Origin of the sequence: Methanosphaera cuniculi (genome assembly GCF_003149675.1) — an archaeon.
GTDB classification, from domain to species: domain Archaea; phylum Methanobacteriota; class Methanobacteria; order Methanobacteriales; family Methanobacteriaceae; genus Methanosphaera; species Methanosphaera cuniculi.
The window spans coordinates 57,672-115,342 of sequence record NZ_LWMS01000042.1 but is presented as its reverse complement, the minus strand read 5'-3'; the positions used below and the strand labels follow the sequence as shown (position 1 = coordinate 115,342).

General features: G+C 28.9%; 55 protein-coding genes (2 of these 55 cut by a window edge). 28 read left to right on the top strand and 27 right to left on the bottom strand.

All coding sequences use genetic code 11. From position 1 onward, the window contains the following. Positions 1–870, bottom strand: partial view of an NAD-dependent epimerase/dehydratase family protein gene (locus MSCUN_RS06105; RefSeq protein ID WP_095608764.1) — the 5' portion only. Its footprint begins 75 nt before the window's first position; the window shows 870 of its 945 coding nt (coding positions 1–870); the start codon lies at positions 868–870; the stop codon falls past the left edge of the window. A gap of 85 nt (positions 871–955) precedes the next feature. Next, complete coding sequence (locus MSCUN_RS06100) at positions 956–1,384, bottom strand: DUF1616 domain-containing protein (RefSeq protein WP_095608763.1); 429 nt, start codon at positions 1,382–1,384, stop codon at positions 956–958. Between the two features lie 269 nt (positions 1,385–1,653). On the opposite strand from MSCUN_RS06100, the gene MSCUN_RS06095 reads away from it, so the two are divergent. The 6 genes from MSCUN_RS06095 (at position 1,654) to MSCUN_RS06070 (ending at position 8,022) form a co-directional block, all read left to right on the top strand. Beyond that, the gene (locus MSCUN_RS06095) at positions 1,654–2,670 is read left to right on the top strand and encodes a hypothetical protein (protein ID WP_095608762.1); all 1,017 of its coding nucleotides are present in this window, start codon (positions 1,654–1,656) and stop codon (positions 2,668–2,670) included. Between the two features lie 70 nt (positions 2,671–2,740). Further along, on the top strand, positions 2,741–3,631 hold the full coding sequence (locus tag MSCUN_RS06090; protein ID WP_095608761.1) for a formylmethanofuran--tetrahydromethanopterin N-formyltransferase: 891 nt from the start codon (positions 2,741–2,743) through the stop codon (positions 3,629–3,631). 138 nt (positions 3,632–3,769) lie between these two features. Continuing rightward, the gene (locus tag MSCUN_RS06085) at positions 3,770–4,702 is read left to right on the top strand and encodes a carbohydrate kinase family protein (RefSeq protein ID WP_095608760.1); all 933 of its coding nucleotides are present in this window, start codon (positions 3,770–3,772) and stop codon (positions 4,700–4,702) included. Positions 4,703–4,812: 110 nt separating this feature from the next. Then, the gene (gene pdxS / locus MSCUN_RS06080) at positions 4,813–5,700 is read left to right on the top strand and encodes a pyridoxal 5'-phosphate synthase lyase subunit PdxS (protein WP_095608759.1); all 888 of its coding nucleotides are present in this window, start codon (positions 4,813–4,815) and stop codon (positions 5,698–5,700) included. A gap of 265 nt (positions 5,701–5,965) precedes the next feature. Beyond that, the gene (locus MSCUN_RS06075; protein ID WP_095608758.1) at positions 5,966–6,601 is read left to right on the top strand and encodes an exopolysaccharide biosynthesis protein; all 636 of its coding nucleotides are present in this window, start codon (positions 5,966–5,968) and stop codon (positions 6,599–6,601) included. Positions 6,602–6,789: 188 nt separating this feature from the next. After that, on the top strand, positions 6,790–8,022 hold the full coding sequence (locus MSCUN_RS06070) for an NUDIX domain-containing protein (RefSeq protein ID WP_095608757.1): 1,233 nt from the start codon (positions 6,790–6,792) through the stop codon (positions 8,020–8,022). Between the two features lie 199 nt (positions 8,023–8,221). Here the strand turns inward: MSCUN_RS06070 and MSCUN_RS06065 are convergent, their stop codons facing one another. Beyond that, positions 8,222–8,854: a hypothetical protein gene (locus tag MSCUN_RS06065; RefSeq protein WP_095608756.1), complete on the bottom strand. Its 633-nt coding sequence runs from the start codon at positions 8,852–8,854 to the stop codon at positions 8,222–8,224. Positions 8,855–9,211: 357 nt separating this feature from the next. Here MSCUN_RS06065 and MSCUN_RS06060 point away from each other — a divergent pair, with 357 nt between their 5' ends. Beyond that, positions 9,212–10,444 carry an MnmC family methyltransferase gene (locus MSCUN_RS06060; RefSeq protein WP_095608755.1) on the top strand — a complete coding sequence of 411 codons (1,233 nt, stop codon included), beginning with the start codon at positions 9,212–9,214 and terminating at the stop codon, positions 10,442–10,444. A 354-nt stretch (positions 10,445–10,798) separates the two neighbouring features. Here MSCUN_RS06060 and MSCUN_RS06055 read toward each other — a convergent pair whose 3' ends face one another. Then, positions 10,799–11,335 carry a hypothetical protein gene (locus MSCUN_RS06055; RefSeq protein WP_095608754.1) on the bottom strand — a complete coding sequence of 179 codons (537 nt, stop codon included), beginning with the start codon at positions 11,333–11,335 and terminating at the stop codon, positions 10,799–10,801. A 111-nt stretch (positions 11,336–11,446) separates the two neighbouring features. Here MSCUN_RS06055 and MSCUN_RS06050 point away from each other — a divergent pair, with 111 nt between their 5' ends. Both MSCUN_RS06050 and MSCUN_RS06045 read left to right on the top strand, forming a co-directional pair. After that, positions 11,447–11,857 (top strand): hypothetical protein, encoded by a 411-nt coding sequence (locus MSCUN_RS06050; protein WP_095608753.1) that lies wholly within the window; start codon positions 11,447–11,449, stop codon positions 11,855–11,857. A gap of 44 nt (positions 11,858–11,901) precedes the next feature. Beyond that, positions 11,902–12,372 (top strand): hypothetical protein, encoded by a 471-nt coding sequence (locus MSCUN_RS06045; protein WP_095608752.1) that lies wholly within the window; start codon positions 11,902–11,904, stop codon positions 12,370–12,372. Between the two features lie 90 nt (positions 12,373–12,462). Here the strand turns inward: MSCUN_RS06045 and MSCUN_RS06040 are convergent, their stop codons facing one another. From MSCUN_RS06040 to metG, 4 genes are all read right to left on the bottom strand, one after another. Further along, a complete protein-coding gene (locus tag MSCUN_RS06040) occupies positions 12,463–13,419 on the bottom strand; it encodes an MraY family glycosyltransferase (RefSeq protein WP_394338956.1) in 957 nt (318 codons plus the stop codon). After that, positions 13,419–13,913: a resolvase gene (locus tag MSCUN_RS06035; RefSeq protein ID WP_095608750.1), complete on the bottom strand. Its 495-nt coding sequence runs from the start codon at positions 13,911–13,913 to the stop codon at positions 13,419–13,421. Before MSCUN_RS06035 ends, MSCUN_RS06040 begins: the two co-directional genes overlap by 1 nt. Positions 13,914–13,975: 62 nt before the next feature. Further along, complete coding sequence (locus MSCUN_RS06030; protein WP_095608749.1) at positions 13,976–15,592, bottom strand: DUF530 domain-containing protein; 1,617 nt, start codon at positions 15,590–15,592, stop codon at positions 13,976–13,978. Further along, complete coding sequence (gene metG, locus MSCUN_RS06025) at positions 15,589–17,625, bottom strand: methionine--tRNA ligase (RefSeq protein WP_095608748.1); 2,037 nt, start codon at positions 17,623–17,625, stop codon at positions 15,589–15,591. Before metG ends, MSCUN_RS06030 begins: the two co-directional genes overlap by 4 nt. A gap of 336 nt (positions 17,626–17,961) precedes the next feature. Here metG and MSCUN_RS06020 point away from each other — a divergent pair, with 336 nt between their 5' ends. Continuing rightward, on the top strand, positions 17,962–19,272 hold the full coding sequence (locus MSCUN_RS06020; RefSeq protein ID WP_095608747.1) for a DNA primase: 1,311 nt from the start codon (positions 17,962–17,964) through the stop codon (positions 19,270–19,272). Between the two features lie 5 nt (positions 19,273–19,277). Continuing rightward, positions 19,278–20,249 (top strand): DNA primase catalytic subunit PriS, encoded by a 972-nt coding sequence (priS, locus tag MSCUN_RS06015; protein WP_095608746.1) that lies wholly within the window; start codon positions 19,278–19,280, stop codon positions 20,247–20,249. A 38-nt stretch (positions 20,250–20,287) separates the two neighbouring features. Here the strand turns inward: priS and cca are convergent, their stop codons facing one another. From cca to pgsA, 11 genes are all read right to left on the bottom strand, one after another. Next, positions 20,288–21,646, bottom strand: coding sequence for a CCA tRNA nucleotidyltransferase (cca, locus tag MSCUN_RS06010; RefSeq protein ID WP_275542265.1), 1,359 nt, complete (start codon positions 21,644–21,646; stop codon positions 20,288–20,290). Positions 21,647–21,773: 127 nt separating this feature from the next. After that, positions 21,774–22,349 (bottom strand): precorrin-6Y C5,15-methyltransferase (decarboxylating) subunit CbiT, encoded by a 576-nt coding sequence (cbiT, locus tag MSCUN_RS06005; protein ID WP_095608744.1) that lies wholly within the window; start codon positions 22,347–22,349, stop codon positions 21,774–21,776. Positions 22,350–22,395: 46 nt separating this feature from the next. Continuing rightward, positions 22,396–22,950 carry a UbiX family flavin prenyltransferase gene (locus tag MSCUN_RS06000; RefSeq protein WP_095608743.1) on the bottom strand — a complete coding sequence of 185 codons (555 nt, stop codon included), beginning with the start codon at positions 22,948–22,950 and terminating at the stop codon, positions 22,396–22,398. A gap of 30 nt (positions 22,951–22,980) precedes the next feature. Next, positions 22,981–23,535: an RNA 2',3'-cyclic phosphodiesterase gene (thpR, locus tag MSCUN_RS05995; RefSeq protein ID WP_095608742.1), complete on the bottom strand. Its 555-nt coding sequence runs from the start codon at positions 23,533–23,535 to the stop codon at positions 22,981–22,983. Positions 23,536–24,445: 910 nt separating this feature from the next. Then, positions 24,446–25,525: a 3-dehydroquinate synthase II gene (locus MSCUN_RS05990; protein WP_095608741.1), complete on the bottom strand. Its 1,080-nt coding sequence runs from the start codon at positions 25,523–25,525 to the stop codon at positions 24,446–24,448. 62 nt (positions 25,526–25,587) lie between these two features. Continuing rightward, positions 25,588–26,379 (bottom strand): 2-amino-3,7-dideoxy-D-threo-hept-6-ulosonate synthase, encoded by a 792-nt coding sequence (locus tag MSCUN_RS05985; RefSeq protein ID WP_095608740.1) that lies wholly within the window; start codon positions 26,377–26,379, stop codon positions 25,588–25,590. 229 nt (positions 26,380–26,608) lie between these two features. Beyond that, entirely contained in the window at positions 26,609–26,764 is a 156-nt protein-coding gene (locus tag MSCUN_RS08415) for a hypothetical protein (protein ID WP_245837648.1), read from the bottom strand. Next, the gene (locus MSCUN_RS08410; protein ID WP_245837647.1) at positions 26,746–27,108 is read right to left on the bottom strand and encodes a class I SAM-dependent methyltransferase; all 363 of its coding nucleotides are present in this window, start codon (positions 27,106–27,108) and stop codon (positions 26,746–26,748) included. Before MSCUN_RS08410 ends, MSCUN_RS08415 begins: the two co-directional genes overlap by 19 nt. 4 nt (positions 27,109–27,112) lie before the next feature. Next, positions 27,113–28,354, bottom strand: coding sequence for a BaiN/RdsA family NAD(P)/FAD-dependent oxidoreductase (locus tag MSCUN_RS05975; protein WP_170104094.1), 1,242 nt, complete (start codon positions 28,352–28,354; stop codon positions 27,113–27,115). Positions 28,355–28,418: 64 nt separating this feature from the next. Next, positions 28,419–28,658 (bottom strand): DUF357 domain-containing protein, encoded by a 240-nt coding sequence (locus tag MSCUN_RS05970; protein WP_095608738.1) that lies wholly within the window; start codon positions 28,656–28,658, stop codon positions 28,419–28,421. 278 nt (positions 28,659–28,936) lie between these two features. Then, positions 28,937–29,512, bottom strand: a complete 576-nt coding sequence (pgsA, locus tag MSCUN_RS05965; protein ID WP_095608737.1) for an archaetidylinositol phosphate synthase — start codon at positions 29,510–29,512, stop codon at positions 28,937–28,939. Between the two features lie 215 nt (positions 29,513–29,727). Here pgsA and MSCUN_RS05960 point away from each other — a divergent pair, with 215 nt between their 5' ends. Next, entirely contained in the window at positions 29,728–30,348 is a 621-nt protein-coding gene (locus MSCUN_RS05960) for an L-threonylcarbamoyladenylate synthase (protein ID WP_095608736.1), read from the top strand. An 87-nt stretch (positions 30,349–30,435) separates the two neighbouring features. Beyond that, positions 30,436–30,744 (top strand): DUF2098 domain-containing protein, encoded by a 309-nt coding sequence (locus MSCUN_RS05955; RefSeq protein WP_095608735.1) that lies wholly within the window; start codon positions 30,436–30,438, stop codon positions 30,742–30,744. Between the two features lie 145 nt (positions 30,745–30,889). Here MSCUN_RS05955 and MSCUN_RS05950 read toward each other — a convergent pair whose 3' ends face one another. The 6 genes from MSCUN_RS05950 to MSCUN_RS05925 all read right to left on the bottom strand — a co-directional run bounded on the left by MSCUN_RS05950 (position 30,890) and on the right by MSCUN_RS05925 (position 37,305). Continuing rightward, entirely contained in the window at positions 30,890–31,228 is a 339-nt protein-coding gene (locus MSCUN_RS05950; RefSeq protein ID WP_095608734.1) for a hypothetical protein, read from the bottom strand. A 161-nt stretch (positions 31,229–31,389) separates the two neighbouring features. Beyond that, entirely contained in the window at positions 31,390–31,872 is a 483-nt protein-coding gene (locus tag MSCUN_RS05945) for a DUF2115 family protein (protein ID WP_170104092.1), read from the bottom strand. 168 nt (positions 31,873–32,040) lie between these two features. Then, positions 32,041–34,083 carry a DEAD/DEAH box helicase gene (locus MSCUN_RS05940; RefSeq protein ID WP_095608771.1) on the bottom strand — a complete coding sequence of 681 codons (2,043 nt, stop codon included), beginning with the start codon at positions 34,081–34,083 and terminating at the stop codon, positions 32,041–32,043. A gap of 110 nt (positions 34,084–34,193) precedes the next feature. Further along, positions 34,194–35,273, bottom strand: coding sequence for a glycosyltransferase family 4 protein (locus MSCUN_RS05935; RefSeq protein ID WP_095608732.1), 1,080 nt, complete (start codon positions 35,271–35,273; stop codon positions 34,194–34,196). A gap of 64 nt (positions 35,274–35,337) precedes the next feature. After that, positions 35,338–36,444: a cobalt-precorrin-5B (C(1))-methyltransferase CbiD gene (gene cbiD, locus MSCUN_RS05930; protein WP_095608731.1), complete on the bottom strand. Its 1,107-nt coding sequence runs from the start codon at positions 36,442–36,444 to the stop codon at positions 35,338–35,340. Between the two features lie 603 nt (positions 36,445–37,047). Then, the gene (locus MSCUN_RS05925; protein WP_095608730.1) at positions 37,048–37,305 is read right to left on the bottom strand and encodes a thioredoxin family protein; all 258 of its coding nucleotides are present in this window, start codon (positions 37,303–37,305) and stop codon (positions 37,048–37,050) included. Between the two features lie 310 nt (positions 37,306–37,615). On the opposite strand from MSCUN_RS05925, the gene MSCUN_RS05920 reads away from it, so the two are divergent. The 11 genes from MSCUN_RS05920 to MSCUN_RS05870 all read left to right on the top strand — a co-directional run bounded on the left by MSCUN_RS05920 (position 37,616) and on the right by MSCUN_RS05870 (position 50,857). Further along, a complete protein-coding gene (locus tag MSCUN_RS05920) occupies positions 37,616–38,548 on the top strand; it encodes a shikimate kinase (RefSeq protein ID WP_245837646.1) in 933 nt (310 codons plus the stop codon). Continuing rightward, positions 38,541–38,828, top strand: a complete 288-nt coding sequence (locus tag MSCUN_RS05915) for a chorismate mutase (RefSeq protein WP_170104090.1) — start codon at positions 38,541–38,543, stop codon at positions 38,826–38,828. The genes MSCUN_RS05920 and MSCUN_RS05915 overlap by 8 nt, the downstream gene beginning before the upstream one ends. Before the next feature lie 188 nt (positions 38,829–39,016). Beyond that, positions 39,017–39,199, top strand: a complete 183-nt coding sequence (locus MSCUN_RS05910) for a 30S ribosomal protein S17e (protein ID WP_095608727.1) — start codon at positions 39,017–39,019, stop codon at positions 39,197–39,199. A 479-nt stretch (positions 39,200–39,678) separates the two neighbouring features. Then, positions 39,679–40,905, top strand: coding sequence for an aspartate kinase (locus MSCUN_RS05905; RefSeq protein WP_095608726.1), 1,227 nt, complete (start codon positions 39,679–39,681; stop codon positions 40,903–40,905). Next, positions 40,905–41,798 carry a 4-hydroxy-tetrahydrodipicolinate synthase gene (gene dapA, locus MSCUN_RS05900; protein WP_095608770.1) on the top strand — a complete coding sequence of 298 codons (894 nt, stop codon included), beginning with the start codon at positions 40,905–40,907 and terminating at the stop codon, positions 41,796–41,798. The genes MSCUN_RS05905 and dapA overlap by 1 nt, the downstream gene beginning before the upstream one ends. A 110-nt stretch (positions 41,799–41,908) precedes the next feature. Beyond that, positions 41,909–42,733, top strand: coding sequence for a 4-hydroxy-tetrahydrodipicolinate reductase (dapB, locus tag MSCUN_RS05895; RefSeq protein WP_095608725.1), 825 nt, complete (start codon positions 41,909–41,911; stop codon positions 42,731–42,733). Positions 42,734–42,779: 46 nt separating this feature from the next. Then, positions 42,780–43,832 (top strand): aspartate-semialdehyde dehydrogenase, encoded by a 1,053-nt coding sequence (asd, locus tag MSCUN_RS05890; protein WP_095608724.1) that lies wholly within the window; start codon positions 42,780–42,782, stop codon positions 43,830–43,832. 261 nt (positions 43,833–44,093) lie between these two features. Next, complete coding sequence (locus MSCUN_RS05885) at positions 44,094–44,555, top strand: phosphatase PAP2 family protein (RefSeq protein WP_095608723.1); 462 nt, start codon at positions 44,094–44,096, stop codon at positions 44,553–44,555. Positions 44,556–44,722: 167 nt separating this feature from the next. Then, the gene (locus MSCUN_RS05880) at positions 44,723–47,986 is read left to right on the top strand and encodes a coiled-coil domain-containing protein (protein WP_109583007.1); all 3,264 of its coding nucleotides are present in this window, start codon (positions 44,723–44,725) and stop codon (positions 47,984–47,986) included. A gap of 388 nt (positions 47,987–48,374) precedes the next feature. Further along, positions 48,375–49,991: a thermosome subunit alpha gene (gene thsA, locus MSCUN_RS05875; RefSeq protein ID WP_095608721.1), complete on the top strand. Its 1,617-nt coding sequence runs from the start codon at positions 48,375–48,377 to the stop codon at positions 49,989–49,991. Between the two features lie 311 nt (positions 49,992–50,302). Then, positions 50,303–50,857 carry a hypothetical protein gene (locus MSCUN_RS05870; protein WP_095608720.1) on the top strand — a complete coding sequence of 185 codons (555 nt, stop codon included), beginning with the start codon at positions 50,303–50,305 and terminating at the stop codon, positions 50,855–50,857. Positions 50,858–51,291: 434 nt separating this feature from the next. Here MSCUN_RS05870 and MSCUN_RS05865 read toward each other — a convergent pair whose 3' ends face one another. Both MSCUN_RS05865 and MSCUN_RS05855 read right to left on the bottom strand, forming a co-directional pair. Next, the gene (locus tag MSCUN_RS05865; RefSeq protein WP_095608719.1) at positions 51,292–52,452 is read right to left on the bottom strand and encodes a thiolase domain-containing protein; all 1,161 of its coding nucleotides are present in this window, start codon (positions 52,450–52,452) and stop codon (positions 51,292–51,294) included. A 101-nt stretch (positions 52,453–52,553) separates the two neighbouring features. Further along, positions 52,554–53,594: a hydroxymethylglutaryl-CoA synthase gene (locus tag MSCUN_RS05855; RefSeq protein ID WP_095608718.1), complete on the bottom strand. Its 1,041-nt coding sequence runs from the start codon at positions 53,592–53,594 to the stop codon at positions 52,554–52,556. A gap of 424 nt (positions 53,595–54,018) precedes the next feature. On the opposite strand from MSCUN_RS05855, the gene MSCUN_RS05850 reads away from it, so the two are divergent. The 4 genes from MSCUN_RS05850 to MSCUN_RS05835 all read left to right on the top strand — a co-directional run. Further along, complete coding sequence (locus MSCUN_RS05850; protein ID WP_095608717.1) at positions 54,019–54,690, top strand: DUF5612 domain-containing protein; 672 nt, start codon at positions 54,019–54,021, stop codon at positions 54,688–54,690. Positions 54,691–54,697: 7 nt separating this feature from the next. Beyond that, complete coding sequence (locus MSCUN_RS05845; RefSeq protein WP_095608716.1) at positions 54,698–55,642, top strand: hypothetical protein; 945 nt, start codon at positions 54,698–54,700, stop codon at positions 55,640–55,642. 221 nt (positions 55,643–55,863) lie between these two features. Then, the gene (locus MSCUN_RS05840; protein WP_095608715.1) at positions 55,864–56,235 is read left to right on the top strand and encodes an ArsR/SmtB family transcription factor; all 372 of its coding nucleotides are present in this window, start codon (positions 55,864–55,866) and stop codon (positions 56,233–56,235) included. Positions 56,236–56,295: 60 nt separating this feature from the next. Continuing rightward, positions 56,296–57,671, top strand: the 5' portion of a protein-coding gene (locus tag MSCUN_RS05835) for a heavy metal translocating P-type ATPase (RefSeq protein WP_170104088.1). 1,036 nt of this gene lie beyond the right edge of the window; only the first 1,376 of its 2,412 coding nucleotides appear in the window; the start codon lies at positions 56,296–56,298; the stop codon falls past the right edge of the window.

The window sequence follows — 57,671 nt, the reverse complement described above, 5'->3', positions numbered from 1 at the left end:
TCCAAATTCTTCTTCTGCTTTGCTTATGTCTGCTACTGAGTTTATAATGTCTCCATCTTGTCGTGGCATGTATTTTGGGTTGAAGTCATATCCCATTATTTCACATATGTATTCAAGTAGTTGGTTTATTGATGTTGTTTTTCCGTGTGCTATGTTAAATATTCCTGTTGCATCGTTGTTTATCATTTCATAGTTTGCTTTTGCTATGTTTTTTACGTATATGAAGTCTCTGGTTTGTTCTCCATCTCCGTATATTATTGGTTGTTTGTCGTTTATGAGTGCTGATATGAATTTTGGTATTACTCCACTGTATGCTGATTCACTGTTTTGTCGTGGTCCAAATACATTAAAATATCTTAGACATGCTGTTGGGAGGTTGTATGTGTTTGTAAATGTGTATGAGTATAATTCTAGCATTGATTTTGATACTGCATATGGTGAGAGTGGTTTTAGTGGTAGTGTTTCTGTGTTTGGTAATATGTCTGTCTCTCCATAGACCGCTGCAGAGGATGCTGAAATTACCTTTTTGATTCCTGATTCACATGCTGCTTTAAGTACTCTATATGAACCATTTATATTTACTTCATTTGTTTTTGTTGGATGTTTTATACTTTCAGGTACACTTATTAGTGCTGCTTCGTGAAATACATAGTCATGTCCTAAAAATATACTTTTTAAATCAGTAGTTGTAATATCTGCACATTCTAATTGTATCTTATCGTGATCTAAGTCTTTTAAATTTTCTATATTGCCTGTTGTCATATTGTCGATGATTGTTACTTGTGATACTCCATTGTCAATTAGTGTTTCAGTGATATGTGATCCTATGAATCCTGCACCACCTGTAACAACACATTTTATGTCGTTCATAATTAGCCCTCGTGTCATCTTATTTAATTCTTTATTCTTCTTATATTATTCTTTTAATTGTTAATTATTAAAATAAATTATGCTTCTAAACTACGTTATATTTAAGTTTTAGTGTTCTATAAACACTTGTAGTATTACCTTTATAAAGCTCTATTTTAAGGTCTTGATTATCACCAATGTTTGATGTTGATGTAAGATAGTATGGTGTTATTTCTTCTTGGTCATTTTGCAGTGTTTTATTATACATAGCTTGAATATATCCATCTTTTTTTATTACTATTGTATAATTCATCTTCGCATTTTCTTTGTTTTTTATTCCAATATTTATTTTTTCAATTGAATACTGGGATACATTGGTAGGATAGTCTGTTGTATTATTGTTATGATCAAGAATATAAAATTCTGTATATCCTTCACCCTGATTTGGGTTAACTACCATGTAACATACACAAACAATAGCTAATATAAGTATTATGATGAGTGCTGCTTTTATAATCTTATTAACTATTTTCATAAATATCAAAAATTTCCTGTTTTTTGTGTATTTTTTTTATAATTTCAAACTTATTTTTTTCTTAATTAATTTGAGTGTTGAAATATTTTATTATAAATTAATATCTATCTTTTAATATAGATAAGTATATAATATAAAAAAATTTTTTTTATTTTTTATAAAAAGAAAGAATTATAGATTCACATCTTCTTTTATTTTTATTTATAAAAAAAAAGATTTAAAAAAAAATTGACCTAAAAATAAATAATCTAGGGGAGTTCTAATATATTATGGACAAATTTTATGTAACTGATTGTGAAGGACCTTTATCAATAAATGATAATGCTTATGAAATAGCAGACTTCTTCTTACCTGATGGTGGAGAATTTTTCAGCATACTAAGTAATTATGATGATATACTTGTTGAAAAACAAATACCAAACTACATGGCAGGAAGTACACTACGCTTAATACTACCATTTTTCAAGGCTTATGCACTTACAGAGCGTGACTTGATTGAATTTTCAGAAGATCATATTCACATGATTGATGGTGCATATACAACAATTAAATATGTACAACAACTAATGCCATCATACATTGTAAGTACAAGCTATAATCAGTATATTGAAGCTTTATGCACAAAGACAGGTTTTAACTATAATAATACATATTCAACAATACTAAATCTTGATGAGTATGAATTAGATATGAATGATCAGGATAAACTACTTGACATTTATCAAAACATATTACTTGATTCAAGCTTTGAAAACCTAAATCATATATTTGATGATATAATATCTAAAATGCCAATTAATAAGTTAATTGAATCTGTTAAGCCTGTAGGTGGAATAGGAAAACGTGATGCAATAGAAGATATTATCAAGAAAAATAATTATAAACCAGAAAATCTGATGTATAGTGGAGATAGTATAACAGATGTTGAAGCATTAGAATATGCAAATGAAAATGATGGTATTGCAATATCATTTAATGGAAACATACACTCAATAAGTGCTGCTAACATATCAATTGCATCAGATAATAACCTGATACTTGCAGTAATTGCAAATATCTTCAAAGATAATGGTACAACAGGTGTGTATGAATTTATCTATGAATATAATAATGACCCACTAGGTGCGATATTATCTAATATGGATGATAATTATATAACACAACAATTACTACTTTCAAAACCATCAATAAAATTAGTAGATGAAAATAAGATAAATGATCTGGTAGATGAAAGTAAACAAACACGAAATAAGGTTCGTGGAGTAAATATATCAAATCTAGGATAAAAAAAATAGAATAATTTTAATCAGATAAAAAAATAAGTAATAAATAATAAATGTGGAGGATTTAAAGCATATGAATTTTAAAATAGATGATACATACTGTGAAGCATTCACAGGAACATGTATAAGAATGATAGTAACAGCAGAAGATCAAAGAACAATTGATAAAATAGCAGCAGATGCAACAGCAACACCAGGAACTGTAATAGGAAGAACAGAATCAGGAGTTGAAAGATTCCTATCAAAAGATGAAACACCTGATAACAGACCAGGTGTAATCATACAATTTTGGTATAATACAAAAGACTTAGATAAATTTGATAAAGAACTATCATTTAGAATAAGACAAGATATACTTGTAAAACCATTTGTTAAAATATTTGATGCATCAATTGATCCATTTGACTATATTGATACAACAGAACATGTTGGACATTGTGGAGATGGATATGAATGGACAGAAACAATAGATGAAAGAACAATGATACGTGTACCAATTTGTGTACCAGACTTCTATATTGAACAAAAACTTGGATGTATGGAAGGTATTATGGGTGTTAACTTCTGGTATTGTTGTTCATCAAAAGAAGCTGTACTTAAAGGTGGATATAAAGCACTTGATGCAATAGCAACAGTTGATGGAGTATGTACACCATTTGACATATGCTCAGCAGGATCTAAAGTTGAAACAAATTACCCTGAAATTGGTCCTACAACAAATCATCCATACTGTCCATCACTAAAAGAAGTACTAGGTGATGAATCTAAAGTAAAAGATGGAATAGAATATATACCAGAAATAGTAATAAATGCATTAACAGTAAAAGATGCTAAAGAAGCACTTAAACGAGGAATTGAAGCACTTGATGATGTAAATGGTATAATTGAAGTATCAGCAGGAAATTATGGTGGAAGTCTTGGAAAATTCAAATTCTACCTAAAAGAAGTACTAGGTGATGACTAATTACCATTAATTTGATCTCCCAGAAAAAAAGTATGAAATAACTTAAAAATCCCCTTTTTTTTCTTTTTTTTATCTATTAATATATAAAAAAATATAGGAAATTAATAAAAAAAAAATAATGTGGAGGACTTATAGATAATGAAATTTGACATAATAGGATGGGGAGCATTAAATATCGATAGACTTTGTAATGTAGATGATTATGCTCCAAATGATGGTGAAACATTTATTAACTATGAAACTAAGTCATGTGGGGGTTCAGCAGCAAATACTATAATAGGAATTGCAAAACTAGGACTAAACACAGGATATATTGGAAAAGTGGGAAATGATTCAAATGCTACTATGATGCAAAAATACTTAGAAGATAATAATGTGGATACACAACATTTACTTGTTGATAGTGATGGTGAAACAGGTGAAGTAATAGGATTTGTAACAAAAACTGGTGATCGTAAATTATATGTAACACCAAAGAGTAATGATGATATTACATATGATGAAATAGATCTTAATTACCTTGAAAATACAAAAATATTACATCTTACATCATTTGTAGGACATAATACTACTCATTCAATAGATACACAACTTGAAGTACTAAAAAAACTACCAAGTAATGTGAAAGTATCATTTGATCCAGGAATGATTTATATTCAAAGAGGACCACTATTTATGAATCAATTCCTAGAACATACAGATATCTTACTTATTAATGAAACAGAACTTTTAATGCTTACTAAAAGAGATACATTAGAGGATGCTGTTAATATGATAAGTGACATGGTTGAAATTCTTGTTGTTAAAAGATCAACAGATGGTTCATACATTAAAAAAGGTGATGAAGAATATAATATTAATATTTTCCCTGTTGATGCTATTGATACAACAGGAGCAGGTGATGCATATAATGCAGGATTCCTATATGGACTATTAAATGATTATACACTTCGTGAATCTGGTATTATTGGAAGTTTTATTGCAGCAAAATCAACCACAAAATCAGGAGCAACTGAGGCAATACCAACAATTGATAGTATTGATATTGGTGAGATAATTAAAAAATATTAAATTCTAAAAATAACAAAATTAACATTATATAATTAGATTTAAAAAAATAGTATTATTTTAAAGAATAAACAATACAACTAAATAAAATATACAAGGAGAATATGAATAACATGATACATGGAACAAAAGTACTAAAAGAAGGATTTGCAAAAATGACCAAAGGTGGAGTAATCATGGATGTTGTAAATGCAGAACAAGCAGCAATTGCTGAAGATGCAGGAGCAGTATCTGTAATGGCACTAGAACGTGTACCATCTGATATAAGAAAAGCTGGTGGAGTAGCAAGAATGGCAGATCCATCAAAAGTAATAGAAATAATGGATGCTGTAGATATACCTGTAATGGCAAAAGTAAGAATTGGTCACTTTGTAGAAGCACAAGTACTTGAATCCCTTGGTGTTGACATGATTGATGAAAGTGAAGTACTAACACAAGCAGATGAAGACTTCCACATAGATAAATCACAATTTACAATACCATTTGTATGTGGAGCACGTAACCTTGGTGAAGCACTAAGACGTGTAGATGAAGGAGCTGCAATGATAAGAACCAAAGGTGAAGCAGGAACAGGAAATGTAGTAGAAGCTGTAAGACATATGAGAGCAATACAAGGTGCAATACGTGAAATTGAAAATAAAACAGAAGAAGAACTCTGGCAAGTAGCACGTGAAATTAATGCACCACGTGATCTTGTAAAACTCACAGCAGAAGAAGGAAGAATTCCAGTTGTAAACTTCTCAGCAGGAGGAATAGCAACACCAGCAGATGCAGCACTTATGATGCAATTAGGAGCAGATGGAGTATTTGTAGGATCAGGAATTTTCAAATCAGAAAATCCAGAACTTGTAGCAAAAGCAGTAGTTGAAGCAACAGCACACTATGATGATGCAGATCTTATAGCTGAAGTATCAACAGATCTTGGAGAGGCAATGCCAGGTATTGATATAAACGACTTATCTGAAGAAGAAAGACTACAAAACCGTGGAAACTACATATAGAAAAATAGTATTTGTTTCACAAATAATCTCTCCTCCCCTTTTTTTTTATTTTCAACTTTTTTTATATAATTTAAAACAACAATTTTTTTTAGTATTAATATATAATGAAAAAGAACTTATAATTATTATAATAAATAAAAATACTAGACTATATATAAAATAAATAAAAAAATCATTTAAACTAATTTGATTTTATAATTTATACCACCCAAAAAAAAAATGGACTATATAGACCTAATAATTTTTTTGAGAGGATTAAGTTTTTATGAATGAACTTCAAGTTATTAAGTATGAAAATACATCAGATAAAATTAAACAATTAAAAAGTCAACTTCCAGAAGGAAAAATGACATTAAAACAATTATTTAATTTCTATGATGCAAGAGAACTTATAATGATACTTCTTATTGCTCCATTTCTTATTCCATTTTCAATTCCTGGAAGCAGTACACCATTTGGTATACTTATAATACTTCTTGCTTTGTGTGAAATTTTCAACAAACATTTTTATCTTCCAAATTTTGTTGGAAATTATGAACTTAGTCATGAGACTGTTGAGAAATTATTTGATATTATAATAAAAGCACTAGGATATATTGAAAAAATAGTGAAACCTCGTGGTAAGATGGTTAAATATCCAAAAGTTCAGAAGATTAATCTTTTCATGTGTATAATACTTTCAATACTATTATTTTTACCACTTCCAATTCCTTTCACAGATTTCTTTCCTGCGGTTTCAATATTACTGCTTTTAGTATCAAATATAGAAAATGATTCATATCTTATGATTTTAGGTTATGTGATGAGTGTTGTTACATTCTTTTACTTCTATTCTATGGGAAGTCTTGGTATTGAAATTATAATACGGGTAATTAACTATGCACTTTCTTATTTACACTAAAAAAAACACTTTTTTTTTTAATTTTCACATTCTTTTTCTTTTTTTTTATTTAAACAACTTAATTTCACCCTTTTATAGAAAATTTTTTTATTTTCATATATAAAATAATAATAATATCATAAAACAAAACTATTATACATATAAAATAAATTATTTTAACACAATAAATATAGGGATGTTTAAAAACTATGTCAAAATTTAACATGTATGTTAAGACAATTATACGAAATAATGAAGATAAAATACTTTTAATTCGTGAAAATCGTACAGATAATAAGGATCGATGGGATCTTCCAGGAGCACCACTTACAGATGATGAAAGCTTTGATGAAGCATTAATTGAAAATGTACAAAAACAGATTGGATACTATATTTATCCAAAAGAAATTATTGGAATAACAAACTACACACAATATAATAGTAAAAATCTAACTGTAATAATGGAATCTGTTTTCATCAATGGTGATTTAATACTTTCACATAACTACAGTGACTATAAATGGATAAATATAGAAGATATTAATAAATATCCACTTAGTCTCTGGCTTAATAATTATATTAAAACAAATAAAAATCCATTCCATGATGTTGAAGAGATAATTGATGAGCTTGATGATAAAATAGATGTACGTGATGCAATAATAGAAGAGAATATTGCAACAGAAAATCCAAACACATTTGAAGAACCACAGAAAAAAGTAGGACGTAGTCTTAAAAGCTCATTTGGACTATTTAAAGATGCTATTAAAAGAACATTCCACCCAAAACGTGCAAAAGTAGAACATACAGAGCCTAAAGAAAATCTCTATATAGACTATGAAAATACAGAAGATGAAATAGAATATGAAGGAGAATTCTCACAACAAGCACAACAATTCATTAACCAAAGTAGACATGAGGATGAGGTCATACTAACAGACAATAATATATCAGATGATGATATAATACTAACAGATAATATACCATCAGCTGATGAAATATTTCATAGTAGTGGTGATGAAATAATAGTAGAACATGACATAGAAACCATTATACAGCCAGATAGTAATGATGTGGTAGATGATACAGGAGTCATAAATCTTGATATGCCAAGTAGTGATGATGAAATTATTGTTGATAAAACACAAGAACTTCAAGATGAACTTGTAGATACAAAACCTGTAGATGAAATAAAAACAGATGATGATAATAAAAATAATGTAGAGGCTGTTAAATCATCAATAAAAGATCATGAATTTAAGATCATATCAGAAAATCAGGCAGTACCATATATTAGAAAAGAAAAAGAATCAGAAGAAAAAGTTAGCTTTAACTCAGAAGGTATAAATCGTCATAACTGGAAAGATAAACTAGATAAATTTAACAGAACTAAAGCTAATGATAAGAAAAAACAAGTACCACATCCTAAAGGAAAAAGATAATAAAACATGTATAATCCCTATTTAACCTCCCTTTTCTACTTTTAAATTTTTTCTCATTTTTTATTAAATTGATATAATGTTTATAGTATTATTCGAGAATATTAGAATATTTAAAAATAATAAAAAAAAGTAGTATGAGTAATATTATTTAAAAAAAATTAGTAAAAAGAGGATTATTTTTAAAGGATTTTATCCTCTCTTATTGTGTTGAGTTTTCTGTTGTCATATTTTGTGTTGTGTTGGTTATATTTTGTGCTGCTGGTTGTCCGTAGAATGCTGGTGCTAGGTTTAGGTCATGTAGTTTTTTATCTAAATCTGGGTTTTCTTTTAGTAAGTTTTGTATATCTGTGTATACTTGGTTTAGTTCGTTATTATTGTTTGTCATATCTGTTTGTACTTTATTTAGTGTGTTTTGTGCATCTTCTCCATTTTTTTCACCGCGTACATATTGTGCTATTGCATTTAGTGATGTTACGGTAAGATTTAATGATTGTGATTCTAGTGTTACTCGTTTTAGTTGTAAGTCTATGTATTTATGTTCTGTTTCATTGCTTGTACACATGGCTGATTCATTTAGTCTAAGTTGTTCTTCTGAGTATTCAGGAGTTAGTTGATTGTTTATTGTTGTCATTAGTGTATCTGCATCTGTTGAGTTTTTAGTATTAAAATCATTTATTGTTGATGTTATTCCTTCTTGTATGGAGCTTGCATTTTTCATTGTTTCATTGAAGTGCTCAGATAATAGGTTGTCCTGGTATGATTGATAGTATGGGACTCCAACTATGAGCAGTGCTGCTATTATTATTAGTACTCCAAGTAGTTTTTTATTCATATGTTTTTCACCTTAAAATATAGTGTTAATTATATTGATGTATTACTTTTATTATTAATAACACTTTACTTTAATAATATTCATATTATGATAAAAAAATGTGTATGATTAAAAAAACTAACTATTAATAATGATTGATGATAATATATAATACTATAAGAATTTAATTTAAGGGTATAAAATTTTTTTTTATAATTAATTTATTTTTTTTTAAACTTTTATAAAATAGGAATCTTACAAAATAAAAAAAAGAACTGGAAAAAGATAATTTCCTATAATAACAATTTAAAAAAAAATTTTGTTAGGAAGTTATGATGAATTAAGGATTTTTTTAATAAAAATTAAGGTGAATATATAATGGTCGATGATCAACAGGATTCAAGGTTGGAAATTTTGGATCGTATAAGAACTACAGTACAGGAAATCTTTGAATTAGAATCAGATGGACATAAAGATGCACGTGATTTATATTCTGATGAAATGGCTGGATTTTTCATAAAAACAGAGGATGGATCATACACACTACTATCAGAACAAAGAGAAAACCAATCAGAAACACTACATAGTATACATGGTGCAAGAACAGAAGCATTTGAAAAGTTTGTAATACCATCAAAATTAAAAGAACTAGCAGATGAAGGTGCAGAAGTAATAAAAGTACTAGATATTTGTAGTGGAATAGGATATAATGCATCAGCAGTACTTGACTATCTGAAAGATAGTAATGTAAGAATTGAAATTGACATGGTTGAATCATCAATAGAAACACTAGCAGCAACACTATTTGTACCTAACATATGTGAATCACACAGTTATATTAAAAAAGTAATAGAAAACTACCTAATAGAACATGAATATCTACAATTTAACAAAGTACTAAGTAGTCTTCCACAAAATATAACAATTAATATCCATGTATGTGATGCCCGAGAATATCTTAAAAATGCACCAGAAAAAGAATATGATGCAGTATTTCTTGACCCATTTAGTCCATCAAAATCACCAGAGTTATACTCAATTGACTTTTTTAAAAAACTTAAAGAATTCCTAACACCAACAGCACTAATACTAACATACACAGCAGCAAGTCCAGTACGTAGTGCAATAGTAGGGGCAGGATTATATATTGGTGAAGGTCCACAAGTTAAAAGAAGTGGGGGAACAATAGCATCAAGATTCCCAGATAATATAGATACACCACTATCATTTTCAGATGAAAAAGTAATATCACTAAGTGATGTAGGAGTACCATTCATGGATTCAGACTTATCTGATGACTTCTATACAATAATTGACAGACGACAAAATATCCGTGATCGTATACGTGGTGTAACAGTTTTTCCATCATCAAATAAACTACCAAGATACCTGGGCTTAGATCCTGAAAAAATAGAAGATAAAAAGCTACGTAATAAACTTAATAATTATGTGAAAGAAATGGGTTTTTCTGCTATTAATGATCCTAGAATTCTTAAAATATTACAAGTTGATCAAAATCTTCCAAGTCGAAGTCAAATTATAATGCTTGAGGAGAATCTTCACAACGTACTTGATGAAATGAAAAATGAAAATAGTAACAATGATGAATAAAAAAAAGAGAAGTAGTATAAAAAAAATCTTTTTTCTTCATTATCATTTTTTCACATAAAAAGAGTGAGAAAAATAATTTTATCATGTAATATACTTACCTTAATTTCTTTTTTTTTCCAATGTTTTTATAATATCGATAAAAATTCTTTAATGAATAATACTTTTTTTTGTAATTGATTTTTATAACTCCAAATTTAGGTAAAAAAAAGAGTCCTGCACATATGATATCTTTATCTACAGGACTTTAAATCTAGTATTTTATTTTTATTTCCCTTGTTTTAATTTGTTCTATTGCTGGTGTTGTTTTTATACTATTTTTAGAAATAAGTTGAAATTTTCAATTTTTTTAGAGTTTTATGTGAATGTGTATTGGCTAAACTTATTTCTATTTTTATTTGAACGTTTTATACTAATAGCACATAATTCTCCTATTAGATGTATGTTAATATCCCATGTTGGATCATTACTAGATTCGCTAATATAGAGAATGTTACAAATTGCATTTGTTATTTCTGTATGTGTATTTATTATGTTTTCATATGGGATGTATGAATCTTTGTGTATATTTATTTTAAATGTGTCTGTTGGTGTTATTTTGTATCTGATTTTTTCAATTATTGTGTATGATATATGATTAAGATTATTTATTGTACAGGTTACTTCTTTTATATCTTCTATTTTTAGATTTTCTGTATTTGTTATTTTAATTAGTTCATTAGGCTTTGGATATTCAATAAAGTATATGAATGGATTTTCTGTTTCTTTTAGGAAGTATTCATATTTAAGTTCATCAAGATGTTTTTCAAAATTATAAAGCATATTATCAAGTTGTCTTGGATTTTCTGTTTCTATAAATTTTATTAGTACTTCGTGTTGTATTTGTTTTTTCATAAATTAAATTAAAATTATTAACAATGTTTATTTATTTTCATATATTATATATAAAACATGTAATATTTAATATTTATCTTAAACATAAATAATAAATAAGAAAAATATATTATGAAAAACCAGAAAGGATTTATAAACATAGAACTAATAATTACACTCATCTTAATACTCATATTTTTAACTACAATAATAAACTTAAATTATCAACAATATGAAATAATAGATGAAACACAAAACAGAAAACAAGCACGCCTATTAGTAGATGACATAACACAAATTATAAACACACAAAACACACGCCCTGAAGGATATATAACCACATACACAATGCCTGATAAAATCAACAATGAAACCTACATACTAATTATAAATGAAACACACATATCAATTAACAGCCACTACCAAATCGCCTCAAGTAAACTACAAAAAACAAATATAAAACCCAAAAAACACATACTAACACCTGGAAATACATATCAATTTAAAACAAAAAACAAAACAATATACATACTTGATGAATAAAAATAAAACCTCATAAAAAATAACATAATAAAAATTAAAACACCATGAATAATAAAGGACAAATAACACTAGAATACATGCTAACCATCATCATAATAATCACCATCACAACCATAACCACCACCACAATAATAGATCAAAACGAACAAAACACAATACAAAACGCAGCACAAATAGGAGCACAAAATGGAGCTGATAAAAATGCATACGCAATATACTACAACGACACATACAACACATACTACAACGAAAACCTAAAACTACTAACATCAAATGAAATAAAAATAATACAAATAACAACAACAAAAACAAAAAACAACACAATTAAAATACATACAAAAGCACACACAACAACACTAAATACAAATGAAAAACAAAAAGCATCAGCACGAATAAACTACTATATACGAAAAAACATAATGCAAACATTCAATAAAAAAACAAGCAATATATACTATGAACCTGCATACTCAAATAACTACCAAATAAAAACCGAAGAAATACAATGGGTATAATATTATTAGTATTTATACATTTATTATCTTAAAAAATAAAGAAAAAAATAGTTAAAAAAAGGGGGGGGTGTTTAGTTCATAAAAGTATGATTAAATTAGCATTCCTTTACTTAGATATGCAATTATAATTCCTAAAAGTCCGAATAGTAGTCCTATTAACCATATTATGTGAACTACTTGTTTTTCTCGCATTGGCTTTTTAAGTACAGATCTAATTAAGGAGTTAAATCCTCCACTTGGTGCTATGAGTATCCCATCTTCTTTTACTATTGTTGGTTTATGGTTTTGACGTTCCATTACACCTGCACTTTTAAGTTTTAATATTCCATCTATAATATTTGGAATTAGAACTATGAATGCTATTATTTTAACACGTCCAATAAATGCTATTATTGCAATAGATGCACCTATTATAAGTGTTCCAACATCTCCTGGAAATACATTAGCAGGATATCTGTTATAAAATAGGAATGCTACAAGTGCTCCGAGCATAGAAAAAGATATGATTGCAACATCATACTTATTCATTATTATACATGAAAGTGTAAGACTTGTAAGTGCTATTACACCTAGTCCTGTTTCTATACCATTAAGTCCTGCAAGCATATTTGTAAGATTTGATGCTATACTTACAGCTATAGGAATACTTATCATGTAAAGAATTCCAACATTTGGTGGTGTAACCCACATAATAGGAAGACCTGCAATCCAGAGAAGTAATAATTTCTCTTTTGATGTAAGCATTATTAGATCATCAACCATTCCAATAATACCAGTTAGTAGTATTACAATAAGAGATATTGTAAGTTGACTCTGCCATGCAGGGTATAGATATACTCCCACCATTATTGCTATTGCAAAACCAAATAGTATTCCTATACCACCCATTTCTGCAACTTCAGGCTTTGTGAATTTATGTATATCATGTCCTACTATGTTTGCCTGTTTAAGTCTTCGTATTAGTGGTGGCATCACTGTAAATGTCATGATAAATGCTATTAGTCCACATAATCCAGAGGTTAGGAGAAGTTGTGATATTTGCATGATTAGTTTTCTCCTTCTATATTGGGATTATTTTTCTTATCATTTTTTAGAATATAATAGATGGTACGTACTGGTATATCAAGAAGTGATGATATGGTTTTTACTGATACATCATTTTCTCGTAGTTCAAAGATTTCACGTTTGGTTTCATCTGAATACTTAGATTTTAGACCTTGTTTTAGTTTCTTATTTTTCAGATAGTATACTGTTTTTACATCTATATGTAATCTTTTAGCTATTGCTTTAGGATTTAGTCCTTCATCAATCATGCTATTTATTTGTGATTTTAGATTTTCATCGTATTTTTTTGGACGTCCTCGTTGTTCTATTACTGAAATTTTTATACCTAGTTCTCCTAGTGCATCTAGATATGTTTCTGATGTTCTTTCATATAGACTTTGTGGACATTCAATTTCTTCAAGATCAGGATTATTATCGAGTATCTCAATAATAAGTCGTGATGTTAAGGTTTTATTAACATGTATTTTTGAACTCATTAGAGTCCCTCATTTTATTAATTATATTATTTTTTTTTAGTTGTGTTTCTATGTTTTTTTTCTTATTTGTTAATTATTTCTAAGAACTTTTTAGCCTTATTTGTTGATGGCTTTTCAATTTTCTGTAAAGAAGCCTTTTCTTTTGCAGCTTCTTCAGGATCTACATAGAGTAGTTCTGCTGCATGGTTAAGTGACATGTTTGTCTTATTATTAAGAGCTATTGCTCCATATACTTGTTGTGGTGCTTTAAGATGTAAGTTTTTACTCTTATTTTCAAGTTCTCGTTTATACTGCATTGTTTCTTTCATATTATTTATTACATCAATGTTTTCATCATTATCTTTTAGAAGATCAACAACATCTTTTGCAAATACATTATCAAATACCTTAAGCTGGTTTGAATCTAGTGTTGCACGAAGGTTTGGGAATGGTCCTGCATAGTTGTTTCGACGTGTTTCTGATGTACTAAGATAATACTTGAAGATATCCCATAATATTAGGATATTTGGTGTTTCAATGTAGTAATGTTTTTTTATTTCGGCTTGTTTTTTAAGATCTTCTTGTAAGTTACGATCAAGTACATGATCTTTATTCATAAGATTTACTTTTTTAAGTTTAACATACTGAAGTTCTTCTTCAAGTTCTATACGTTCTTCAGCCTCACGTGCAAGACGACCTGCATCTTTACGAGCTTCCTCAGTAAGTTGGTTGTATGTATGGATACGTTGCATATTTGAAATACTACGTGGTATTATATTGTTAATTTCTTTATTTACAATATTTTCTGAATATTGCAAGTATGCTATTGCAAGTGCGTTTTGTACGTATTTATCATTGATTAATGATGGCTTTTTATGATGGAATTGTAGAAGTTCAATACGGACATTTGGACCATATCTTTTACGTAGTTCTAGTTCATAGTTGGATTCATCTGCATAGTCAATATTTACCTTCTTAGATTGCCATTTACCTGTTTTTTCATCCTTAATTTTTGCAATTACTGTTACACTTTTTACACGTCCTCTTTTTTCTTGACGCATAATTTTTATGATTTTACGGTAAGCTTCAAGGCTGTAGTTGGTAAGTTGGGAACGTTTAAGAAGATATTCACCACCTAATGGAAGATACTTTATAAGTTCAAGTCGGTATATTCCATTAGGGTTGTGTGATAGCTCAAATTCGGATGATCCACAATTGCTACATTCATGGTTAATTACTTCTAGTTCATCTTCATCATATTTTAAGATATCTTCAATTGTATTTTTCTTATATTTTTGTCCACATTTTTTACATGTGATTTGAGCATATTCTTCTAAGTGACCTATTGCTATTTTATGTGATGCAATAGCAGATTTTACCTGATCTAGAATGTTTTTCTTATTTGATGCTTTTGTGTGGAAATATTGTGCATGACGTGACTGGTCATATACATCATCTGGAATTATATCTCCATTATTTGAACTATTTCCTTTTCCGTAACGTTTAAGGGCACTGTATGGGGATGTGAATCCTCGTATTTCCATTTTGTTACGTGTTATTTGTAGTTTTTTTAGATTTGATTTTAGATAGCTGTAGTTTTCAAAGAAACCTTCAAAGTCTTCGATACTTTCTGCAATTACTGGTTTTTTTTGTATTTGTTTAAGAAATTTTTCACTCTGTGTCACTAAGAATTCGCTCATTTTATATGTTCACCTACTTTTCCTTCTGTTGTTAGAAGTTCCATACTATCTGTTGCAAGTAACATTCCATTTGATTCTACACCAAAGAGTTTTGCAGGTTCAAGGTTTGCAACTACTATTACTTTACGATCTACTAATTCTTCTGGATCATATTTTTGTGCTAGTCCTGCTACTACTTGACGTATTTCATCTCCTAGATCTACTTGTACTTTTAATAGATTTTTTGATCCATCTATACGTTCTGCTTCTTTAATTTGTCCTACTACTAATTCTACATTTCCAAATTCATCTATTGTTATAAGTTCACTCATTTTTTCATCTCCTTTTTCATCTTCTTGTGTTACTTCTTCTTCTAGTTTTGCTAGTTTTTCTAGTTGTTTTTCTATAACTTCATCTTCAATTTTCTTAAATAATGGTTTTGCTTTTCCTATTTCATATCCTGATGGTAGGAAGTTTGTTGCTTCATCCCATAGTACATCTGGTGTTCTTTCATCATACTTCATAAATCCTGGTGTGTAGTCTTCTGGCATATTTAGTACTTTTCTGATTTTTGCTACAGTTTCAGGTAAGTATGGTCTTAGTACAATACTTAGTGTGTGTACTAGTTGATTGGATAGATATAGACATGCTTGTGCTGATTGTATGTCTTCTTTTACCATTTTCCATGGTTTTTTATCATTGAAGTATTTATTTGCATTTTTAGTTGTGTTCATAATTTCAAGTAAACCATCACGGAATTCAAAGTTTTCTATTGCATCTGATACTCGTTTTGGTAGTGACTTGATTTCTTCTTCAAATGCTTTATCTTCATCTGACATAGTTGTGATTTCTGGTATTTTATTATCAAAGAATTTCTTTGTAAATGTAAATGTTCTGTGTATGAAGTTTCCAAGGTTATCTGTTAGTTCATTGTTTATTCTTCTTTGGAAGTCTTCCCATGAGAAGTCTGTATCTTTATTTAATGGTGCATTAATTGTAAGATAATATCTTAGCATGTCACTATCAAAGTTTTCTAGGAAGTCTTTTACCCATACAACCCATCCACGACTTGTGGACATTTTTTGACCTTCAAGAGATAGGTATCCTCCACCTATTACTGAGTATGGTAGTTTCATTTGGTGTCCCATTAGCATACTTGGCCAGAATATTGTATGATGGTAGATTATATCTTTTCCAATGAAATGTACTGCTTTATCATCCCAGTATTCATGCCAGTCTTTATCATGTTCATCTGCCCATATTGCAGCTGATGATAGATATCCTTCAAATGCTTCAGCCCAAACATATAGTACTTTGTCTTCTTCTCCTTCTATTGGTACTGGTATTCCCCATTTCATATCACGAGTCATTACCCAGTCTTTTAGTCCATCTTTTATCCATTCACGTGCAAAGTTTTTAACGTATGGTTGTAAGTGGTTGTTTCCATTTATCCATTCATTTAATGGTTCTTGGAATTCTTCAAGTTTAAAGTAGTATTGTTTTGATGCTTGTATATGTGGTGTTGAGCCACATATTAGACAACGTGGTTCTTCAAGTTCTACTGGATCAAGGTGTCTTCCACATCCTTCACATTGATCTCCACGAGCTTCAGATCCACAGTATGGACATATTCCTTCAACATATCTATCAGGAAGACTTCGTTTACAACTATCACAGTATAGCTGATCTATTATTTTTTCATAGATGTATTCATCAGCATATAAGTGTGTGAAGAATTCTTGTGCTATTTCATAGTGTTTTGGGTTGGTTGTTCTTTGAAAACTATCAAGTGATATGTCAGCAGCTTTTAAGTCATCACCTATTAGTTTATGGTAGTAGTCTGCTATTTCTTTTGGATCTCTACCTTCTTGTTCTGCACGTACTGCTATTGGTGTTCCATGTTCATCTGTTGAACATACCATTATGGTGTCAACATCATTCATACGATTATATCTTGCATAGATATCAGCCGGTATGTATGTTGAACGCAGATGTCCAAGGTGACATGCACCATTAGCATAAGGTAGAGCACATGATATGAATAATTTACTCATTATTTTAATTTCTCCTCATTTTTTTTTATAAGTAATTTAGTAATTATGTTTATAAAATTATTTTTTTTCATAATATATCTAAAGTTTAAAAGATATCTTTTCCCCTTTTTTTTAGTATATATATTGTTTTGTTATAAAATTTTATTAAATAATAAATATATTATAGAATTAATTGCATATTAAATTAACTAGAATTTATTACAATATATATTTACAATCGTACTTTTTATTCTATATTTGAAATATATGGTATAACCTAATTTAATTAAAAGAAAATATTCTAATTTTTTGAATAAATTAACCTTTATAGTATAAAAAATATATACTATAACTATCATGACAGAAACATCATACATAAATCCATTTAGTAGTGAAGCTAAGAAAATTGTAAGTAAACTAGGAAATATAAACAATCTCAATAAACCTGATACTACATTAAAAAGTATTATTGAAATGACTAGAAATCAAGAACTTAAAAAAGAATTACCTGAAACAATTAAACAACTAGCACTAAAGAAGTATGAATGGGCATTAAATCGTAAATTAAAGGATTATGATCATAGAAAGTATCAGTACCTTTTTAATCCAGAATTATATGAATATGATGTTGTATCATTTTATTTATTATGTCAAATCATAGCAATGGAATATGGGTCAGATTCATATGAGGCTAATGAAGTACTACAGATGCAACATGATCTGATAACTCAACGTCTTGAAAAGATAGCTGTAGATACACCAGAACTACTTAGTGTAATACTTAATGAACTAACAGATACATCTAATCTCTACTGGTATGATATAAAAGAAATTCTACAAATAGGTAATATTGAATTTAATAAACTATTACTTGTTAATGGTCGTATTATCATAGAATATGATGACTTCTATGAACAATTTGCAGATAAAATAGAAGGACGAAGACCACATGATATCTACCAGATTGTAGCTGGAAACTTCATAAAAATAAGACTCATAACAAGCTATATAACATACTACATGAAAGAATATATGAAAAATGTAGATGAAATGTCAAAAAAACAAGTTGAACCAAATCCACTAATGAAACAGGCAGCTGAAGAAATACGCAAAATACAAGTTAAAACTGATGAAATAAAATATAAAAATCAACCTAAAGGATCATTTAGTGATGATAAACCAACACCATATAACCCTGAAGCATTCCCACCATGTGTAAAAGAATGTATTAAAGGAATTAAAAGTGGTGGACGAAACGATGCAATAGTACTATTTCTAACACCATTTGCATCATATGCCAGATTATATCCAGGAATATTTTCACAAAAAAAACAAGTAAAAATAACAGATGTAGATCCATCACTTAACATAACACATGATCAGGTAATACCACTCATATATGATGCAGCACAATCATGCAGACCACCACTATTTAAAGATCAACCACAAGAGAAGATAAACATCAATGCAAAATTAGGCTTTGGAATGCATGATGAACTTAAACGTGAATATGAAGGAGAAACACACTGGTATACACCAATGAGTTGTGATAAAATAAAACTACACATGCCACACATATGTAAACCTAATAAAGATTGCGTGAAAATAGGAAATCCACTAACATACTACAATAGAATGCGAAAAATAAAACAAAAGGGAGGACAATAAATAAAATGGAAATAGAACTAAAACCTGCAACATACAGAGAACGAACATTATACTACAAAGAAGAATGGGATGTAAATGATATACCAGATTTTATACTAAATTCTTTATACTCACGTGAATTTGGATTTGATCACATAGGACAAGGACCAAATGATCGATATAAAACATTCACAGATCCACTACGACTTAAAAGATTTATGAAAGCAAAAAAGCCATTTGCAGCCTACACATCAGTAGCATACTATGATAAACCAGAAAAAAGACATGGATGGGAAAAAGCAGAATTTGTATTTGATGTAGATGCAAAAGATATACCAATTAGAACATGTGAATGTAAACCAGGAGAAGTATGTGATAAATGCTTAAAACAGGCAAAAGAAATAGTACTAAACATAGGTGATATACTAAAATCAGATATAGGATTTAAAAATCTAAACTATGTATACTCAGGACGAGGATATCATCTAAGAGTACTTGATGAGCATGCAATGGATATGAATAGTGAAATGCGAGGAGAAATAATACAATATGTTCTAGGTGGAAAAGTACCAGACATGGAAGATGCCAAAAAATTAAGATATAACAAGTTTAATTCATATACACTTTCATTTGCTTATTATCAAAACTTTAAAAACTGGATGAATTATACAATACAACACCTAAAGAAGGATACACCAGTAGATATAGATGAAAAACTCCTAAAAGATACAATAAAATATAAAGATGAACTACCAGATCACTGGGGATTTTTCACTCAAGATATAGGACCAATCAGATATAAAAAACTTCAAGAACAAATAGCACGAACAAATCTGGCAATAGCAGATACAAAAGTATCAATTGATCTTAAACGTATATTACGACTTCCATCAACACTTCATTCAAAAGTTAGTATGAAGTCAATGTTAATAAAAAATATTGAAACATTTGACCCATTTGATAAAGCTGTGCCAAAATTTGTTTATGAAAGAAAATAATAAAAAAAAGGGTGTGTGGGGGAGTAGAAGTTTTAAAACTATCGTTCTATATTATAATTAGGATGTAAGTATAAAAATATTTCATCTATATCCTCACATTTAGCATCATTATCAATAAATTCATCAACACCAGATAAATTATAGCCTGTATTTATTATTTCTTCTTTTATATTTTTTCCAAGCTTTAAAATACTCATATTTTCAGGTTTAAGTACTTCATTTATCATTTCATTTACTGTTTTATATTTACGTGGTGATATGTTAACATATTTATCATTCATGATAAATGCATCAGGATATTTATTTTTGAAATTTTGTGAATTTATTTTATCTGCAATTCGTGGACCATTATGTATTTTTACATCAGGTAATATATCATATTCATATTCAAGAATAATATAAGCCTTATTATCATGCAGGTAGTATGATGTGTTAAGAAGACTAAAATCATACATTTCACTTACACGTTTAAGTGAGTTCATTGTCTTATTTACCTGTGGATATATTACATCTGTAGGTAGATCTGGTACACTTATTGATAGAATGTAGCATTTTGTTTTTCGTTTTTTAAATACTTCTTTAAGTTCACATGTTGTTGTGTTTATTTCATGTTTCTGGAAGAATTTAAGCTTATCTTTATCCTCTAGAAAGTTTCGTGCTGCTATTATAAATTCATTAAATTTTTGTATACTTAGTGCTGCTGCTACATTTCGATTTTTATCAACTGGATCAATAACTATTAGTGGATCTTTAAAATTACCGGAAGTACCATATTCTTCAAGATCAATTCTAGTCATATTATGCCAATTATTTGCAGCATTATATAATACGTTTTCAAATGTTTTATATTCAAGTATTAACAGTTCACATAGATATCCTGAAAATCCACTTACCTTATAGTTTGCACCATATGTATTTACACAGCTCATAAATTTCTTAAGTAGTAGTACTTCATCTGCTTGTTCATCTGTAAGGTGTGATTGTATATAATCTGTGTGTAGTATTGTACGATCTACTGCTGATTTAAGTTCAGATGAATCTTTTATACGATAGCATGGTACAAAGTCTATTTCATATCCATCAATAAATCCTGTAATATATGGATGTGATGCAAAGCGTAGTTCTGATTTTCCATTTAATGTTTCAATACAATGTTTTCCAAATTCAAGACCATATTTTTTAAGTTCTTCTTCATTAAAGCTAAGATCAAATGTCATAAACATATCAATGTCTGCTTTGTTTATGAGTGATGTTTTTTTAGCCATTGAACCTACAAGACGACAGTTTATATCTATATTTTTATCTTTTGCATAATCTAGTATTATGTTAGATAATGTTTGGCTAAATTCTTCAATTTTACGTCTTTGTTCATCTGATGGTTTTATTGTTTTTAGAATTTCATTATATATTATGATCCACTCCCAAAAGTTTTTTTTTAGTGTAAATTCTTTTTAGAAAAAATGTAGTTTTTTTTATATAAAAAAAGTAAAAAAAAGGTGGGGAATTAGTTAATGTTCATTTTTTTCATTGTTTTCGTGCTGTTATGATTGTTATTGGATTTAATGCTTTCATCATTACTCCACGTTCTAGCATTACTCCTTTTGATACACAGAGATTTACAACTTCAGGTTCAGCTCCCAGATCTTTAAGCATTCGTACACTATCTGTTGCAGTTTCAAGTACTATTGATGTTATTACAATTTGACCTCCTACAGGTAGTCTTATGTATGCTTCTTCAATTATATTATCAAGATTTCCATTACTTCCACCAATCATAATTCGGGTAAAGTCATCTATCTGATCTAATGCTTGGAATCCTTCTTCTTGGATGAGTTCTACTTTGTTTTCTAGTCCTAGTTTTTCAAGATTCGTACGTGTTGTTTTTATTGCATCAGGATTAATATCTACACTAAATACATTTTTTGCACGTTTTGCAAATTCAACTGTAAGTCCTCCTGTTCCACAGCCAATATCTACTACTATATCTTTATCACTGAGTCTCATTTTACTTATTACAAGTGCTCTGATTTCTTCTTTGGTTGGTCCTGGTACTTTTTCTGTTTTGGTAAATTCTGCATCTGGTGTTATATCAAAATACATTTTTTATTCTACTCCTTTAAAGTTATTTTTTTTAGTTATTATTTGTTTATTGTTTCCATTTAGTAAAAAGGTTGTTATTAATATCTAGTATGTCAAGTATTTTTCCAATAATAAAATCTACTTGTTCTTCAATACTTTCTGGTTTATGGTAGAATCCTGGCATTGCTGGTAGTATTATTGCACCTTCCCGGCTTAGATTTGTCATATTTTCAAGATGTATTGTTCTTAGTGGAGTTTCACGTGGTGATATTATGAGTGTACGTCTTTCTTTTAATGTTACATCACATGCTCTGGTTATTGCATTATCACCATAACCATTAGCAATAGCAGATAATGTTTTCATACTACATGGTATTATTACTGTTGCATCAACTTTAAATGATCCACTATTTATTATTGCAAATAAGTCATTTTCATTATATGTATAACTTGAAATTTCTTTAATATAATCTATTGTATAGCTAGTTTCATATTCTATAATATCACATGCTACATCTGATATTATCACATGAGTTTCTATATTATTTTTATTTAACTCTTCAATTAAACGAATACCATAAATTACACCACTGGCTCCTGTAATTCCAACAATAACACGCATAATACTAAAACCTCCTCCATTTTTTTTGTTTTATAGTTTAAATTCTTCTACTGTTTCATAAATAGGTCCTGATGGTGTAAGAGTACTTGATTTAAGAACAAGCTTATTTACATCTACTTTACCATAATATTCACGTTTTACACTCTCAAGTGCTTCATATAACATTTTCTTATCTTTAATATTTTTAACACGACCAAGTGTTATGTGAGGTTTATAACTTTTTTCTTTTTTAAAGCCCAGATTTGAAAATTCCATATCAAAATTCTTAAGAAGTTTAGTTGTCATATCTTCTTTATCTTTAAGAGTTGTCCATATAACACGTGGATTATGAAAATTAGCAAAAGCACCAATACCTACAACTTTACCAGTGTAAGGTTTAAAATCATCTTTAGTATCATTAATACAATGTGTAATCTGATTTAACTTTGTATTATCTATATCACCAAAGAATTTAACAGTTAAATGCATATTTTGTTTTTCAACCATCTTAATTTTACCAAAATCAGGATTATCAAGTTTTTGTTGTGTTTTAACTAATTTATCTACAACATAATCATTAAGTTCTATTGCTAGAAATGCTCGCATAAAATATCAGCCCAACTTATCATTTTTTTTTCATTAATATAAATTAAATAATACTATGTTGTTTTTCATAACATAATAAGATATACATATAAATTTTTTCAAACTAAAAAAAAGAGGGCTAATAAAAAAAATAGTTAAAAAACTTAAAATAAAATATATTTTTACAGATAACTTATTATTTAGTTAAAATAATCTTAAGATGTGTTTCATCGAAAAAATAAGACAAATTTATATAGAAATGAGAATATAACTATTTATAATAGGAGAATATTATAAATATCCTTTTTTTTACTTGAAAATTTCAAAAATCTTTATTCATATCATTCTAATTATAGCTTCTATTATTAAATAAATAATTGGAAATAGGTGGAGGTTTCTCTAAAAAAAGAATTAATTTAAAATGAATAAAGGTTATGAATAATTTTCATAGTCTTCTAAAATTTATTTTAGGGGGTTAATAATTGAAATTTTTTTAAAAAATATTTTACTTTTTTAAAAAAGTAAAAAAAAGGGGGTGATCGTATGGATTTTGAAATCCTTATGGGATTACTCATAAGTTTTTTATCATTCATGCTTTCAATATATAGGATGATAAAACAATAAATTAATTGAGAAATCTCCATCTACCAATTATTAATAGATTATTTCTATCTACTTGAAAAGTTAATAACTTATATTATTTATAGTTTATTATAATTTGTAGATAATTTAGTACTAGTTTTAAATTCATTAATTATGATATGAATTATTTTTGTATAAAAATATTATTAATTGAAAGAATTTCTTATTTTTTAATAATATTTTCTTTTAAAAAAAGAGATTTGAAAGTTTTATAAAAAAAATGATTAAAGAATAGTTCTAAAAAAAGGATAAAAAAAGGGGGAATTTTTAAAGTTTTTATTCCCATATCTTATTTTTCTATTATCTGCTCTTCGATTGCCATTCCGAAGTGTCTTGCTCCTTCACTAAAATATGCTAGTACTTTGTCTCCTACTTTAAGTTTGGATACTGATATTGGTTCTTTTTTATCTGTTACAAGACGTATTGTTTCAGCATTTTGTACTAGTGTTCTTATTTTCATACCTTCATATTCTGCTTCTATCATGAGAAGTGGACGTTTTTCAATTTTAGAACGACCAACAATAGCAGTTGAAGCTACACCATCAGCATTTACTGTTAGTACTTCATCTCCTGCTTCTAGTTCTGATAGGTAGCGTGTTTTGTTTCCTGGTGTCATTACATATGCATGTACAGCTCCAGCATTTACTCTAAATGGTCTTGATGCTACATATTCATTTTCTAGACTTTCACTGTGTATTAAAAATAGTCCTGATGCAAATGATCCTACTAGTATTCCTTCACCTACATTCATCATTGTACATGTATCTACACATACACGATCTCCTATTCCTACAGATTCAATTTTTGTTACTGTTGCACTTTTAAGATCATATGTTTCTTGTGCTGTTTTTTCGATAAGTTCTCCTAGTTTTCGTATTTCATTTCCATCATTTGATGATAGAAGTACTCCATCTGATCCATGTTCCATGGTTTCAAGTGCAAGTTTTGCTTCTTCATAGTTTGCTACATCTACCATGATTTTTGAGTTACGATTTTGAAGACTTGCAATGATGTTTTCAAGTGGAATTACTTTCCAGTTTTTTCCTTTTAGGATGATATAGTCAGCTACAGTTCCAAGTTTTGATACGAGTTTTTCATCTTCTTTGTTGTTAATTTCAACATATGCTGCTACTTTTTTATCTTTTAGTTTTTCACGATTTACATCTTCAATTGATATTTTTTTATCTAGTCCTATAAGTGTTATGTCTGCATCTTCTTTATCTGAGATGATTTTAACATTTCCTAGTTCTTTGATTGTTTCAGCATTGTCAAAGTCTACTATTTCATCAAATCCTGCTTCTAGTGCAGCGGTTATTGAATCTTTACGGTCTTTCCATGTACCATTTGGTCTTATCCATGCAAATTTCATAATATTTTAACCTCTCCATCTTTTTTTTATATAAAAAGTTTTTATTTTTTAGGATAATAGATCTATTTTAGCATTTCTAGTGCTTCATCTGGTGTTGCTTTGTTATGTACTACTTCTACTAGTGCTCTTGTTATTTTTGATGGATCTTTTGCTTGGAATATGTTACGTCCAAATGCTACTCCTGCTCCACCTACACTTATTGCATCATGTACCATTTCAAAGAGTTGTCTTTCTGTTTCTATTTTTGGTCCACCTGCTATTATTACTGGTACTGGGCATCCATCTACTACTTCTTTGAATGTGTCTGGATCTCCTGTGTAGTTTGTTTTTACAATATCTGCACCTAGTTCTGCTCCTACACGTGCTGAGAGTTTTACAACATCTGGGTCGTGTTCGTTTTCTATTTTTGGTCCTCGTGGGTACATCATTGCAAGTAGTGGCATTCCCCAGTCGTCACATTCTTCTGCTATTCTTCCGGTTGTTTCTAGCATTTCTGGTTCTTTTTCAGATCCTATGTTTACATGTACACTTACAGCGTCAGCTCCTAGTTGTATTGCTTTTTCCACACTTGTTACTTGTACTTTGTGGTATGGGTCTACACTAAGATCTGTACTTGCTGAGAGGTGTACGATTAATCCTATGTCTGATCCGTATCCTCTGTGTCCGTTTTGTACCATTCCTTTATGCATTAATACAGCGTTTGCTCCACCTTCTGCTATTGAGTTGATTGTTTTTGGCATGTTTATTATTCCAGGTAATGGTCCACCGGATATTCCATGATCTAGTGGTGCTATAACACATTTTCCTGTTTTACGGTCTATTATACGTTCTATTCTAATTTGTTTTCCTATCATTGTTAAATTCCCCATTTTTTATATTTAATCTTATATTGTTCTTTTTTTTTATTATAGTGAAAAAAAATTAAAAAATGTATCTTGTTTTGTAAATTTTACATTTTTTTTATTATTTTTTAATAAAAATTTATTTTTTTATTAAATAGACTAGATTATATTTATTATTTATTTTTTTGTTAATATTTTAATTTTATTACTCTATTAAAAAAATAATCATAATATTATTTTTTTATCTAAATTGTTTTGGTGTAATTGCATGTGCTGATGATGTAAGATATCCTTCATCTGATGTTATATTATCATCTGTGGTTGATGAGTTAACAAAATCCATTAATCCTCTATTTCGTATTAGACTAAGGCGTGGTTTTAGTATTGATGACCACATGAAAATACCTTAAATACAGTATCAGGATGATATCCTCCTCCAAGATCTACACATAATACATCTATTTTATCATCTTTTGATGCTTGATCATATATTACTTGTTTATCACGTACATCTGCTTTTTTAAATATGATATTTTTATATTCTATATTAAGTTTATTCATAGCTTGTATACTTTCAGGACTATTATCATATGCATACACACTACCATCTTGTGCAAGATTTGATATTATCTTAGTTGATGTTCCTATATGACATCCTAGCTCTACTACGTTATCTAGTAGTTTTATATTATCTATCATATCTTGTTGATAGTCAGATCTTTCATAGCTTATTTTTATCAATTACTTAATACTCCTGTTGTTTTTTTATTGATTCTGCTGCTAGTACTCCTGTTGAGTATGCTTTTTGTAGATTAAAGCCTCCACACATTCCACTTCCTTCAATTAGTTCTCCTACTATGTAGAGGTTTTTAACTATTTTTGATTCACAAGTGTTTGGATCTATTTCTTTTTGTTTTATTCCACTATTTCGTACTAAGGCAAGGTTTTCTGGTATTTCTTTTACTGTTAATTGGTTATTTTTAAGCTCCTCACATAGTTTATTTCTTTGTTTTCGTGTTATTTGATTTAGTATTGTGGTTTCATCTATTTGCATATGTTCTAAAAATACTGATGTCATTTTTCCTGGTAAAAATTCATGAATATATCGTTTTATTCCCCAGTTTGGATGTTCATCAAAGTCTTTTTGCATTTTAGATAGTAGTTCATCATATGATATGTCTGGTATAAAATCAACATGTGCTATTATTGTTTTTCCATTTTTTAGTTGTATGTCAACATAGCTACTTGCATCATATATTTCATTACCTGATAGTCCATTGTGTGTGAAGAGTATTGAACCTTCTATTTTTATGAGGCTTTTTTTTCCTACTTTAAAGTCTATTTTTGCATCTAATGATATTCCAGCTAGTTTGTTTATCCATGTTTCTTTGAAATTTATGGGAGCAAGACCTGCAAGTTTTATTTCAGGTTTGCTATGTCCTAGTTTTATTGCAAAACGTAGTCCATCTCCATTTGATCCGGTTTGTGGGTATGCATCTGATCCTGTTGCTAAAATAACATTATGTGCTTTTATTTTCTTGTTGTTATTGATTGTTATTGTAAATGTTTTATCATGATTTTGTATAATATCTGTTACATTTGCATTAAGTAATTGTGGTGTTTTAGTTTCTAGTATTTTATCTAGTGTGTCATGTACTGTTTTTGCTTTATCTGTTGTTGGGAAGATTTTTACTTTATCTTCAATTTTGGTTGTACATCCATTATCATTTAATAGTTGTATTATATCTTCATAGAAGAATGTTTTAAATGCACTTCGATAGAAGTTTCCTGTGTATTGATATTTTTTGATATATTCTTGAAGTGGTGAGGTATTAGTTATATTACATCGTCCTCCACCTGTTATTAGAATTTTTTTACCAATTGTTGTGTTTTTTTCAATAAGTATGCTTTCAGGATCATTAAGATATATTGCTGAGAGTATTCCACTTGCTCCTGCTCCTATGATTGCTGTGTTATATGTTTTCATCAAAAATTTATCTCCTATGCTATTTTTTTTTAAGTAAAAATAAAGTGTAAAATTATCTTTTTTTTTATTCTTCATTTAGGTTATACATTATTCTTATTGAATCAAGTAATCCATGTGCATATGCTATACATGCAAAAGATGTGAGTGAATCACCAATTTTCAGGTAATACTTTGTATCTTCATAGTAGCGTTTTGCCATATCTTTTACAAGTACTTCTTTATCTGTTAAGTTAAGTTCATCAACAGGTTGTATGTTTTCTTCAAATATTCTTAGATCTTTATCTATACGTTCTTCAGGTTTCATATAAAAATAAAATCCCCTTTTGTTATAATTTTATATAATATGATTATAGTTTATTTTTTTTATTATTTGTAAATTTATAATATAATAGTAAAATAAGAAATTTAAAAAAAATATGGTTTGATTATTAAATTTATGCTGTTAAAAAAAAGGAATAATTAAAATTTTTTTAATAAAAAAAAAGTTAAAGAGTGTTAATTTATACTAAAAATAGTATAAAAAAAAGGTGGTAGGTAGATGAAAAAAAAAAATAATTTCCACTACATATATCATCTTTTTTTCTAGTATAAATTAATCCAGGTATGATATACTCTCTGAAGTACTGTTATATAGCTTAGTACTGTGAGGATTGCTATTGCTGCAAACATAATATTATGTGATCCTCCCATGAGTGATGCGAGTGTTGCACCAATAACGATGATAAGAAGACGTTCTGCACGTTCTGCAATACCAACACTACATCTTATTTTCTCATTTTCAGCACGTGCTCTAACATAACTTACAGTCATTGATGAATGTATTGCAAGAGCTCCAAGTATTGCATCAATATAACCACTATAAATTAATCCTATAAGAATAGCAGCATCTGCAAATCGGTCACATACTGAGTCTAAAAATCCGCCAAAGCGTGTTTTACGATTATGAGTACGAGCTATAGATCCATCTATTACATCACATGCTCCACTTATTAGGATAAAAATAACACCAGCAATAAGATTACCTGATGCAAAAAATACACCAGCAAGAATACTAATAAATAATCCAAGAAGTGTTATAATATCAGGATTAATATTAAGTTTAGAACCAATTATTGCTGTGATTTCATTAGCTTGTGGTCTGAGTTTATCATTTATCATATTTTATATATTTATACATATTGATTATATAATAATTATTAGAAAAAAAGATAAAAAAAACATAGAATAAATTCTATTAAATATTTTTTAGTTATAAAAAAATAGAATCTTATAAATACAAATATATATTTTTCAGAGGGATATTAGAAACTCACATTTTTTTTTATTTATTCTATAAAAAAAATAATAATTAAAGGAAGTTAAAGGAGAATTTTATGGCAGAAATAATAGAAAATCCAACAGATGCACAGATAGATGAAATTATCACACAAATGCATGATGGTAAAATAATTGTATATCCAACAGATACAATCTATGGAATAGGTGCAAATATCTTTAATGCTCAGGCAATACGAAAAACATTCTATGTAAAACAAAGATCAGTAAATAAACCACTATCAATAATAGTACATAACAGACGACAAATAGATGAAATAGCATACACAAATCCAAAGATAAATAAAATACTAAAAAAACTATTACCAGGATCTTACACCATATTACTTAATAAAAAACCAATAATAAATGATATGATAACAGCACACATGACAACTGTTGGAATAAGAATACCAGATAATCAAATAACATATAAACTAACACGAGATTTTCCAATAACCACAACAAGTGCAAATATAACACATAAGCCAACACCAGATAATATAATAGATATACAAAGACAACTCAAAGATAAAATAACAACATACATAGATACAGGAGTAATGGCTGATAATACACCATCAACAATAATAGATCTAACACAACAATATCCTAAAATAATAAGAGAAGCAAAAACAGATAATAATATAGAAAAGATTCTAGAAATAAAATTATACTAAAAAATAAAATAATATTTTTAATTTTATATCAATACACTACATAAAAAAATATATGTAAATAAATGTGCTAGGAGGAATGAAGTTATAATGGTAGTTAAAGATAAACAGGGACGCGAAATAAAAGTAGGAACATATGTAATATATCCAACCACAGGAACAATAGGTGAAGTTCTAGATATGGAAGAAAAAGATGGAGAAACATGGGTATTATTACAATATGATGAACTAACACGTCTATGGTATAATACAGATTATCTTCAAGTAACAGATAAAAAGTATAAGAAAATTGAAGAAGAACGTGATGAATCAGAAATTGATACAGAAGAAAGACTTAAAGATCAACTAGATAAAGCAATGCCTAGTGAATTAAGTGATGATGCTGTAGGAGGAGGATAAGACTATTAATTTTTAGTCTTATAATTTCCCACCTTAAAATTCTACTTTTTTTTTAAAATTAGATTAGAAAAAATTTTTAATATTATTTTTTTTTCATCTAAAAAAAAGATATAAAAAAAAGATGGAAGGTTAAGTATATTTTTTTTTAGTATTTTAGTCTTTCTTTAATTTGTTCTTCTTTTTGACTTATTTTATAGTCAACTAGACTAGTTTTGTTTTCTATTTTTTTATTAAGTTTATATAGTAATGTATCTATGTCATTTGTGGTACGATTAATATCACTTTGCATTTTTGCATCCATACGGTCTTTTTTATTAAAAAGATCATGATATACTTCACCCAGTGGTGAGCTTGCTACTAGTACTTCTGTTGAGTATTTTTTACTTTTAGCTAATTGTTCGATTTTTCTTTTTTCATCTTTAGCTTTTTGTTCTTTTTGACGTTTTCTTTGTTTTAGATCTAATATTATGTTATTTTTTGGCATCAGTGAATTCCCCACTATATTTTCCTTTTTTTTTAGATTGAGTTCTTATTTGATTTTTTTTTATGAATAAAAAAAATATGGAATTTTTTTTTACTCTTCCTTTTTTTTTGACTGTTTTATTAGTTGTAAGTTAATTTAATATAAACTTTATTACAATTTTTCTAGTCTGTTGTTTTTGAGATACAATAACGACATATTGCATTAGGATTATCAACATGGAACTTTTTAACAGGACAGTAGTAGTCCTTACCATCAGAATAAATTGTAACTAGACCAGGAAATACCGTACCAGGAAGATGTATTGGTCGTTTACGTAGGTATGTTGTATATATAGCTATTATGTTTAAGATGTATTCTATTCGATCATTTGATTTTTCAAGTAGTTCATTTATATTTTCTGCATCTTTTTCAGATAATTTTCCTTCATATTTTACTCTACTACTTTTTAATGTTGCAAATCTGCTTACTATTACTTTAATAACTGATTCTGTGTAGTCTTTTTTATATTCTCGTGGAAGATATTTTGTTTCTTCATTAAAATGTACTGATAAATCATGAAGCTCATCAAGAGATATATCTTTAACTTCTTCTTTTAATAATTCATTTAATGTGTTAAGAGGCATTTTATTGTAAACTTTCTGCATAATTATTTCACCTATCATAAAAATAAAAAAAAATTTTATAAAATTTTTTCTTTCTTCTTTTTTTTTAATATAAATAAACTTAAAACAAAAATAAAAGGAGAGTAGTAGTTATCTTTTAATGTTGTTTGTTTTATAACACACACCCTCCTCCTTTTTTATTATATTGTCTTATTGTTTGTAGAATTCAACAATTTTTGTTGCTATTTTATCACCAATTCCATCTACCTTTGTAAGTTCATCATGACTTACATGTGATAGATCATCACCAAATACATCAACAAGACTTCTTGCACGTTGTCGTCCTAGACGTTTAACACCCATTACAAGTGGTATTAATTCTTTTTTAACACCATAATAAAGTCGTGCTGAAAGAATGTCAAGATCATTTGTATAAGTATAAAATCCTAGTACATCACAAATATCACGCATGAACTTCACAAGATTTGATGCTTCATAGCTTGAGCGTCTTGTACTTGCTGCATATACTTTAAGATAGTTTTCAATTTCATTTTCGCGTCTTTCATTTATCCATTCAATTAGACTTGCAGCTGTTGCTTCATTATTTGATACTTGAGCTATGAATACATTATTTCGTCCTAGTACTTCTCGGATATTATCCTTGTTTGCACGATATTTTGTGTTAATTTTAGGTACTGCTTTAGTTGAGGATATTTCATATATTACACTACCAGCATTAAATTCATCGCCCATATGTTTTATGTAATCTTTTAGTCTTATTGCTATTTTTACTGAGTAATTATTACGTGAAATAAGTATTCCAAATGGTGTTGTTTGAAATCCTGATGGTGTAAGACGTATTATTCCATTTTCAATTAGGTATTCTATTGCTGTTGATATCTCATATTTAATTGTTTCATCATTAAAGTTAAATCCCATGTCATTATAGGAATTTTGAATCTGGTATGCATAAAATGTCTTATTAAAAAATCCTATTAAATCCTCAAGATTATTTGCAAATCCACTTGATACTTGAGTTATGATCTGTTTTAGTACTGCATCATTGTTATCTATTAGTTTTGATGTAGTTTGTTCTATATCACCATGTAGGTAGAATTCATCAAGATTATATGCTTCATCAAGACTTTTTGCAATAAGATATGCATTTCCTTCTGTATCATATCCTGGTCTTCCTGCACGTCCTGCCATTTGTTCAAAGTCAAATACTGGTATTGGCATTTGTCCCTGATCAGTCCAGCGGTTATAATCACGTATTACAACATTTTTAGATGGAAGATTTACTCCATACATTAAACTTGGTGTTGCTGTAATCATTAGAAGATTTCCATTTTTAAATTCATCTTCTATTATTTCTTTTTGTCTATCAAATAGTCCTGCATGGTGGAATGCTACACCATTTCGTACACAGTCTGCTAGCATGTAACATACCTCTGTTGGTTGGTTGTTACGTTTTCTTTGTACATCAAGAATCTTCTCAGCTATTATGTTAAATGTTTCTTTTTTATCATCTGGTAATTTTTTTGAGATTTTATCTGCCATCTTCTTAGCTAGTGATTCTGTGAAGCGTCTAGTTGATACAAATGTTAGCATTTGACTTGAATCATTTAGGGAGTCATTTAGTATTTTAAATACTATGTTGTTTTTATCTTTTGTTTGAAATTCTTCTGTACATAGTACTTCCTTATTTAGTGGTACAGGTCTAAAGTCATGTGTAACTACTGTTGCATCAAGCCAGTTTGCAAGTTCATCCATATTTTTTAGTGTTGCACTTAGAGCTATTAGTCGTGTTGATGGGTTGTTTTCACGCATTCTGGTTATTGCACATTCAATTGTAGGACCACGTGAATAATCTCCAATCATGTGAAATTCATCTATTATTACAAGATCCACATCATTTATTATGTTAGCTTGGCGTGTTGCTATGTCAAATGATTCAAATACCATTACTGCTATATCTGAGTTTCGTGGTGTTTTTCCAACTTTATATCCGAATTGTTCAAATACTTTAAATTCCTTGTATTTTTCATTTTGTAGTGATATTAGTGGTACTGCATATATTATTTTTCCACCTTGCTGTAGTACTTTTAGTGCTGCTAGTACTCCTAGTACTGTTTTTCCGGATGCTGTTGGTATTGATATTATGTAGTTTTCATCACATTCTAGGTATCCTGAGTTTATCACTGCTTGTTGTGCAGGGTTGTACTCTTTGATGAAAGGATATGCTTTTTTCATTATCTCCTCAGTTTTTGTATCAATTTGTGCCAAAACTAGTTCAACTCCTCACTATTAATTTTTTCTTAGTATATAATCTGTATTAGTTATTTATTTTTTCTATGTTTATTCTAATTTATTCCATTTTCCAGGTATGGTATTTGCATTTTTGAGTATTTTTCTTTAACTTTTAAGCGTGCATTTTCTCCCATCTTTTGTCTTTTATTTTTATCTGTAATTAGTATGTCTATTGATTCTGCTAGTTTTTGTGGATTTTTTGGTGGTATTATTATTCCATCATGATTGTTTTTTATCACATTTTTTATGTTTCCTGTATCTGTTGATATTAATGGTTTTGCACATGCCATTGATTCGAGTGCTACAATGCTTGCTCCTTCTGATATTGATGAAAGTACCATGATGTCAGATTCTGGTATTATATGTTCAGGTGTAGTGGTTTTTCCCATAAGATGTACATCTTGTATTTTTTCATGTTTAATTTTGTTTTGTAGTTCATCTTTTAGTGGTCCATCTCCATATATTAGGAGTGTGTAGTGTGTTTTTGATAGTTTTTTAGCTTCAAGTAGAAAGTTTAGTCCTTTTTGTTTTACTAGATTTCCTATAAACATGACAATTGGACTTTTATAATGGTTTTTTAGAGTTTTATTATTTTCATCTATTGGCTTAAATTTGTCTATGTTTACTGTGTTTTCAATTACATGTGATTTTGTATTAAGATCTTTAATATCTAATGTTAATGCTTGTTGTTTTAGTTTTTCGCTTACAAAATATACTTCATCTGAATGTTTTAGTGCATATTTTATCAGTGGTCGTGTTAACTTGTTTTTAGATAGTATATTTATGTCAGATCCATGAGCTGTTTGTATGATTTTAACGTTACTTTTATGTTTTAATGCAGCAATTATTCCTGGTGGCATAAGGTAGTTTGCATGGATAATATCAATGTCATATTTATCAATGATTTTATTTAACATAAAATATCCCTTAATAATAAAGCTAAAACCACGTATTAGAGGTATGTTAATATTATCAACATAGAAGATATTATCATCAGATGTAGTATTATCTTGTTTATATGTTAGGATATATACGTTATGTCCCTGTTTTTTTAGTGTGTCATGTAGATTTTTTGTATATGTTGCAACTCCTCCAAGAGTTGGTGGATATTGTCCAATAATACATATATTCATAATACTCAAATCACACTCCTAATAACTTCTTATTAATAATAAAATAAAATATGTCTTATTTTTTTTAGTTTTCTTTCCATGTAAATGGTATTAAATGTGCATGTTTTGGTGTTAGTATATCACCATTCATTTTTACAATTGTTACATAGAATTTCATATCATATTTAAGTTCACAAAGATTTACTATTTCATCTGCTATCATTTCAAATACTTTATCTGTGAGATTATTTTTATCTAGTATTTTAATTACATCTTCAGTTGTTATACATTCAAAGATTTCATGTATTGTACTTTGATTTGCACCACATAAAGCTGCATAACATGTCATAATTTCACGTCTAGCATCTGTTTCTGATTGTTTTGTGTTAAATATTCCTGCTGCAATTTTTATTAGTTTTCCTGCATGTCCAAAGAGTGTTATTGATTTTATTTCTTTAAGTTTTTCAGCTTCATCTAGCATGTATCCTACATAATTACTCATTTCTATTATCTGGTCTGGGTCTATGATGAGTTTTTCTTGTGCAATACGTGTTCCTATATTTCCTGGTACAAAAAGTAGGTCATGATATCCATTTGAAACTGCAACATCAAGTTGTACTCGTAGTGAATCTTTATATGCTTTTAGTGACATTGGACGTGCTATTCCTGTGGTTCCTAGTACTGATATTCCTTCAACTATTCCAAGGCGTGGATTCATGGTTTTTGGTGCTAGTTTTTCACCTTCTGGTATTATGATTGTAACTGTAGCTCCACATCCTTTTGGTAAGTATCTTTTAAGGTTAGTTTTTATCATATCACGTGGTACTGGATTTATTGCATGTTCTCCTACTGGTATTTGAAGTCCTGGTTTTGTGATGAGTCCTACACCTTTTCCTCCTTTAATTGTCACAATACCATCTTCATCATTTAGTGTTACTTGTGATATTATTTCAATTCCTCGAGTTATATCTGGATCATCATAGTTTGGTTTTTCTACTGTTGCTTTTGCTGTTTTTGTGTCTATTTTTTGGGTTTTTTCTATTTTAACCTTTACTTTGGTTGTTGGTGTTTGTATTTCCACATATTCTGGGTTATTATCTTCTATTGTTAGTAGTGCTGCGAGACTTGCTGCTGTTGCTACACTTCCTGTGGTTATTCCTGATTTATCTTTTGAGTTTTTATGAGCTTCCATTTTTAATCTATCCTTCCAGAATCTATCTTATTTTTTTTCATCATTTTTTTTAGAATTATTATATTATTAATATATGTTGATTTTATTAAATTATTTAACTTCTATTTTTTTTATAAAATGGTATGTGAAATATTAAAAGAGAGAAAAATAGTAAAATTCTTATTATTTTATAAATAGTATAAATCTTTTTAACAGATTTTTATAAAAATAACTAAATTTAGGATGAAAAAATTATAATATAAATTAAATTCACAATGATTTTATAGTAATTTTAAATAAAATTTATGGAATTTTTTTTTAAAAAATAAGTAATGGTTTTTTTAATTAAAAAGAAATAGATTTTTTTCTTGGAAAAAAAGAGAAGTAATGTTAATAATCGAATAAATTTGAAAGTTAAAAGGTAATAGAATTTTTTTTTGTATGTGGTCTAATAAAATTCTATTTTAAACTTCATAGATTATCCTATAATGTGTTTTTTTTCCTCAGTTTTTTTCCAAAAAAAAATATTTAGAAAATATTTAATTTTCTTTATTGTAGAATAGATAAAAAAAATATAATAATCTAATCTCTTTTTTTTTATTTGATTTCAACTAAAAAAAATGTTTAGTTAATTTTTTGTTCTAGTTTTGAAATTAGTTCTTGTGCTGATGGTGCTCCTACAAATGCTACTTCTCCATCTATGATGATGGTTGGTACTGACATTATTTGGTATTTTTGTACTAAATCCATGTGTTCTGCTACATCATAGTGTTCAAAGTCTATTTTGTCACCTAATTGTTTTTTAGCTTCTTCTGCTACTTCTACTGCCATAGGACAGTATGGGCATGTTTGTGATGTGAATACTTCTAATTTTACTGTCATTGTAATCATTTCTCCTTTGTATATTTTTAGTAAATTAATGTTGGCTCTATATTTTTTTTAGAATCTTTAACTTTTATTTACTTATTTACATAATTGTTTGTATGTTGTTTATATATACTTTGAATAATTTAATGTTTTTAGTTTATGTTAGTAGTTTTATTTTTTAGTTTTTTTTACATTTTTTTAAATTATCTTTGATTTTATTTTGTGTTATTTGTGTTTTAGTTAAGTTATATTAATAGGTTTTTAACATAATTTAAAATAATATTAATAATTGAATTAAAATAAATTTGAAAGGAAATATAAGATAATGGTAAAGGTACGATCTCCAGCATCTGCTACTGTGATTAATGCTATTAGTATTGGTCGAGGGTCAGCATATGGTATTAAGTTATATGTTACAGCAGATGTTAATATAATAAATCGTAATTCTGATTATGATATTGAATGTATATGTATGAGTCTTGATGATCCTGATATGGATGTATCATTAATTGATGAATGTGTAAAACTTGTATATGAACGATTATGTGAATGTAAAGATTTTAATCTTAAAAATATAACATTAAAAGTTGAAACTAAATCTGATATTCCACCAGGTTCAGGCTTATCAAGTAGTAGTGCTGCTTCAAATTCTGTTGTATATGCAACTTTACTAACACTTCTAGATGAAGCTGGTTTAACAGTTGATGATGTTGGTATATCAGATGAGGATATTATTAATATTGGTATTGAAGCATCTCTTAATGTTGGTGTTTCTATTACTGGTGCATATGATGATGCTTCTGCTTCATTTTATGGTGGTTGGAAGATTACAGATAATATGAAACGTGAAATTATTGCAGATTATCCTCATAAATATTCGAAAGTTTTAATATATATACCAGACAAATCTTCATATACTGCACAGTGTGATGTTGAAAATATGAAAATTTTAGCACCACTTGTGGAAATCGCATTTTCGCATGCATTAGATAAAAATATTGAAAAAGCTCTAACATTAAATGGCTTACTTTATTCTACTGCATTAAATTTAGATACTCAAGTTGCATTAGATGCTCTTAAAGCAGGGGCTAAAGCTGCAGGATTATCAGGAACTGGGTCAGCTTATTCTATATTAGTAGATAATCAAAAAGATATTGTAGAAATTAAAAGTGCACTTTCTAAATATCCAGGACGATTAATTGAAACAGAACTTGATAATGAGGGATCTGTGGTAATAGGTGAGGATAATTTTGAATAAACAACAAGCAGAACAATTATTAAAAGATTCTCGAGACAAAATAGATATACTCGATAAACAAATACTAGATTTAATAGTTGAAAGAACATCACTAGCTCAAGATATAATAACATCAAAAAAAGCCCTGGGAATGGACTTATTTGATGCACAAAGAGAAGAAGCTATACATAAGAAGCTTAAAAGTATGCTTGATGAAATAAATATTGATGAAAACTTAGTTCTTGAAATATTTGATTTACTTGCAACAATAAGCAAAAATGAGCAGAAAAAATATTTATAAAAAAATAAAAGAAATTAACGTTAATTATTTTTTTTTAGAAGAAATCCCAAACTTCTACCTTTTTTTTTTATAAAAACTAAAAAATAAAAGGTTTTAAATATAAAAAAAATATTTTTTTTTTGGGAAGAATTATTAATAATAAAAATAAAACATTTAAAAAAAAATTACTATACATTGGAGGAATGATTATGGGAAATATAAGAACCACATTTGTAAAAAGAACAGCAAAAGAATTATTAGAAGAACACGGAGATAAATTCAACAACGACTTTGAAAACAACAAACAAGTTGTAGCTGAATACTCAACCGTATCAACAAAACACTTAAGAAACCAAATTGCAGGATATGCAACCCACTTAATGGATCAATAAGCATATTTCTTTTTTGATAACTTTTTTAAAAATATATAAGTGAATTAATAAACACTTATTATTATTTTTTTAATTTACCTTTTTTTTAATATAAAATTTTAAATAATAATAAACAACTTTTTTTTTACAATTACTTATATGATAATTTTCTAAATACATAATTACATTATAAAACAATTTTTAGTAAAATTACCTTTTATATTAGAGATAACTACTTCTTTTTTCATTATCATTAAGTTTAGTTTTATAAAATTTTAATAAATATACAATTCAAATATATATTATAATAGAATATTTTTTTTTATATTTTTTTTTAATAATCCAAAAAAATAAATTAAACTAAAAAAAAACACAGTAACTTTAAAAATAATAAATTGTATCAAAAAAACAAAAAAATAAATGAATTAAAATTTGTAAAAAAAAATACAATTAAAAAAAAAGTAATATAAATTTTTATTAAAAAAAATAAGGGTGACTCTATGGCGATAGTTGTGGCAAAATTTGGAGGAACTTCGGTTGGAACCGGAGAGAGAATACAAAAAGCAGCAAAATCAGTAGTAAATGAATACATGCAGGGAAACAAGGTAATAGTTGTAGTATCTGCAATAAACAAGACAACAGATGAATCAATAAAGCTTGTACAAGACTCAATGGGAAAACTTGTAACAGAAAAGCAACTTGCAGGAATTCTTTCAATGGGAGAGATGCAAAGTGTAAGAATAATGGCAGCAACCATTGAATCTTTAGGTGTAAAAGCCGAATACATAGATCCATTCTCCGAGAAATGGCCAGTAATTACAGATAGCAACTACCTAGAAGCCAAGATTGACAAAGAAAAAACAGAAGAAAAAGTACTAACATACATAGAAAAACTACTAGATCAAGGAATAATACCAGTAGTCTGTGGATTCTTAGGTCGTGATCTTGATGGAAATGTTACAACACTAGGACGTGGAGGAAGTGATGTATCAGCATTCCTTCTTGGTCAATGTATAGGAGCAGATGAAGTTGTAATAGTTACAGATGTAAAAGGTGTAATGTCAACAGATCCACGAAAACTAAACACAGCACGAAAACTTGATAAAATTACAGTAGAAGAAATGATAGATCTTGCAAACTATGGAGCACAAGTACTACACCCAAATGCACTACGATACAAAGATCCATCAATAAAAGCAAAAATAATAAGCTTCGAATACGGAGACTTAAGAGTACAGGGGACTGATATTATAGGCCCAGCATACCCAGAAGAAGATGTAATAACAATAACAAAACTCGATGAACAACTAGCAGTACTTGCTGTAGTAGGCGAAGATCTGATGAACAAGCCAGGAATACTATCAAGTATCACAGAACGTGTAAATGAACATAACCTAACAATATATGGCATATCAACAGGTGAAAGTTCAATAACACTATTTTTCAAGTATGATGATGCTCTTAAAGCACATGAAATACTACATGATCTTGTAATAAATGGAGATATGTTAAGTTCAATATCTCTAGGACAAAAAATAGCCATGGTATCACTAGTAAGTCATGAGTTTATAGATACACCAGGCATTATATCAAACATAACCAAACCATTACATGAAGAAAATATAAATATAGTCGAATTATCATCCAGTCAAACATCAGTTGTAATATTTGTAGACTGGGAAGATGGAGAACGAGCATATAACTTAGTTAAGGAGACATTAGAATGATAAGTTTAGATGGAACACACGTTGCAATGATCACACCATTTGATCAAGATAATAACATAGATGAAGAAAAATATAGAAACTTTATAGACTTTCTAATAGATCATGGAGTAGATGGAATTGTAGCAGCAGGAACTACAGGTGAATCTGCAACAATGAGCCATGATGAACACCAAAAAGTAATAGACATAATGGTAGATCAAGCAAATGGACGTGTAACAACAATAGCAGGTGCAGGAAGTAATGCAACATCAGAAGCACTTGGTCTTGTAAAATATGTGGAAGATGCAGGAGCTGATGCAGCTTTAGTAATCACACCATACTATAATAAACCACAACAAAGTGGATTATATGATCATTACAAACTACTTGATGATGCAACTAATGTACCAATAATAGCATACAATGTACCATCAAGAACTGGAGTAGATCTATCTGTTGATACAATCATAAAACTAGCTCAGCTTGATGATATAATAGCAATTAAAGAAGCAAATCCAGACTTAAATAAGTTAGCTAATGTATTTAATTGCCTCAAAAAAGAGGAAATAACTGACTTCACAGTACTATCTGGAAATGATTCACTCACCCTACCAATGATTGCACAAGGAGCACGAGGAGTAATAAGTGTAGCAGCAAATGTAATGCCAACTGAAATGTCAGACATGGTAAACTCAGCATTAGATGCAGATTATGTTCGTTCACAGGAATTATCAAACTACTTATTTGATCTTATGGATGTACTATTCATTGAAGCAAGCCCAGCACCAACAAAAAGAGCATTAAATCTCATGGGAATGGATGTGGGTGGACTACGTATGCCAATAAATCCAATAAGTGAAGCAAATGACGTGATATTACAAGAAGTACTAAAAGAATACAACCTAATTGAATAAAAAAAAGGATAAAATAGTACTTCTTTTTTTTGAATATAAAAAAAAGTAGGAATCAAATAAAGAAAAATAAAAATTTAATACTAAAAAAAAATATAAGGAGACAAAAAAATATGATACGAGTAGCAGTAACTGGTTGTGCAGGAAATATGGGATCTAAAATTGTAAAAACTGTACAACAACAAGATAACATGGAAGTAGTACTAGGTATAGAAATGCCAGCATCACCTTTAGCTGGTAAAGATCTTGGTGAGCAAATAGGACTTGGAAAAATGGGAGTTCCAATAATAGCATCAGAAGATCTTGCAGATGGACTTCAAGAATATAAACCAGATGTACTAGTTGATTTTACAATTGCACAAGCAGCAGTAACAACAGTTAAAACATGTGCTCAAAACAAAGTAAATGTAGTTGTAGGAACAACTGGAATAAGTGATGAACAACTAGCAGAAATGAACGTTGCAATAGAAGATAATGGAATTAAAGCAGTTATCTCACCAAACATGGCAACAGGTGTAAATGTATTTTTTGAAATTGTAGGACAAGTAGCAAAAATACTAGGTGAAGACTATGATGTTGAAATTATTGAAGCACACCACCACAACAAACAAGATGCACCATCAGGAACAGCAATAAGAGCAGCAGAAGTTGTAGCTGAAAATCTAAACTTATCACTAAAAGAAAATGCATGCTATGGTCGTGAAGGAATGGTAGGAAAACGACCAGAAAATGAAATAGGAATACATGCTATACGTGGAGGAGACATTGTAGGTGATCATACAGTAATGTTTGCAGGTGATGGTGAAAGAATAGAAGTAATACACCGTGCATCCACAAGACAAGCATTTGTAAATGGAGTAATAAGAGCAATAAACTACCTGGTAAGTAAACAAGATAAACCTGTAGCTGACATGAAAGATGTACTAGATTTAAACTAGATTAAAAATTTTAAATTATAATAATTTGGGGAGATGTGTAATTAACATGGTAAATAATGTATGTGTACTTGGTGCAACTGGGATGGTAGGACAAAGATTTATCCAACTATTATCTCAGATACCAGATTTTAATATTGTAAATATAGCAGCATCAGAAAGATCTGCAGGAAAAAGATATGAAGATGCTGTAAACTGGCATCAAACAACTCCAATACCTGAAGAAGTACGGGATATGAAAATTGTAAATACAGATCCAAATGAAGTAGCAGATGATGTGGACTTTGTATTTGCATCACTTCCAGCAGGATTAGCTGAACCTGTAGAAGCTGCATTTGCTGAAAAATTCATTGTAGCATCAAATGCAAGTGTAAATCGTATGAAAGAAAATATACCACTTGTAATACCAGAAGTAAATCCAGAACACCTTGAAATGATGGAATTACAAAAAGATATCAATGGATGGGATGGTTGTATTGTAACAAATCCAAACTGTTCAACAATTGCATTAACATTAACATTAAAACCACTATTTGATAAATATAACTTCAAACGTGTAGGAGTTACTACAATGCAAGCTGTAAGTGGAGCAGGATATAATGGTGTACCATCAATGGGAATATTAGATAATGTAATACCATATATTGGATCTGAAGAGGAAAAAATGCAATCTGAAACACTTCATCTTCTAGGTGAACGTGATGGTGGAGTTGTACAAAAAGCAAACTTCCCACTAAGTGCATCATGTAACAGAGTAGGTGTAATTGATGGTCATACAGAATCTGTATCAATAGAATTTGAAGATGATGATGTAACAGTAGAAGATATCCAAGAGACATTAAGTGAATTCCGTGGACTTCCACAAGAAGAAAACTTATCTTTTGCACCAGAACAACCTGTAATTGTACGAAAAGAAGAAGATAGACCACAACCACGTATGGATCGTGATGCTGGACATGGAATGAGTGTATCTGTAGGACGAATACGTCCTGATGTATTTGATAATAGTTTTAAATACACACTTGTAGGACATAATACAATACGAGGAGCAGCAGGAGCATCTATTCTTAATGCACAATTAATTTCTAAATTATACTTATAAAAAGTATAAAATAATTTCTCCACCCTAATCTTTTTTTTTCATATCAAAAATTTTAACTAGCATCTCTTTTTTTTAATAAATTAGTATAAATAATTTCTATATTTTAAAGTATTATTATAGAACTAAAAAAAAGAATAGTAATTTTTTTTTAATTAACTTAAATAGGAGGATTGATTTTTTATTTTAAGTCTTTATTTAATTGATGTATCAATTCTTAAATTCTTTAATTTATCATATCATACAGGAGTTCTTGATTTTTTCATGCAACTTGTAACTATGATGGGATGGATGTATCTAGGAGTTATTTTAGCTGTTATACTTTATATTATTGGACGATATCATAATGATAAACGTATGTGTAATGCTGGAATTTTATTATTTATTACACTAATTATAACAGCAGGTTGTATTGAAATTATAAAACTAATTATTGCAAGACCAAGACCATATACTGAAATTACATCTTTAATTGTTTTAAATCATGAGTCTAATCTTTCATTTCCATCAGGACATACTGCAACAGCTACTGTAATTGCATATTGTCTTTCACGTGAATATAAACACACAGCTCTTTTCATGCTTATTCCACTAGTTGTTGGTATAAGTCGATTATATCTTGGTGTACATTATCCATCTGATGTAATATGTGGTTTTATATTTGCACTTATAATTTCATATGTATGTTATCATATACTTCTTCGTTATAAAATCATATCAAAGTAAAGAAAAATAGATTACATATTGTATGAAATATTTTCATCTCCCTCATTTTATAATTTTTTTTTTTGGAATTCTTTTTTTTATAAGGGTTAATTATAATAAAAATGTTAGTTAATATATAATATCATATATAATTTTAATAAATTTATGAACTTTAAATAGTGATCATTATGGCGTTTTTAAATGATGTGGAATCAGATGAATTAAGGGAACTAGTAAAATCTTGTTTTAAAGAAATAAACATGTTAAAAAAAGAATTAAGCAAAGAATATAAAGACATTCAAGTAGATGAAGTAGTCAAAAACGTCTTAATTCAAAGTAAATCAAACAACTCAACACTACATAACCGGATATCAGAATTATCAGATAAAGTAGATGGACAAGAAAACGAGATAAAAGAACTTAATCTAAAAATACAAGAAAAAGATACAAAACTCAAAGAAAAAGATCTTAAAATCTTTGAACTAGACAATAAAATAACAGATGATGAAGAAAAAGACTTAAAACTCGATGAATATGATAAAGAAATTCGAGATCTTCAATCAAAAATAGAAATACAAAATGACCTAATTGAGGATTTAAAAGAAACCAAAGATGAAGATAAAAAGCAGGAAGATGAACTAAAAGAACAAATTCAAAAACTTACAGAAGAACGTGATGAACTTAAAACTTCTTCCTCATCTAAAACTGAAATATCACAACTTAAAAGTGTGATTGAAAAACAAAAAGAAGAACTAAAAGAAATACCAGGACTTAAAAATCAGCTAACTCTTCAAACCTCAAAACAAGAACAACAAATAGCACAATTAACACAAGAAAATAATAAACTAAAAGAAGATCTCATACATTCAAATAATGATGAAATAACACAACAACTAACACAAAAAGATGCAATAATTAAGGATTATCAAGAAAAAATAGAACAACTAGAAGATCAAATCGAAGAAGTAAATACAACACAATCACTTAATGAATCAACACTTGATGTTGATATTAATGAATTAAATGATGAAATTCAAAAACTTAAAGATGAAAACACAAAACTCAAAGCACAACCAACAATCACACCAGGTAATGATAATACTGCAACATTAAATTCACTTATTGAGGATTTCACCCAGAAATCAAATGAACTAATAGAAGTACGGGGAAAATATGAACAACTTCAAAATGAAGCTCGAATAAACCAGATAAGAATTGAAGGATTAGAAAATGAAAACGCCAAATTAAAAACTTCAAATACTACTACAGGTGAATTCACTGATGCTCAACTAAAACAAGATATGAAAGATGCACAAGATAAACTTACACAAGCAAATGATGAAATTAAAAAGCTACAAGAAGAAATACAAACTCAGAAAAATACAATTACATCACTTGAAAATGAAGTTAATACAACAACACCAGTACCAACACAAACTACAGATGAAGATGTTAGCAAATTAAATGATGAAATTGAAAAATTACAAGCATCTCTAAATAAAAAAACAAGTGAATATAAAATACTTGAAACAAAACTTGATGATTTAACAAATACTAATAAAAATATTTCATCAGAAATATCAGATCTTAAAGAAGATGTATCACAGAAAAAACTTCAAATAACATCACTCACATCAGATAAAGATGCAGTAGATTCTAAAGTATCAGAACTTGAAGATTTACTAAAACAACGTGATGATGAAATATCAGCTCTTAAAGTAAAAGTAGAATCAACAGATATAACAGCTGATACTCAAAATGACTTAACAGAAGAACTAAATAAGGTACGAAAAGAGTTATATGATAAAGATGCTGAGTATGATCGTCTTAAACTTGACTATAATGAGTTAAATAAGAAAACTACAAGTCAAATTGATGAATTAAATGAAGGACTTAAAAAGTATACAAATTCAAATGAAAAAATGCAAAGTGAACTACAATACTTACAAACAACTCTTGATACAAAAAATACAGAACTATCTAAATATGAATCAGAAAACAAAACACTAAATACATTAATACGAGAACATGAATTAGAAAATAAATCACTACGTGAAAACATTCACAATCTACGTAAAAATACAGATGAGGAAATAAATAACCTACAAAAATCAATACAAGATAAAAACGATAAAATAGCAGCACTACCACAAAAACTTGAACTAAAAGACATTGAAATATCACAACTTAATAAGATGATAGATACAAATAAAACAGATATTGATGATAAAAACAACACAATTAAAAATCTAAGAAATAATATCCAAGAACTACAAGAAAAAATCCAACAAGCAAACAATCAAGTAGTAGCTGAACAACAAAAAACTAAAGAATCACTTAAAGAAAAAGAAGATGAAATATTTAAACTCAAAAATCAGTACCAAAAAACTGGTGAAATACAACAACAAGAAAATGAAAAATTAAAATCATTACTTGAACAAAGAAAGTATAAAATTGAAGAGTTAAATGAAAATATCTCATCACTTAATAAGGATCTTGAAATTATACGTACAAAATATAATGAAAACACCGAAAAATATGCACATCTTGAATCAATTATATCCTCAAAAGATGATAGTTTAAATAAAAAAGATGAACTTATTGATGATATTAAAAAACATATTGAAAGACTTGAAAACAAACTTAAACTAAGATCTGATGAAATTGAAGAGTTAAATAATCAAATTGATAATAACAATACAATAATTACAACACTAAAAACTGAAATATCACAATCAAATGAAAAACTTGAAGAACTTGACTCATTAAATAATGAAATAAGTCAAAAAGATAGTATAATAGCATCAGTAAATGATCAAATACAATCCCAGGATGCAAAAATTAATGATATTACATCATCACTTAATGATGAAAAACAACGTGTTGAAGAGTTAAAAGATCTTCTTGAACGTAAAAATCGTGATCTTGAGGATCATAAACAACTACTTAAAGAACGTAATAGTCAAATTGATGAGTTACATGATGTTAAAACTCGACTTAATGATATAGAACTTGAAAAATCAGAACTAAAATCTGACTATGAAAAACAAATAGCAAATCTTGAAGGTCAAATAAAAGTTGATGAAAAAATCCGTGCTGAAAATGAGCAATATCAATATAAGATTCAGGATCTTAATAATGAACTTCTTAGTAAGGATTCACAACTTGAGGAAGCTGATAAATATAAAAACTATTTCAGTGTAATGGTTGAAAAACCACTTCCTGGACTTACAAGTTTCCAATCACAAATTTATCAACTACTTCCTGATGCTCAGAGTGCTAGTGAACTTTATTCATTCCTTGAAAATCTAGGATTTGAACAACTTAAGAAAGAAAACTTTGCAAAAACACTTAAAGCTCTTGAAAAACGTGGATACTATCAAAGAGCACGTGATGATGATAAAATCATATGGGTAAAAATACCACTTCATGAAACATCTGTAGTTGAATAGATTTAATCTCCCCCTTTTTAATTATCTTTTTTTTATAATCTTATTTTTTATTTTTAATTATATTAATTATTTTAAGTTATACTTTAATAATATTTGTTTAAATTTAATAAATATTTTTTATAGTCTTTAATTTTGTATTTTATGTGTTTATTTTGATTTTATTTTTAATTTTTACTAAAAAAATAGTAAAGTATTTATATTAATTCAAACCCACTAATATATAGTAGACTGAATAATAAAAAAATTATTAAATAAAAAAAAATTTTTTTTAATAAAACTAATAAAAAACACAAAAAAGGATTTTTTAACATATAATACAAAAAAATAGATTCTTTTAATAAAAAAAAACAAAAAAATATCTAAAAAAATATAATTAGAGGTAATATATATGGCACAACAACAACAACCATTAATCATCTTACCTGAAGGAACAACCAGAAACATAGGTAGAGATGCACAAAGAAACAACATTTTAGCAGGAAAAGTATTAGCAGAAACCGTAAGAACCACATTAGGTCCTAAAGGAATGGACAAAATGTTAGTAGACGGACTTGGAGATGTAGTAGTAACAAATGACGGTGTAACAATCCTAAAAGAAATGGATATTGAACACCCAGCTGCAAAAATGTTAGTAGAAGTAGCAAAAACACAAGAAGACGAAGTTGGAGACGGAACAACAACAGCAGTAATCATCGCAGGAGAACTCCTCAAAAAATCAGAAGACTTACTTGACAAAGAAATCCACCCAACAATCATCGCACTAGGATACAGACAAGCAGCACAAAAAGCAATCGATATACTAGAAGATATCTCAATTGATGCATCAGACAAAGACACCTTAATGAAAGTTGCAATGACAGCAATGACAGGAAAAGGAACAGAAAAAGCACGTGAACCACTTGCAGAACTCATCGTAGGAGCAGTAAACCAAGTAGTAGAAGACGGTAAAGTAGATTCAGAACAAATAAAAATTGAATCTAAAGATGGAGCAGCAATTGAAGATTCAGAACTCGTATCAGGTGTAATAGTAGATAAAGAAAGAGTACACCCAGGTATGCCAACAGAAGTAACAGACGCAAAAATCGCTCTTGTAAACAGTGCAATAGAAGTAAAAGAAACAGAAGTAGATGCTGAAATCAGAATCACAGATCCAGCACAAATGCAAGCATTCATCGAACAAGAAGAAGCAATGATCAAAAAAATGATCGACGAACTTGCAGATGCAGGAGCAAACGTATTATTCTGTCAAAAAGGTATAGATGACCTCGCACAACACTACCTAGCAAAAGCAGGAATTCTAGCTGTAAGAAGAGTTAAAAAATCCGACATGGAAAAACTTGCAAAAGCAACTGGTGCAAAAATCGTAACAAACATCCAAGATCTAACATCAGATGACTTAGGAGAAGCAGGACTTGTAAAAGAAGACAAAGTATCAGGCGACGATATGATCTTCGTAAAAGACTGCAAAGACCCTAAAGCTGTAACACTCTTACTAAGAGGTACAACCAGCCACGTAGTAGATGAAATTGAAAGAGCAGTAGAAGATGCAATAGGAGTAGTAGCATCCACAGTAGAAGATGGAAAAGTAGTTGTTGGTGGAGGAGCACCAGAAGTAGAACTAGCAAAAGGACTTAAAGACTACGCAGAAACCATCAGCGGACGTGAACAATTAGCAGTAAATGCATTTGCAGAAGCATTAGAAGTAGTACCAAGAACATTAGCTGAAAATGCTGGATTAGACAGTATCGATTCACTCGTAGACTTAAGAGCAGCTCACGAAAAATCAGCAGATATGGGATTAAACGTATTTGAAGGTGGAGTAACTGACATGAAAGAAGCTGGAGTAATTGAACCACAAAGAGTTAAAAAACAAGCTATCCAATCCGCAGCAGAAGCAGCAGAAATGATCCTAAGAATCGACGATGTAATCGCATCATCAAGCCAAGGAATGGCAGCTCAAGGTGGAGCACCTGACATGGGAATGGGCGGAATGCCACCTATGTAAATAGGCTCATAGAATAAATGTTAAATTACTTATAAAAAAAATAACGTAGTCGATGAACATAAAACCTTTATACTCAGACGATACTTAAGAAAAATAGATGAATAGTAATCTTTTTTTACTATCCTATTTTTTTTATATAAAAGAAATTAAATTTACAAAAATTCTTTATAATCTCCCAAAAAAATATCTAATTCTAATTTTTAAATTCTAATAAATTTAACTTAAACTAAAAAATAATTACATTATATATTAAAACAATCCATACTATATAATAACTATTAAAAAATATTACATAGGGGTGCTTAAATATCATGAACCAATTTCTAGATTTTAATGATGGACTATTTGGAAATATTTCAGAATATAAACAAATTATAGTAAATCTACTTGAATCATTAAAATCAATGACACCAGAAACATTCTGGAACACACAAATAGAAGGAAAAAAAGGCTTATCAGCAATATTATACATGGAAATAATAGAACTTATAACTGATTCATATAGAAGCATAGCAGACCATCTATATGCAAATAAAATGATAGCCTATGAATTTCCATATTTTATTGAAGTAAAAGGAATGGTAGAATCACTATTAAGTGAAGATCTATCATTAGATGATTCATATATAAATCTTGCAATAAACTTATCTGCAGATTTTTTCACACTACTAGAGGTAAAACTTCTACTATTTGGAGATTATGATTCAATACTCACAGTACCTGATGAAGTAATGGATGAATATGAAAAAGAACTCGAAAAATACATAGAACAATTCGAAAAATTCAGAGATGAATTTATAAAAATGTATGATAAAAAAGAGTACTATAACTTTGATACATTTGAAAACGAATTTGACAATGAATGAAAAAATGAAAAAAATATTCCTTCACCACCAAAAAAAGTCCCACTTACAAATATAATACACATCCTTACTTTTTTTTTGATAATAATATTCAATTCTTTTAATATTTTAATATGATGAAGTTATGTAAAATAATTAAAAATAGAGTAAATAAAAATATATTTTAAAGTTTAAATGAATCTAAAAATAAGATGAAATATTAATTTAATTAATGTAATTTATCTGGATATAAAAATAAAATAGTTACTGATATATGTAAGAGTAATATTTTCTAAAAATAAATAAAAAAAGAATAAAATATGATTATAATATTATAATTTTTCCTTTATTTTATATGTTTAAATTAACTTCTCTTTTAAAATAAAATTAAGTATTAAAATAAGTACTTTTTATTTATAAAAAGTTTAAGGGGGGAGTGGATATCTTTTTTTTAGTATTTAGTCTCTATTTTTTGATAAGATATGTACTGCTGCAGTTCCACCTGTTCCACCAATGTTTAAAGAGAGTGCATTTTCTACATCTGCAACTTGTCTTTTATCTGCTTCTCCTCTTAGTTGCCATGTGAGTTCTGTAACTTGTGCAATTCCTGTTGCACCTAGTGGATGTCCTCTTGCTTTAAGTCCACCTGATGGGTTTATTGATATTTCTCCATCACGTTCTATTAGTCCATCTTCTATTGCTTGTCCACCTTCTCCTTTTTTGAAGAATCCTAGATCTTCTATTGCAATTAATCCATTTATACTGAAACAATCGTGTACTTCTGCAACGTCGATATCTTTTGGTGTTAGTCCTGCTATTTCATATGCTTTTTTTGATGCTATTTTTGTTGATTCTATTGTTGTTAGGCTTTTTCTGCTGTGTAATGCTATTGTATCTGATGCTTGTGTTGATGCTTTTATGTATATTGGGTTATCTGTGTATTTTAGTGCATCTTCTGCTGGTACTACTATTACTGCTGCTGCTCCATCTGATACTGGAGAACAATCTAGTATGTTTAGTGGGCTTGCTACTTTTGTAGAATTTAACACAGCATCAACTGAGATTTCTCTTTGGAATTGTGCTTTTGGATTTAATGCTCCATTTTTATGTCCTAGTACTGCAAATCCTGCTATTTGTTCACGTGTTGTTCCATATTCATGCATGTGTCTTTTTGCCATCATTGCATATAATGATGGGAATGTTACTCCTTGTTGTGCTTCCCATTCTTGGTCTGCAGCTGCAGCAATTGCTGGTGTTGCATCTACAACATCTGTCATTTTTTCAACACCTGCTGCCATTACACGATCATAGTATCCTGATGCTACTGCCATTATTGCTTGTCTAAGTGCAAGTCCTCCTGATGCACAAGCTGCTTCTACTCTTGTTGCTGGTATTGGTGCTAATCCTGAGTGTTCTGCAATGAGTGCTCCTATGTGTTCTTGTCCTACAAATAGTCCACCTGTCATGTTTCCTATGTACATTGCATCAATATCATCACCTGTCATGTTTGCATCTTGTATTGCTGCTACTCCTGCTTCTACAACTAGGTCTCTGAATGATTTATCCCATAGTTCTCCAAATTTTGTCTGGGATACTCCTACTATTGCAACATCTCTCATATTGTTTATCCTCCATTAAAATTGTATTTTTTTATTTTATAATCCTTTTATTTTTTTTTATTCTAAAGTTATTATTTTTCTTTTGTTATAATGGATTTATTTTAATCCATTTTGATTTTTCCTTTGAATTTAGCATAGGTTGCATAGTCTACGTATTTGAGGTTTTTGTTGATATCTTCTAGTGTTTTTGCATTTTCTCGTACTTCTTCTATACGGTCATTTACAGTTATTGTGAATGCATCACTTCCTGCTCCTGATCCATAGGATACTGCAAATATTTTATCTCCTGGTTTTGCAATATCTAGTACTGATGCAATTCCTAGTGGTGTTGCTCCGGAGTATGTGTTTCCAATGTATGGTGTTAGTAGTCCTTGTTCGTATTGGTCTTGGTTAAATCCAAGTTTTTTTGCTGCTCTGATGTAGAATTTTCCATTTGGTTGGTGGAATACAGCGTAGTCATAGTCTTCTGCTGTTGTTCCTGTTTTTTCTAGCATCATGTTTGCTGCTCCCATTACATGTTTGAAGTATGCTGGTTCTCCTGTGAATCTTCCCCCGTGTGATGGGTATGCTTCTCCTTCTCGTCTGTAGAAGTCAGGTGTATCTGTTGTGAAGCTGCATGTTTCTTCTATATCTGCTATTGTGTTATCTTCACCTATGATATATGCTGCTCCTCCTGCTGATGCTGTGTATTCTAATGCATCTCCTGGTGCTCCTTGTGATGTGTCAGCTCCTATTGCGAGTGCATATTTTACAAGTTTTGATTTTACAAGTCCTATTGCTGCTTGTATACCAGCTGTTCCTGCTTTACATGCAAATTCTAGGTCTGCTGCTGTTAGTTCTGGGGATGCTCGTATTGCATCTGCAACTATTGTTGCTGTTGGTTTTACAGCGTATGGGTGTGATTCTGATCCTACATATATTGCCCCTATTTCTTGTGGGTCAATTTCAGCTCTTTTAAGTGCACGTCTTGCTGCTTCTACTGCTATTGTAACTGTATCTTCGTCAGGTCCTGGTACGGATTTTTCATTTACTATTAATCCTTTTGACATTGATACTGGGTCATCTCCCCATACCTTGGCAATTTCTTCTACTTTTATTCTGTAAGAAGGAACGTGTGCTCCATATCCAACTATTCCTGTCATTTTATCACCCTTAAATCTTTTGTAGATTTTTATTTTAAATTTTGTTTTTTCTGCATTTACAGATAGTATTTTTTTTATTATATCATTGTTCCCTTTTTTTAAATAAAAAGTTAATGATTTATTATTATTTAAAGTTTAGTTTTTTAAACTTAATATATTTATTATTATTTTTTGTTTGTTTTTAACTAGTATTTATGAGTATGTTTTTTTATTATTTAGAAAGAGTTTTATATTTTTTTGATTGTTGTTATATTTATAGTGATTATTTATAATAACATTAATTTACTAATAAAACTTTAGTATAAATATAATATCATAATTATAAAATTTTTAGATTTTTTATTTTTTTTTTATCTAAAAAGAGAATATAATATTTTTTAAGACATTAGAATAAAAAAAATTTTTAGGAGTCACTGATTAATATATGAGTACCATGGCTGTAAATATTAAAACTGTTGAAAAGGTTGGTGTTTTACATACCATTGCATCTAAACTTAGTGAGTTAAACTTTAATATTCTTTACACTCACCTGTTTTTAAAAGATGATCATGGTAGAATTTATATGGAAGTAAGTGGAGTTGATGATGAGAATTATCTTCTTGAAAAAATTAGGGAAATTCCTGATGTTATATCTGTTAAACTTCATAAAACACTCAAGAGTACCTTTGGTAAACGTATTATTGTTATAGGTGATGGTATCCGGATGGCTGAAACACTTCAAGCTGCAATTATGGAAGCTGATATTCATAATCGTAGTGGTGAATGTATTAGTGTTGATGGGATGATTATTAATGGTGGACTTGAAATTCAACAAGCAGTAAAATCACTTACAAAACTACCCCGAGTTGAAGCTGTAGTATTATCAGGATCAATGATGGGTGGCTTGATAACTGAGGAAATCTTGAAGTTAAAAGATGAAAATAAAGATCTTATAATAATATCACTAGACATGATAGGAGATTTAATATCAGTAGTAGATCATGTGATAAATGATACAAATCGTGCAGGAACTATGGCAGTAAAACTTGTATCAGATAAAAATTATTATAATAATGAAATTTTAGATAATAAATTTTTAAGAAAAATATCGAGGTAATAAGATAATGTATAATGATCCACAAAGACCTCCTTTTAATCCTTTAAAGATTATTATTTTAATGGTAATCGCAATTATCATTGTAATTGGAGCAACATATACCTTAAATGGAGGAGGAGGTACAGCTACAGGTACATCTGATAATAGTAGTAATAATACAACAGATAATGCTACTTCATTAACAGTTCAACCTACAATGATAGGAAATAGTAGTCAGGGAGTTGTATATAAATATTCAAGCTATGGAAATACAGCAAGTAATGTAAAAGTGGCATTAGTAATTGGAATTGATGAAGATCCATCACAAGCTGAATCTGTACTTCCAACACTAGAGAATGCTGGAAATCTTCAATACTCATATGATGTATACTTGGTAAATGCAACAGATTCAAATAATACAGATAATAACACTAATTCAACAAATGATACTGATAGTAATTTAACAGATGATACAAACAGTAGTAGTAATTCATCAACTAGAAGTAATTCAGAAGCTCTGGCTCGTGAATATGTAGTAAAAGATATTGTAAATGGAAACTATGATTTTACAGCAGAAATACACAGTTCATCAAATGGGTCATTCTTATTTGTTCCATCAGATGATACATACACATCAAAAGAAGTTGTAAATAGTATAGCAAATGCAACAGGAATTAAGAAACAAACACCAGCAAATTATAATTTTGCTAAAGGAGCATCAATTCCATTAATTGAAAATAATGTACCATCAATGGTATATATGACAACTACATACTACTCATCAGAACCATCAGATGATATAATGCAAGTAATAGGAGCAATAGATAATTTTGATTTTAATGCATTATATGCATCTGATATGACAACATCAAATAATACTACATCATCAAATAATAGTAGTTCAAATACAACAAATAATAGTAGTAATCATACAACTTCAAATCGGATGAAAGTGTCAAATGAAGTAGATTAGAAAATTATCACTACTTTTTTATTTTTTTTTATTAAATTCTTTTTTTAGAGCTTAAATAATTTATTTTAAACTTGTTTTTTTCCTTCTAAAATTAATTAATTGAGTGTTTGTTTTTTATTTTATAATTTTAGTTATCTTATTTTAGTATTACTTTTTTATTTTTTTATGATAATATTTATATAGAAACATATGAAGATATATTTATATGAAAAGTGATTCATATGAAAAATGTTGAAAAAAATCAAGAAGAGGACATGTGCAGTATAAAAGAAATACACACAGACTCAATAAAAAAAGCAAAAGAACAACTAGAAGATGAAGAAACATACCAATTACTAGCTGAAACTTTCAAAATATTCGGAAACACAACAAGACTAAAAATAATGTCACTATTATCAGTAGAAGATCTATGTGTATGTGATCTATGTGAAGCAATGGACATGAGTCAATCTGCAATATCTCATCAACTAAGAACACTACGTGCACAAAACCTTGTAAAATATAAAAAAGAAGGAAAACAAGCAAGATACTCATTAGCAGACAAACACGTAGTTGAAATCCTAAAAATAGGAATAGAACATGTACTAGAATAAAAAAAAATAGTAAATCAAAAAAAATCAATAAGAAAAATAAACACATTAGAAGGTGAATAAATGGCAATTCAAAATCAAAATAAAAATGAATGCTATGATTCAGACTGCCATGAAAGAGTATGTTTAAATCCAGAACACTACAACTACATCTGTATGGATCCAAACTGTGATAACATACACTGTAAAAATAACAAACATTACAACAAACAATTACTAGAAAAATTCCAAAAAGAACATGGATTCACACCAAAAAAACACATAAAACCAGATCCAAACGCAGAATTTAAAATATGCAACTGTGGAGACTGCCAAGAGGAAGAAGAACACCATCACCATCATGAACATGACCATTGTGATTGTGAACATGAACACCACCATCACCATCATGAACATGATCATTGTGATTGTGAACATGAACACCACCATCACCATCATGAACATGATCATTGTGATTGTGAACATGAACACCACCATCATCATGAACATCATCATGAAGGTGAAAAATGTAGTTGTTGTGAGGATGATGACATATCAATATGTAATTGCGGTGACTGTAATGATAATAAACATGAAGATGTAATACAAGAGGGAATACCACTTCTTAAAAACCGTGCAATACAAATAATTGTAAGTAGTGGAATACTATTTAGTGCTGGAATAATACTTGAACACACAGGATTTGGTCAAATTGCATCAATACTATTTGTTTTAACAGCAATAATATCAGGATATGATATAGCAAAAATCGCAAAAAATTCAATACTTAAAAGATATGAAGTAAGTCCAGCAGTACTTGTATGTATAGCAGCAGTATCAGCATTCCTAATAGGATATCCTGAAGAAGCAGCAGCAGTAACATTCTTATATTTTGTAGCAGAATTCCTAAAAGACTACTCAGAACTAAGAGCAAAACATTCAATAAAATCACTAGTTGAAATAGCACCAGAAACAGCATTAGTTAAACAAGGAACACAAGAAGTACAAATGCCAGTAGAACAAGTACCACTAGATGCAATAACAATCATAAAACCAGGAGAAAAAATACCACTTGATGGAATAGTAGTAAAAGGAACATCATCAGTAGATCAAGCAGCAATTACAGGTGAATCTATACCAGTACTAAAAACAGAGGGTGATAAAGTATTCTCTGGAACTGTTAATGAAGATGGATTCCTTGAAGTAATAGTAACTAAAGAATCAAAAGATAGTGTAATATCAAAAATAGTAACACTAGTTAAAACATCACAACAAAACAGATCAAAAACTGAAACAACAGTAGAAAAAATAGCAAAATACTACACACCAGTAATGATTGTAATAACAATACTAGTTGCTGTAGTACCACCATTAGTATTTGGAGATCCATTCACAGATTGGATATATCGTGCATTATCACTTATGGTAATATCATGTCCATGTGCATTTCTTATATCAAC

Excerpts from the sequence above, each read along its gene's own strand:
- MSCUN_RS06070 (WP_095608757.1), top strand. The coding sequence starts at position 6,790 with ATGTCAAAATTTAACATGTATGTTAAGACAATTATACGAAATAATGAA.
- cbiD (WP_095608731.1), bottom strand. The coding sequence starts at position 36,444 with ATGGAAGCTCATAAAAACTCAAAAGATAAATCAGGAATAACCACAGGA.
- pgsA (WP_095608737.1), bottom strand. The coding sequence starts at position 29,512 with ATGATAAATGATAAACTCAGACCACAAGCTAATGAAATCACAGCAATA.
- MSCUN_RS05935 (WP_095608732.1), bottom strand. The coding sequence starts at position 35,273 with ATGAATATATGTATTATTGGACAATATCCACCAACTCTTGGAGGAGTT.
- MSCUN_RS06085 (WP_095608760.1), top strand. The coding sequence starts at position 3,770 with ATGAAATTTGACATAATAGGATGGGGAGCATTAAATATCGATAGACTT.
- MSCUN_RS05845 (WP_095608716.1), top strand. The coding sequence starts at position 54,698 with ATGTATAATGATCCACAAAGACCTCCTTTTAATCCTTTAAAGATTATT.
- MSCUN_RS05910 (WP_095608727.1), top strand. The coding sequence starts at position 39,017 with ATGGGAAATATAAGAACCACATTTGTAAAAAGAACAGCAAAAGAATTA.
- MSCUN_RS05905 (WP_095608726.1), top strand. The coding sequence starts at position 39,679 with ATGGCGATAGTTGTGGCAAAATTTGGAGGAACTTCGGTTGGAACCGGA.
- MSCUN_RS05970 (WP_095608738.1), bottom strand. The coding sequence starts at position 28,658 with ATGAAACCTGAAGAACGTATAGATAAAGATCTAAGAATATTTGAAGAA.
- MSCUN_RS05990 (WP_095608741.1), bottom strand. The coding sequence starts at position 25,525 with ATGAAATTTGCATGGATAAGACCAAATGGTACATGGAAAGACCGTAAA.
- thpR (WP_095608742.1), bottom strand. The coding sequence starts at position 23,535 with ATGCGAGCATTTCTAGCAATAGAACTTAATGATTATGTTGTAGATAAA.
- MSCUN_RS06035 (WP_095608750.1), bottom strand. The coding sequence starts at position 13,913 with ATGAGTTCAAAAATACATGTTAATAAAACCTTAACATCACGACTTATT.
- MSCUN_RS06030 (WP_095608749.1), bottom strand. The coding sequence starts at position 15,592 with ATGAGCGAATTCTTAGTGACACAGAGTGAAAAATTTCTTAAACAAATA.
- MSCUN_RS05885 (WP_095608723.1), top strand. The coding sequence starts at position 44,094 with ATGCAACTTGTAACTATGATGGGATGGATGTATCTAGGAGTTATTTTA.
- MSCUN_RS05865 (WP_095608719.1), bottom strand. The coding sequence starts at position 52,452 with ATGAGAGATGTTGCAATAGTAGGAGTATCCCAGACAAAATTTGGAGAA.
- metG (WP_095608748.1), bottom strand. The coding sequence starts at position 17,625 with ATGAGTAAATTATTCATATCATGTGCTCTACCTTATGCTAATGGTGCA.
- MSCUN_RS06020 (WP_095608747.1), top strand. The coding sequence starts at position 17,962 with ATGACAGAAACATCATACATAAATCCATTTAGTAGTGAAGCTAAGAAA.
- MSCUN_RS05920 (WP_245837646.1), top strand. The coding sequence starts at position 37,616 with ATGGTAAAGGTACGATCTCCAGCATCTGCTACTGTGATTAATGCTATT.
- MSCUN_RS05925 (WP_095608730.1), bottom strand. The coding sequence starts at position 37,305 with ATGACAGTAAAATTAGAAGTATTCACATCACAAACATGCCCATACTGT.
- MSCUN_RS05880 (WP_109583007.1), top strand. The coding sequence starts at position 44,723 with ATGGCGTTTTTAAATGATGTGGAATCAGATGAATTAAGGGAACTAGTA.
- MSCUN_RS05945 (WP_170104092.1), bottom strand. The coding sequence starts at position 31,872 with ATGCAGAAAGTTTACAATAAAATGCCTCTTAACACATTAAATGAATTA.
- MSCUN_RS06045 (WP_095608752.1), top strand. The coding sequence starts at position 11,902 with ATGAATAATAAAGGACAAATAACACTAGAATACATGCTAACCATCATC.
- MSCUN_RS05975 (WP_170104094.1), bottom strand. The coding sequence starts at position 28,354 with ATGAAAACATATAACACAGCAATCATAGGAGCAGGAGCAAGTGGAATA.
- MSCUN_RS05855 (WP_095608718.1), bottom strand. The coding sequence starts at position 53,594 with ATGACAGGAATAGTTGGATATGGAGCACACGTTCCTTCTTACAGAATA.
- cbiT (WP_095608744.1), bottom strand. The coding sequence starts at position 22,349 with ATGTATTTTGATATAACACCAGATGCAGAATTTACCAAAACAGAAAAA.
- MSCUN_RS06100 (WP_095608763.1), bottom strand. The coding sequence starts at position 1,384 with ATGAAAATAGTTAATAAGATTATAAAAGCAGCACTCATCATAATACTT.
- asd (WP_095608724.1), top strand. The coding sequence starts at position 42,780 with ATGGTAAATAATGTATGTGTACTTGGTGCAACTGGGATGGTAGGACAA.
- MSCUN_RS06060 (WP_095608755.1), top strand. The coding sequence starts at position 9,212 with ATGGTCGATGATCAACAGGATTCAAGGTTGGAAATTTTGGATCGTATA.
- dapB (WP_095608725.1), top strand. The coding sequence starts at position 41,909 with ATGATACGAGTAGCAGTAACTGGTTGTGCAGGAAATATGGGATCTAAA.
- MSCUN_RS06090 (WP_095608761.1), top strand. The coding sequence starts at position 2,741 with ATGAATTTTAAAATAGATGATACATACTGTGAAGCATTCACAGGAACA.
- MSCUN_RS08415 (WP_245837648.1), bottom strand. The coding sequence starts at position 26,764 with ATGTGGTCATCAATACTAAAACCACGCCTTAGTCTAATACGAAATAGA.
- MSCUN_RS05960 (WP_095608736.1), top strand. The coding sequence starts at position 29,728 with ATGGCAGAAATAATAGAAAATCCAACAGATGCACAGATAGATGAAATT.
- MSCUN_RS06000 (WP_095608743.1), bottom strand. The coding sequence starts at position 22,950 with ATGCGTGTTATTGTTGGAATTACAGGAGCCAGTGGTGTAATTTATGGT.
- MSCUN_RS06095 (WP_095608762.1), top strand. The coding sequence starts at position 1,654 with ATGGACAAATTTTATGTAACTGATTGTGAAGGACCTTTATCAATAAAT.
- MSCUN_RS05870 (WP_095608720.1), top strand. The coding sequence starts at position 50,303 with ATGAACCAATTTCTAGATTTTAATGATGGACTATTTGGAAATATTTCA.
- MSCUN_RS06055 (WP_095608754.1), bottom strand. The coding sequence starts at position 11,335 with ATGAAAAAACAAATACAACACGAAGTACTAATAAAATTTATAGAAACA.
- MSCUN_RS06050 (WP_095608753.1), top strand. The coding sequence starts at position 11,447 with ATGAAAAACCAGAAAGGATTTATAAACATAGAACTAATAATTACACTC.
- priS (WP_095608746.1), top strand. The coding sequence starts at position 19,278 with ATGGAAATAGAACTAAAACCTGCAACATACAGAGAACGAACATTATAC.
- MSCUN_RS06075 (WP_095608758.1), top strand. The coding sequence starts at position 5,966 with ATGAATGAACTTCAAGTTATTAAGTATGAAAATACATCAGATAAAATT.
- MSCUN_RS05985 (WP_095608740.1), bottom strand. The coding sequence starts at position 26,379 with ATGATAGGAAAACAAATTAGAATAGAACGTATAATAGACCGTAAAACA.
- MSCUN_RS05950 (WP_095608734.1), bottom strand. The coding sequence starts at position 31,228 with ATGCCAAAAAATAACATAATATTAGATCTAAAACAAAGAAAACGTCAA.
- MSCUN_RS05940 (WP_095608771.1), bottom strand. The coding sequence starts at position 34,083 with ATGAAAAAAGCATATCCTTTCATCAAAGAGTACAACCCTGCACAACAA.
- MSCUN_RS05840 (WP_095608715.1), top strand. The coding sequence starts at position 55,864 with ATGAAAAATGTTGAAAAAAATCAAGAAGAGGACATGTGCAGTATAAAA.
- MSCUN_RS06065 (WP_095608756.1), bottom strand. The coding sequence starts at position 8,854 with ATGAATAAAAAACTACTTGGAGTACTAATAATAATAGCAGCACTGCTC.
- MSCUN_RS05955 (WP_095608735.1), top strand. The coding sequence starts at position 30,436 with ATGGTAGTTAAAGATAAACAGGGACGCGAAATAAAAGTAGGAACATAT.
- MSCUN_RS05850 (WP_095608717.1), top strand. The coding sequence starts at position 54,019 with ATGAGTACCATGGCTGTAAATATTAAAACTGTTGAAAAGGTTGGTGTT.
- thsA (WP_095608721.1), top strand. The coding sequence starts at position 48,375 with ATGGCACAACAACAACAACCATTAATCATCTTACCTGAAGGAACAACC.
- pdxS (WP_095608759.1), top strand. The coding sequence starts at position 4,813 with ATGATACATGGAACAAAAGTACTAAAAGAAGGATTTGCAAAAATGACC.